Genomic DNA, 44,025 nt, shown 5'->3' with positions numbered 1-44,025 from the left:
GCACCATTTCTCAAAGCATGGAGGCATTGCGTCGGGTGTAGTTTCCTTCATGGGTATTTTTCAACGTGAACTTCTTATCTGGCATGGATCATAACTCATTTGGTTTTAATTCATTGTTTAAGTCCCGATAAGTGTTTCTGAACCAAGTTTTTTGACCATGATGCCCTAGTTTTTATGCTTAGTGTGCAAACATTGCACTTGGGCTAGTTCACTCAAGGTTCTTAATGTGCTAATTTCACACATCCAATGCCTCAATGTAAAATCAGTTGTGAGCAAAGCACACATCTAGCTTGCTAAGGCGGTTTTACTATGCTGTGAGTGTCATGTTCAGGCACTGGAGCTTAGAGCTATGTCAGATGAATCTGGTAAACGTTCCTCTCGCAAACAACTTCTTTGTAAGGTAGAGGTGTCAACTTCTCTTCAAGGTTTGTCCGCTTCTCGTCGTACTGCTCTCAATTGCCAAATCGAGGCAGTAGATTTAGCAAATCGTCTGCAATCTCTTCAACTGCATGGATGCCTAAATCAAGCAGCCGAGAGAGTTCTAAGCGAAAAAATTGCCAATTGTTTAGATCATGCGGCTTATCACTTAGATCAAGAGCGTCACGCTTTCTGGGATGCTCAGGTTTGTCGAGAGAATGCAAATGCTTTGAGGAGCAATAATTGGGAGTCTCTAAAAACGCTCTATTTGCAGAATTTTGAACAGATTCGACAGCCAGTCATTGTCGCACCTGTCCCCGCCATGCACAACCATCCCGTTTTATGGTCAGGATTTGTGGCTTTGGTCAGGGAGAACTCAATGGCATCTGGCTTAGCTATCAATGATCCTAATCAATTAGCTCGTCTTAACACTACGCTCTACCCCGGTTGTCCAATTGGAATGGTGAGAACTCGGTTTGTGGGCGCGCATACGGTGAAGGCAACCAATATTCATCACCCTCCGTACTTTATTCCTGAATACCTACCAGATCCGCCAGAGATTTGTATCGAAAGTGTTGGCTATTTGTTAAATACCTATACTGCTCAGTCAGTCAACCACACTCTATCCGCTTTAGAGCCATTTTGGCTGCCTGAACAGTTAGCAGAAATTCGCCAACTGTTTGAGTTCTCAGATGCCAATGAGGTTCAAGCAGCTTTGATCAGTTTGCACAACATGACTCATTTTCTTGGTAGTCAGCCTATGAATCATAAGAACAAGGAATCTGCATCGTTCATGAGAGGTGTTGATGAAGAATTACGCGCCGACAGTGGCAGTAATGTTGGTTTGAATGCTCTGGGTTGTAATTTATTCAATCATCAACTCATTCAGGCTGTAACTTTGATGGATATTTTGGATAGAGCTTTCAAGTATACACTTGCTGCACCGAGTCAAAGTCTAGATAGGTTGATCATTTCTCACCACGATGCAGCGGCAGGACAAATGAGACTTAATGCACTTCGCCGTCACGGGGCGCTTAAACAGACTCAATCGAGAGATCAAGTTTTCTACTACCTTGATTATCAAGCCTGCCTTGAGTCTGACCGGATAATCTTGTCTGAGTTGGAAGCTTTGGATCAACTAGGTTTACAAGCCTCAGATTCTTATCAAACAAAGCGTCTGGAGTTTCTCACAAAATATTTGGGAACTAATAAAGAGGAAGACTGGAAACTTGATGCGTTCTATGATGAAGTTCGCGCTGCCAATCCCTGGTTGTCTGCTCAACTGGTTTTTGAGTATCCAGTTGAACTAGAGCTGTTTACAGATTTGGCACATGTAGCCTAAAAAAGGCTGAAAACCAAGTCTGAAATCAGGTTGAGGGGTATGCAACTACAATCACGTTCACTATTAACAATTCAGGAATATCATCTTCGGTTTGCACTGAGCTAGAGTCTATTTCTGCCTTAATCACTAAGTCCTGGTTGACTTTAACAACTATCGGGTAATCCAGGAGATAAGGAATTCCTTTTTCAGTGGTTGGGAATAATGCATAGTCAATGATGTTGAAAAAATACTTTCCGGGAGATAGATCTGCTTGAAATCTACCTGAGCGATCTGTTATCCCAGATACCACATCTTCAGGGCTGTTGATTACCACACCGAGACAGTCCACCGGCTCGATGCTGTCTGGGTCGCTTGTGTTAAAGATCGAAATTGTGACTCTACTCATCCAATCACATAGAGTAAAAGCGATAATTGTTTGGTATGATGCCTAATCATAGCAAGCGATCGCTCTCCGTGGGATGCAAAAGTGAAATGCCATCTAACAAGCCTGGTGCAGCGGACGGTATCAAGATATTGGTGGTGATGCAAAGGTTATCTGCCGCCGCTGAAGGGGAACGTTATGCTTATCCTGAAAAGTTCTCTTAGGATGAGGATGTCACAACAGATTTGTATCCAGGGAGATCACCTGATCGGGTGCCAGAATACCTCCAACTGCGATCGCTTCCAGTCTTCCAGTTTCCTGGGGATGTTACACCTGGAAATGGCGATCTCTATCTGAATATCTGCTCTGATCCAGGTAGTCAATGCAGATCAACGAACTGGAATGTGTGCAAACATCAACGTTCTCAATTCAAACGTGACTCGCGAGAGAGAGTTTAGGAGAATCGTGACCGATAGGATCAGAGCAGGAAAGACGTATCGGGTCTGTCTTGTAGCTGACAACACGCCGACGGGTGCAGGGCGTTGGGTCACTTGCCAAGATCTTAGAGCTTTTGTCCCATCGTCTGGGCAATCGATCGTCATCAACTTACAACAGGCATCGCTACGATTCTTACGCCCTAATCCCTAATTGCAGACGCTAGTAGGGTGAGCATTAGCTTATCCTACCGACCTGTAAAATCTTATAAAGAAGTCTACGCAAGCCGAATAGCTATCAGGAGTCAGCCCATGCAAGCGATTCTGCTAAGCCGCGAAGAAGTTGCGCGACGTGCAAAGCAACTGTACGAGAATGGAATCCGTCAACAGGTCGAGAACGAAGACAACATTGGCAAGATGGTCATCATCGACATTGAGACAGGTGATTATGAAGTCGATAAAACAGGGTTGCAAGCATCTCGTAACCTTAGCAAGAAGCACCCAAACGCCCGACTCTTTGGGATTCGTATTGGATATAATGTTGCTGTCTCGTTTGGTGGTGTCATGGAGCGGGTCTACAAGTGATTTCTGGGACTGTGACGAATAGACACGCAATGGTCGCGTTGACATTCTTGCTGCTGAATGGTTGAAGCATCCCGATTGAGTTTGTCATCGATACAGGTTTCACAGGAGAATTGTGCCTTCCTCCGGAAGCGGTTTCATTGATGGGCTTGACCTTTAGACACGACACTCCTGCAAATCTGGCAGATAACAGTGAAGTCTTGCTACTACTTCACGAAGCGATCGTCCTTTGGGATGGTGCTGAGCGAGAAGTCTTGGTCATTGCAACAGGAAGGCGACCTTTTCTCGGAACTGCTTTGCTAGACGAACAAGAACTTGTCATTCAGTTCACAGAAGGCGGATTAGTGACAATCGACGAGTTGTAACCGCTAATCCAGCGTTACGCAGTACAGGCTAACAACTCAGTGGAGCGGACGGTACAGAGTCTTCGCGCTTCGTTCTAGTTCTTTCGTCGCCGCTCACTTTAGCCGTTATACAGCTCAGGTTATCAGTGGAGAAAGCATCTCCAGGCTATGTACTGGTGCTTATCGTTAAGCGAGGGAGTGGTGAGATAACCCTGTTCTTCCGCTCTCCGTGCCTACTTGAGGCTTGAGTAACCGTATTCAACCACCCTGATCCTTCAAATCTTCATTGACTGCTGATTCCATCAGTCGTCCGTCCGCTCATTTCGCTGGGGTGAATGCGGTAGATTACGACTACTTCCGCTCGTCCCCAAGCGTCAATCCACGTTCGGTTGATGGCAGGTGAAAGCGTTGGATTATGCTTTTGGATAAATTGCCTCGCATGATCGATGTCTGGTTGCTCTGTGAGCCGCTCGGCTTGACCCGTCACAATCACGCTGCGCCAATGAAGCGGGTTGTCAACTTTTTCAACCTGCAAACAGATTTCTGGATTTGCATCTATATCATGGGTCTTCATGCCGACCGTTGTGAACAGATAGATGTCTGAATCTTCGAGATAATAGTGCATTGGCATCACGTAAGGTTTTCCTTCGTGGATATAGCCAAGATGACCGAATCCTACCTCCTGTAGGAAGCCTCGTATTTCTTCTTGTCCCATTTCATCAATGTCTAACATTACAATTTTCCTCTTAAAAATTCAAAAGACAAATTCTATCTCTCACACTTTTATTTCCTCATCAACCATCAGTATTGCTAGTCTGCTTTGCGCCGAGCGATCGAATCAAAAATTTCATGGTCAACTTCTCTAAAGTTGGAGCAAAAGCAGCGTAGTGATCCTCTCTGTCTCCGTCAGACAGTTAATACATAAAGGTCAATGCTTAGAGTCAAGAGATCCTTCAGAAAGTATCAACAAGAATGTCAGGTTTGCCATCGCTTTGAGGGCATGAGGTGTGGCAGCAGGCATAAACACAAAGACTCCTGGTTCCAGGACAATTTCTTTGTCTTCAAGGGTTAACATTCCCTGCCCTTCAATCACATGCACCGTAGTGTTGCGAGGAGACGCATGTTCAGCAATCTCCGTCCCCGCTGCCAGAGACACCAGCATGTATTGGCAACTCACATCCTTCAGTAAAGTTTTGCGCTGTACTCCAGTTTTGGGGTATTCAATCATGTCGGCTAGACAAATTGCGGTTGCCTTCAATGGCAGTAAGGCTGTAGTCATCGGATTACTCCTTAGATTTGCGAATTACGGAAAAACGATTTTGGCAATCGACGCATGTCCCAGAAAAAGATAGGCAGCCGATCGCAGCACGCTTTCGGAGTAAAGAATCTTCTGAATATCTAGACTGGGCGCACGTTTGGCAGTGGCATTATAGGTTGCGATTTCCCCTTCTAGACTAAAGTCACTGTTAGTCAGGTAGTGATCATTGTCATGTATTGCCTGAAAAATGAAGTTATAGATAGGATTGAGTCCTAGTGTCGTGTCATAACTCTCGGCAGATACCCAAACGTGACTTTGCTTAATATCAGCAAACATCTCTACGACACTGGGATAACGCTCATACCATGAGAACTCTACATTCAATGGTAAGCTTTGATACTCACCCCAGAGCCAATCACAAAATTGTGCGATCATTGCATCGGAAATCGTGGCGGGCTTGCTTTCCAAATAGAGCTTGGCAAGAACTTCGACTTTGACCGATGCTGAGCTTGGTTGAATACGCTGAAGCGAGTTGTTTATGCCGATCGCCATATCTTACCTCTCATGAACGACACACACTCATCTTGACACATTCTTCTCAATATGTATCTGGACAATTTCATATCTCATCCTTTTGACAAGCAGTATTGCCGCTTGTGCCCATAGGCGAGTCTTCAATGGAAATTTATCACCGCTGCATAACAACCCCAGTGCAGCGGACTACCAGTATCTGCAGGTGGAGTTGCGAAGGTTATTAGCAGCCGCTAACCGGGAACGTTATGCGTATTGTTATTGAAGAGTCAAATCATGAAAAAGAAATTTGAATACAAGAATATTCGCTTTGATTTCAAAGGTCGTGGCATTACACAAGAAATAAATCTTCTTGATATCGACGGAAAAAGAGTGAAAGGATGGTTGGCTAACACTGAGGAAGTACCTACTCTTCCAAACCTCCTGAATGCTGCTGGAGTCGATGGATGGGAACTTGTATCACATAGCGTCAACCAAGATAACCAAGCTAATGCAGTGACATTTCACTATCTATACTTTAAGAGAGAGGTTGTTTAGTGTCAGATTCTGAACTTGACAGAATTATTGCTTTAACCAGGGCGAAAAAGACAAAAAATAGCAATAAAAATCACATATTCTTTATCGCTTTGGGCATTTTAGTGTTTGCTTTAGTAATATCGAAAAATCTAATCTTTTTGCTTCTTATAGTACTTTTGCTATTCATCTTTGGAATAAGAGAAAGCATAGAGTGGATGGGTTGAGGCGATCGCAAAAGTTAAGAATTGAGAAGCGATCGAGGCATAACAAATCATTGGAGCGGACAAATATGATATTTTAGTTTTGAGTTTTAGGCGATCGCTTGCCGCTCAATTCAGCCGTTAGGCTTATCCTGGGAAGTTCTCTCAGGATGAGAAAGTTATAACTGGTTTGTATCCAGAGAGATTACCTGATCGGGTGCCAGAATACCTCCAACTGCGATCGCTTCCAATTTTCCTGTTTCTTGGGGATGCTGTGTCTTGACCTTAGCGATCGCCTCCTCAATCCCTGCTGCCTGAGCAATGTAGATATGTGAAGCTAGCAAAGATGCAGAGATCAAAGACTTACCGGAAGCTTGAGGAACCAAGGATTCAATTTGACGCTGAATCTGGATTGTAATGGCATCAAAATCCGGCTCCATCAAAATGTGCCCTAAATGCTCTCGCAACAAACGCTTCAGTTTCTCATCTTCGATCGCTATGCCGCGAGTGCTGAAATAACCTTAACTGCCCTAACTGCAAGATTGGCAGAAAGCCCAAATTGTTGTCTGACTTGAGCGTAGACAAGAGTTTGAATCCTGACGTTGTTTGTCAGTTTTGCGTCAACATTCTGATTGATGTAGTTGCAAGCATCTGCTCTCCGCCTGAAGGGTTGCCTGAATCATGTCCGCCTGCTCAGATGTTGGTTGAAGTTTGCAGCTAATATTCAGGATGCTTTTCATCCTTTTAGGATATCACTGCAATGAAAGAAAATATTTACAGGCTGTTTTAACCGCTAATCGCTTACCTCCCCATGTCGCGCATCCAGGGGCTTCCGCTCGTTTTTCGGTGACATGAGTTTTGACTCCCTAGCACTCAATTTCGATCTCCTCAACTCTGCGATAAATTGGGAGGCTAGGAGAAGTTTACCCGCTTAAAAAGGGGCTAAGGCGGGATCGACACCTTAACTGAGACGTATTGCTAGCGCCCTGAAGAAGCGATTTATTGATGCAGATGATAGCTGAAGATTGCATTTGGGCACCCTTGAAATAGAAGTATCTAGCTGCGTGACTTTAATTTCACGCTCACCCCCAGCCTTACTCATGAATTACACCGATAATCAAGAGCTACTTCAACTGTTTATCCAGCAAGCGCCAGCAGCCGTGGCGATGTTCGACCGCGAGATGCGTTACCTGCTGTTCAGTCATCGATGGCTGACGGAGGGCAATCTTGGCGAGGACATTATCGGGCGCTCTTACTATGAAATTGAGAGTGAAGTTTCCGATCGTTGGCAGGCAATCCATCAGCGTTGTTTAGCGGGAGGCATAGAGAAGTTTGAAGAATCTTTACCCCGTACTGATGGGACTGTGGACTGGGTAAGGTGGGAAGTACAGCCGTGGCGCACTGGCACAGGTGAAATCGGCGGATTGATTGTGTTGAGAGAAGCGATCGCCGAGCGCTATCAATTAGAGGAACACCTGCACCTGTTGGAGAACGCGATCGCTGCTAGCAAGAATGGTATTGTCATTAGCGACGCCAACCAGCCAGACAATCCCCTGATTTATGTCAACCCCCGTTTCGAGGAAATGACGGGGTACTCCCACGAAGTCCTAGGGCGCAACTGCCGCTTCTTGCAAGGAACCGATACAGAGCAACCCGCTATCGCCGAGTTGCGAACGGCAATCCGGGAGGGAAAAGAGTGCAATGTCATCTTGCGGAATTACCGCAAAGATGGAACCCTTTTCTGGAATGAACTGCGAATTGCGCCAGTAAAGAATGCCGCAGGGAAACTCACAAACTTCGTCGGCGTACAGACTGACATCACCGACCGCGTGGAAGCCCAAGAACAGCTCGTTCGCATTAGCAAAGCCGTTGAAAATGCCAGCGATGCCATCATCATTACGAACGCCAAAGGGCAGTCCCTATATCACAATCAGGCGTTTGTGGAATTATTTGAATACACCACAGACGAAATAAATGCGGCTGGAGGGCCAAGCATCCGCTACTGCGATCCGAATATTGCTCGTGAAGTCATCAGCGCCATCACCCAAGGCAACTCCTGCTGGAGTGGTGAAGTCGAGATGCGGACTCGTAGCGATCGCACCCTATCAGTGTTGCTAAGAGCTGACGCTATTACCGATGACAATGGCAATGTGGTGGGGTTGATTGGGATTCACACTGACATTACAGCCCGCAAGCACGCTGAAGCAGTTTTACGGCAAATTCTGCGACGAGAGCAGCTCTTAGGAGCCATGCAAGAGCGTATCCGCCAATCCTTGAAGCTGGAGGATGTCCTCAACACCGCCGCAGAGGAAGTGCGGCAGTTTCTTCAGACAGATCGGACGATTCTGTACAGCTTTGAGCCGGATTGGAGTGGCAGTGTCATTGTAGAGTCGGTGGGTGAGGGTTGGATGCCAACTTTAGGCATCAATATTCAGGACACTTGCTTTCAAAACGAACACGCACCCTTATATAAATCCAGTCGAATCCGAGTGATTGATGATATTTACACAGCGGGTTTAGCGCCGTGTCATGTCCAATTGCTGGAGCAATTGCAGGTGCGAGCTAACTTAGTCGTGCCGATTTTGCAAGGAGAACACTTGTGGGGGCTGCTGATTGCCCATCACTGTCGATCGTCGCGGCACTGGCAATTTGAGGAAGTCGAACTGCTAGAGGCACTGAGCGTGCAGATAGCGATCGCCATTCAACAAGCCGCTTTGTTCGAGCAGGTGGAAGCGGAACTTGCGCGATCGCAAGCTGCTCAAACTGCCTTGCGCGATAGCGAGGAACGTCTGCGGACTGTGGTAAAAAGTGCGCCAATCCTTCTATTTGCCTTAGATCGTCAGGGTGTCATTAGCTTTTCAGAAGGTGCGAGAATGGATGCTTTGGGATTGCCAGCGGGTGAGGTTGTCGGTCAATCCATCTTTGACGTGTACCGCCACATCCCCCAAATTCTCGAAGATGTTCGGCAAGCGCTATCCGACAAAGCCTTGACATCACTGGTAAAAATGGGCAAATTGACCTTCGAGGTGCGCTATTCGCCCCTACGAGACGCGAACAACGAAGTGACTGGCGCAATTGGCGTCGCCACCGACATCACCGAACGCATCTTCGCAGAGGAAGCACTCCGCCAAAGCGAAGTCCTGCGCCAAAGCGAAGCCAAAACTCGCGCCCTCCTCGACGCGATCCCAGATTCGATGTTTCGCATCCGCAAAGATGGCACCTTTCTAGACTTCAAAGCGGCTAAAAATGACGTTCGGGCGCTCAGTCCCGATCGAGTCATGGGTCAAACTGTGCAGGAGATTTTGCCAACCGAGGTAGCGCAGCAGATGCTGCATTATGTAGCCAAAGCGCTGTCTACTAACGAGATACAAGTCTTTGAATATCAACTGCTCGCTCCCTTGAATCCCGCTTACCAAATGGGACAAGGCTCTGGGCGCGATTATGAAGCTCGCGTTGTTGTCAACGGAGGGGATGAAGTGCTGGCAATCGTGCGCGACATTACCGAGCGCAAGGAGGTGGAGCAACTGAAAAACGAATTTGTCTCCATCGTCAGCCATGAATTGAGGACGCCGCTAACTTCGGTGCGCGGTTCCTTGAGTTTAATTTCTGGAGGCGTGGCGGGTGAAATTCCAGATGAGGCAAAGGCGTTAGTGAATATTGCTCATAAAAATACTGAGCGTCTGATTCTCCTAATTAACGACATTTTAGATATTGAAAAGATTGAATCCGGCAAAATGGATTTTCATCTCAATCCGGTGGAACTAATGCCACTCGTAGAACAGGCGCTGGAGGCGAACCGTGGCTATGGCGAACAGTATGGGGTGCAGTTGGTATTGGAGTCTGGGTTGCCCGGTGTTCAGGTGAATGTCGATCGCGATCGCCTGATACAGGTACTGACTAACCTACTCTCCAACGCCGCCAAATTCTCTCCCCCCAATGGCACCATCACCCTCTCCGTTTCCCGCTTCCAGAAGCATGAAACAGCAAAAACCAAGGATAAATTAGATTCGGCGGTGGAAGTCATCGCTTCTGAATCTCAGCTTTCAACCGATCAACTCATTCATCCCACCCTTCGGGAAGGACAAAGCCCTACATCCCTCATCCCTAATTCTTTCATTCGAGTTGCCGTTACCGACTGGGGTTGTGGAATTCCCGAAGACTTTCGCCCCCGGATTTTTCAGAAATTTGCCCAAGCGGATTCCTCCGATACCCGTCAAAAGGGAGGAACTGGCTTAGGCTTAAGTATCTGCAAAGCAATCGTCGAAAAACTCGGAGGAGATATTGGTTTTGAAACTCAAACTAATGTCGGGACTACCTTCTACTTCGATTTACCTGAATGGCACGAAGCACTGATATCGAAAATTACGACTTCCAACTCACCGGAAACTCTCCCCATCCTCATCTGTGAAGACGATCCTGATATTGCCACTCTGCTGTCGCTGATGCTAAAACAAGAAGGTTTAAGCGTAAACATCGCCTATAATGCCGCGCAAGCCAAGCAGCTTCTGGCACAAAACTGCTATGCAGCGATGACTGTAGATTTAGCGCTACCCGGTCAAGATGGCATCTCCTTGATCCGCGAACTGCGGGAAGATGAAAATACCCAAAGTCTACCGATTGTGGTTGTTTCTGCCAAAGCACAACAGGGGCGCGAACAACTCAGCGGCGGTGGGTTGCCGGTGATAGACTGGCTGGATAAACCAATCGATCAGGCGCGGTTGATGGCAGCAGTCCGGCAAGCAGTTCGGCAGCACTCAGACAGTAAGCCTAATATTTTGTATGTTGAGGACGATCCGGATTTAACTCAGGTCGTCTCAACTATTTTGCAGAATATAGCCGAAATTGATTCAGCTAAGAATCTTGATGAGGCAAGACACAAGCTAGTTTCTAAAACTTTTGACTTAGTGATTCTTGACCTCAGTTTACCGGATGGTTCTGGTCTAGAATTGCTAGCGGATCTCCACAACCAGACTTGTTCCTCCATCCCCGCCGTCGTTTTCTCTGCCAATACAATTGGTATGGAGGCGGCGCATCAAGTGGCTGCGGCACTTGTCAAATCCCGCACCTCCAATCAGCAGTTGCTGGAAACGATTAAATCCTTAATTGGACGCAATAATTCCACTTCTTAATTCTGAATAATTACTAATTTTTGAACTTCGGAAAATTTGAAAATTTGTTATAAATTCAATTTTGTTTGAATACTCATTATTAAGCTTTCTCAGCTCGGCGGTTAAAATCAACATAATTTGTGGAAGCGGCTAATGGGTAGTTCATGGTTCAGGGTTCATTGGGTAAGAACAATGAACCCTGAACCATGAGCAATTAGCAATTTTCGTTCAAAGACAAGAAATGTAAAATTCTGCTTCTCTACCTGATTTATCCACTCTCTTTTTTTCCACTCAGTTTAAATTAATGAGTAATCAATTAAAAGCAATATGACAACTCCACCTTTAAATCGTATCTTGTTTGTGGAAGATGACCTGGATATTCAAACCGTTGCCTGTTTGGGTTTGAAAGTAGTCGGCGGTTTCACGGTAGAAGTTTGTAGTTCTGGGAGTGAAGCGATTCAGAAAGCGCCGATATTTGCCCCAGATTTGATTTTGCTGGATGTGATGATGCCTGGTATGGACGGGATGACTACGCTGAAGGCACTGCGGGAACTCCCGCCAACTTTAAGCACTCCTGTAATTTTCCTGACTGCCAAAGTGCAAACCCATGAAGTAGTTTATTATAAGCAACTCGGTGTGTTGGATGTGATTGCGAAGCCGTTCGATCCAATGACCCTTTCTGCAACTCTCAATCGTATGTGGTCTCAGTACCATGATTGATGCGCTTCAAGATCCGCAAGATCAACTCAATGCCTTACGCCTTGCGTATAGGCAACAACTGCCGAGTCAAATTGAGCAGATTGAAACAATTTGGCATCAGCTGCTGCTAAGCCTTGAGGAAAGAGGGACAGAGGGAGCCGAGGAGCAAGGGTGTGGGGATGTGGAAACCCCACCCGGCGCAGGAGAGAATCAAGAACATCAGCGCCTCAGCACCTCAGATGTTCATCCCCTCTCGTCCTCTCCCAATCCGCCTCAGTCCCTGCTAGAAGCCGCTGGCTCACCTTTAGAGACGCTACACCACCTGATGCACCGTTTGGCGGGTTCTAGTGGCACGTTTGGGTTGCTGGGGTTAGGTAATGCGGCACGAACCTTGGAACTGGTGTTCAAAGCGATTCTGGATAGTGGAAAGTTGCCAACCGCAGAAGAGCAAGCACAAATCTGCATGCTGGTAGGAGGATTGAAACAGGCGATGACTGTGGAGGACACCTTTGTACTGGATCTAAACCTCCCTCCGCCGCAGTCTCAAGAGCCTTGGTTAGAGAATCGGCTGATTTTTTTGGTGGAAGACGATCCGCATCTGTCGCAGGATTTGGCGCTGCAAATCAGTTGTTTTGGTTATCAGGTTCGCACTTTTGACCAAATTGCTGAATTGGAGGAGGCGATCGCGCAAACGCCACCCGCTGCTGCAATTGTGGATGTTGTTTTTCCCGAAGACAGTCTCGCAGGTCCAAAAACCATTACTGCCATCCAGCAGCACCGCGAGCAACCGCTGCCAGTTTTGTTTATCTCTGCCAGAAACGATCTAATGGCTCGTTTACAGGCGGTGAGAGCGGGTGGAAAGGCGTATTTTCCCAAGCCGATTAACATTGGAGAATTGATTGATGCTCTGGATTTGCTGACTGTGCCGCAAATACCAGAGCCGTATCGCATTTTAATTGTTGACGATGATGCACCTTTGGCATTCTTCTATGGTTGGACTTTGGAACAGGCGGGAATGACGGCTGTGGTGGTGACAGATCCGTTGCAGGTGATGGCACCTTTAATTGAGTTCAGACCGGATCTAATTTTGATAGATATGTATATGCCGGGATGCAATGGAGTGGAACTGGCAGCGGTTATCCGTCAGCAACCGGCTTATGTGGGCATTCCGATTGTGTTTCTGTCGATGGAGACGGATGTGAATAAGCAGCTGGCGGCGATTCAGCTAGGTGGGGATGATTTTTTAACAAAGCCGATTCAGCCAAATCATCTGATTGCGTCGGTGATGCCGCGAGTGCAGCGATCGCGTCTTTTACGTTCGGTGATGGTGCGCGATAGTCTGACTGGGCTGCTCAATCATACGACGATTAAGGAGCAACTGAGTATTGAGGTGGAACGAGGTCAGCGGGAAAACACGAACATTGCCTTTGCCATGATTGATATTGATGATTTTAAGTCAGTGAACGATTCCTATGGTCATCTCACAGGCGATCGCGTACTGAAAAGTTTATCCCGTCTGTTGCAGCAGCGTTTGCGTAAAACTGATATTACGGGTCGTTATGGCGGGGAAGAGTTTGCGGCTATTCTCCCGAATACAGATGGTGCAACAGCCGTGAAAGTTCTCAATCGAATCCGCGAAGGTTTTGCACAAGTTCGGCAGCAGTCTGACGGCGCTGAGTTTTCGGTTACTTTTAGCTGTGGCATCGCTGTCTTCCCCAACGTAGATGAAGCGACACAACTCAATGAAGCCGCAGATAAAGCTCTCTATGAAGCTAAACGACGCGGACGCAATCAGGTGATCCTTGCTATGTGAAGAGTAAAAGATTACAACTGCTTTTAACTAATATTAAAGATTTAAAGCGATCGCAAATAGCCAATCCAATAATATTGGCAAGGCTTACCCTACACTGTTACCAGAGCTTTTTCCATACAATATATTAAGTTAAAACAGATGGCTGACATTGTTGATATTGCAGTTAGTGCTGGTTCTTTCAAGACTTTAGTAACTGCTGTCCAAGCGGCGGGTTTGGTGGATACGCTGAAAAGTCCTGGTCCTTTTACTGTCTTTGCACCTAATGATGATGCCTTTGCCAAACTGCCACCAGGAACGATTCAAACCTTGGTGCAAAATATTCCCCAGCTTGCCAGAATTCTCACGTATCATGTCGTCCCTGGCAAGTTAATGAGAGCTGATTTGGAGAAAGTAAGTTCTGTCATCTCAGTTGAAGGTTCACCCATCAAAATTGATTGTTCTGATGGTTTTGAGGTGAAAAATGCCACGGTTCTCGCAGCAGATATCGAAGCGGATAACGGCGTTATTCACGTTATCGACACGGTAATTTTGATGGGTTGAATCAAATGAAAGGGAGCGATCGCTCCCTTTTAAAAAACCTATTTAAGGCGTGTTGGAGGAATCAAGGCATTCATCAGCGATCGCTTCAAAAAAAGCCCCCCTTTTTAAGGGGGGTTGGGGGGATCTCCTATCGATAATCCGACCGCTGAATATCGCGCAAACGAGCTTCAGGACGCTTAAATCGATCCATCTGAGTTTCAAAAAACTCGCGATTTGCTTGTAAATGCTTCTGATTAGAGTCGTCTAAAGGATACAAAAGTGCAGTCCGCAATGCTTGGATGACAGCAGAAGTAACGCAGTACATCGATCGTTGGAAAGTAATCCCTAACTGGATTAACATATCATCTTCACCCCGGCAGTGTTGGCGATAGTAATCCACAAGATAGGGTGGCAGGAAATGCAGCATATCCTGCATTAATAATGTCGGCGGAATGCCAGCATTTCCCACCGGAAATACATCAGCATAGAGAATTCCATAGTGGAAGTCTTTCTGATTTTCAGGAACTTGCTTCGCCTGAGCATTGTAGGACTTTGTACCCCGGAATGGAGCGGTGCGGTAGAAAACTGCTTCCACATACGGTAATGCTGCCTCGTACAGCCATGTGAAACCGCAAGATTTGGGGATAATTTCATATTTTTCACCGCGAATGTAAACGTGATGATAAATGGGACGACCCGCGATCGCAAAAATTCCATTTACTAGAAAATTCATCGCTTCCGGCACACTGGTAATTTTCCCCTCATCGTAGAGGTCGGACATTTCAAAGAAAACCGGAGCCATCACTTCCCAGAACAAGCCTAAATTACTGTAGTAAGACAGTTGACGCACCTGTTCTAAGAACATATCTGGGAACAGATTATACAGTCCCAGCATCGCCGGATTACCCTGGAAGTAAGCCTTAATTGCTCTGTCTGCATTAGCTTTATATTCATCGCTATCCAGATAGGCATCGAATTTACCCCAACCCATGTCTCTGCCGTGCCAAAGCATTGCTTGCATACAAGCTTCGGCAAATTCCATATTTATCCGGTCATGCCCTAAGTGATGGAATAACTTGGGCATTTTAGAAGTTTCGCCCTTCTCAATAAACTCTAGAAGTTCGGGATGAGCAGTGGCTTCTCCACGCCAAATCCGCAAATCTGCATCGTCTCCAGCGTAATGATTATGTAACTCCAAATATTCCTTGGGCAGGAAGTATTTAAAGAAGGGAAAGGGATTTAAAAAGACACGCTCGGCAATATACAGCAGGTCGCGCCAGTAGAAATCCATCGGTACTGCATACGCTTTATAAATACCGATAATTTGCATGAGATTTTCCGGCGTATCCGGGAGCATTGCACCACCAGCTTCTAAGCGGTGAATTATTTCGGCAAATTCATGATTAGAAGGAGGTAATTTAGTTGCAGGCTTAGGTGTAGTTTGTACCATTTTTAGTTCCTTTAGATGAATTGTTGAAGGTTTTTTGATGAGTCGTTATTTTGTTGTGCGGACAATGTTTTTGACCTTTCCCCCAACCCCTTCCTTGGCTTTTAAGGGGACTTAGGTTTCTCGTTTTCAGGCTGAGCCAAGGAACGAAAGCTGTAGTAGCACGTCTAGACTAAAATGCTGGGTTGATAAAATTCGCTCAATCAAAATTTGCCAACCAGGACTTACGCAACATCACCACATCTGAGGGCAACCACAGAGGGATTGCCCCTACAAAACGCTATATGTATAAGCTTTGCGTAAGCTAGTAGGTTGGGTTGAACGATAGTGAAACCCAACGCTCTATAGGGGTTGCTGGGTTTCGTTCCAAGGGCCCAGCCTACGGAATTTTGGTTTAAGTCAGTGCCATTCGACTTAGGTTTCTCGTTTCCAGTCTGAGCGAAGGAACGAGAGTAATGAAAGTAACTTTCTATTGCTGTGAAGACTGGTAGTTGATAGCAACTTGCTGATTAGTAGTCTTGGGAATAGTAGCAACCATTGCAGCTGTTGTCGGTTCGCTCCAACGCACCAGCCAAGTGGGATAAATTCCCAAGAAGAAGATTAAGGCTGCTAAAACTAAAGCTGGTGTGCGCTCAACCCATTCAACTTTGGGATAGTATGCTGCGGTATTGTTCAGTTTGCCGAAACAGGTGCGGTTAATGAGAATTACAAAATAAACTGCCGTTAAACCGCTACAAATCACACAAACTAGGGTTGGAATTGGAAATACTGTGAAACTGCCTTGCAGCACTAAAAATTCAGCGATAAAGCCTACCATACCGGGGATACCAGCACTCGCCATTCCGCCCAGAACTAGCAAAGCAGTGGTAAGAGGTAAACCGCGTTGGGGACTCAACAAACCATTCAAGACATCTAAATCGCGGGTGCCGACTTTGGTTTCGATAACGCCCACTAAATGGAAGAGGATGGCTAAGATGATGCCGTGACTAACCATTTGTAAGACGGCACCGAGTACACTAAGCGGTGTAGCGGCGGCAGCGGCTAACAGAACATAGCCCATGTGACCGATAGAGCTATAAGCAACCATGCGTTTGATATCTTTTTGAGCGATCGCACTCAGCGCACCATAAGCGGCACTAAACGCTCCGACAATCGCTAACCCAGGTGCCACAATTGTCCACGTTTCGGGAAACATTCCCAAACCAAACCGTACCAAACCATACGTTCCTAACTTTGCCAGGATGCCACCCAAAAGAATGGCTACGGGTGGGGAAGCTTCTACATAAGCATCTGGCAACCAAGTATGCAACGGAACTAAGGGAATTTTGATTCCGAAACCGACCACCAGCATTGTTAGCAGGATCAGCTGCGCTTGTAGCGGTAAACCTTGAGCGATGTGGACATTGTAATCAAAATTAGGAGCGTTACCCAGCCAAGTTATACCCAAAAATGCCGCCAGAATTAAAATTCCAGAAAGCGCTGTATAAATGAGAAACTTCATCGCTGCGTAGCCACGCTTTTCAGTTCCACCCCAGATGGCAATTAACAAGTACAGCGGAATCAGTTCCAGTTCGTAGAACAACACAAACAGCATCAAATTCTGCGACAGGAAGGCACCAGCAATTCCGGCATTGACCAGCAGCACTAAAGAATAGTAAAGCTGAGGACGAGTAATCTGCTTTGAGGTGCTGTAAATAACAATCCATGTCAGCAGGCTATTCAAAGCCAACAGCGGTAAAGACAAACCATCAACACCGAGGCGGTAATTCAATCCCAAAGTGTCAATCCAGGGCATAAATTCAGAGAATTGCATCCCGGCATTGTTCAGGTCGAATTGAGTTAGTAGAAATCCTGTCTCTAGTAAAATTCCACTGACAATCGCTAACGCGAGTAAACGTGTCTGACTAGCAGATAAGTTAGGTAAAAATCCGACGAGAGCGGCACCTAAGAATGGCAGCCAAATTAAAGTGCTGAGCATAGTTTGTTATTTGCTGATTCCGGTTGACTAACTGAACTTGGGAACTCTAGAAATGGCGATTGGGGCATATAGAAATCCTGATTTAGGTATGAGATATTCTCCTCTATTTTATGCGTTGACTAATGCGCGATCGCGTTTCGGCAACTAAAGAATATCTCACCACTTAAATAGGATTGCTATAGTTCTGGCTAACTCAGCAAGGTAACTTTGCCAGTGTCCAAATCGTAATAACCACCTACAACCTTCAGTTTTCCTTCCTCAACTAACTGAGAGATAACAGGAGAAGATTTCAAGTTTTCTACTTGAACCAAAACATTTGCTTTGCTAGCATTCTCTAGCCAATCGCCGGGTTTTCCTTTGGATTTTTCTACACCGGGTTTAATCGCCTCAAGTAAGCTACCGATCTGACCGGGGACTGGGGCACCTTTAATGGTGGCATCTACCGCCCCACATCTTTTGTGTCCCATGACCATTATTAGCTTGGTTCCTAATATTAAACTGCCAAATTCTAGGCTGCCAGTTTCCTCCGGAGTGGCGACATTTCCCGCGACGCGGCATACAAACAAATCTCCAAATCCCCGGTCAAAGATAATCTCAGAAGGAACCCGCGAATCCGCACATCCGAGAATCGCTGCAAATGGCTTCTGGCTTTTCGCAACGGCTACCAAACGTTCAAAATCTCGGTTGATATTTTTAGTTTTTCTGGTAATAAACCGTTGATTCCCCTCCATTAAACTTTGCAGCGCTTGATCGGGTGTCATGTCATTTTCTGCAACAGCTTGGTCGGGAAAAAACAACTTGGCTCCGAGTCCGGCTGTTACGACCCCTGTTCCTAGTGCCCCGGCGCTAAATTTCAGCAAGTTCCGTCTGGAGAAATGTCCTTTCTGTTTTTTTGCGTTCATTGGTTCGTACCTTCCTTTCTAATGGGTAAATACTCGTTTTGTTTGTCTGTTGTCATTAGTCATGTCTTGTTTCCGATTGACAAATCACTAATGACAGGAAGTTCTAAATCAACCAGGTTGTCAGTTAGTTCAGTAGGGTAGCTATTGCCCACACTTTACCTACTGAGCGAGTGCTACAAACAGCGGTGAAGCCTCATGAAAAAAGCGCCAGTATAACATCATTCCCAACCCGATTATTCCCATTACTATCGTCAGCGCATAAGCTTGGGATTGTCCGGAAGTGCTGTATTTCAAACTTTGTCCGCCGAAAAGGGAAGCAAAGCCGACAAAATTAACGAAGCCATCCACTAAGTAGCGATCGAAGGTAGAGATGAAGCGGGAAATTAAATCAACGCTGAAAACAATACTCACGCGGTAAATTTTGGCGGTGTAAAAGTCATAAGTCAACAAATCTTGCAGAGGTTTCCAGGGAAGTTGGACGGGTTTTTGCCACGTTTTACCGAGATAAATCACACCGCCAAGGCTGCAACCAAAGATGCTAGACCAAATTAACAGCAGCGCCATATCTTTATTGAAGGTTGCCCAACTCGGTAGTAGCGACAAACTTTGTAAAACTAAGGGGAGGTGGAGGGTGAAGCCGAGCAAAATTATCATGGGGAAAGTTAAAGGCCAAAATGCTTCTGGCGATCGCACAGTCATTTGTTTGGGTTCTCCGCCAAAAATCAGCCCAAACACTCTCGTTAAACTGAAGGCTGTCAAAACATTGACCACCAGCAATAACCCGACTAGCCAAGGTTGAGTTGCCCACAAACCATCTGCCAATTTCAGCAATGCCCAGAAGCTGCCTAGAGGCGGAAAAGCGATTAATCCCAGCGTCCCAACCACAAAGGCTAATCCAGATATAGGGCGGCGCGACCATAAACCGCCGAGTTGCGTTAAGTCTTGGGTGACGTTGTTCCAAATAATTGCACCAACACTCATTACTAACAACGCCATTGCGATCGCATGAGTCAAGATCAACAACAAAGCTGCATCATCTTGCTGAGTGCCTACGGCAATAAATACCAATCCCATGTAGGCGCTGACGGAATAAGATAAAGCGCGTTTGATATCAATTTGCGCGATCGCAATTAAGGAACCGCCAACCGCCGTCACCCCACCGATCGATATCAGCGCCAACGACACTACAGGAGAAAGTGCTAACACAGGTTGTAACTTAATTAACACCCAGGCACCCGTTGCCACTACGACCGAGTTCCGCAAAATCGTGCTGGGAAGCGGGCCTTCCATTGCCTCATCCAACCACAAATGCAACGGAAATTGAGCGCATTTACCCATCGGACCAGCAATTAAAGTTAAACCTAATAGCGCGGCTACTGTAGGGTCTAAATTAGCGGTTTTTGCCCATTCTGCTAACTCATTAAAATTCCAACTTCCTGCCAGGGGATATAAGGCAATTACTGGCATCAGCATGATTAAATCCCCAACCCGCTTGGTTAAGAAAGCATCCCGCGCCCCCGTCACCACTAACGGCTGGCTAAACCAAAGTCCTACCAGCAAATAAGTCCCCAAGGTGAGGATTTCTAGAATTACGTAGCTAAAGAACAACGAGTTGCACAAAGCTAAAGCACACATCCCTGCCTCAAAAAGCCCCAGCAAGGCATAAAAGCGTGCCCACCCCCAGTCCATCTCCATGTAGCCGATCGCGTATGTCTGCGCTAGCAGGTTCAATCCGGTTACTAAAGCGATCGCTGCAACGTTAATTACTGATATTTCCAGGGGAAAATTTAAATCCAAACCCGCTGCCGACAGCCATGTAAACGTGATTTCTTGAGGCGGCTGGTTCCAAATAGCTTGCAAAGTAACTAAGCTATGAACGAACGCCAAAAATGTCATCAACAAGTTAATGTAACCAGCGGGTCGCGGCCCTGTGCGACGGATGATACCGGGCGACCATAATAGCCCGGAAATAGCACCAATTAAGGCATAGCAAGGGACTAACCAAATAGTATCGATGAGAAACTGAACCATTGAATTACCTCCAAACTTGCAGCAAAGCTAGGGTTGCCTCAAGCCAACCCGTAATTCCTCAAGCCAACCTATGCAGTGAGTCGAATGCCGATTGATAATTTCTTAATCGTTCTGCTTATCTTATTTTCTAAAGCACCAAAAAGGGAATCCTTGATTTAGACAATTAAGCGATTAAGCCTCTAACAAAAACTTATATAACTCTGTGCCAACATAGGTTTTTAGGCTATCGAGCAGTCGCTATCAATAATCTATATGGTATTTATAGATAAACATCTATAGATAAAATTGCTATCGGTGGCATCAAATATGTTGGATGATGCAATGTGTTTAGCGAACCTTATGAAGGCTGTCCTGAAGCATCTTTGCAGGCGATAGGATTTTGTTATGACAGAACACAACACCTCTGCGATTCATTCCACTGCCTTACCTGACACGATTGCTGATGGGGCACGCACTCCTTGCCGGGGAAACATTACTTTCCCGTTGGTGTTGCATTGGTGTTGCACTACGTCGATGATATGGTGACGGTATCGGAAGAAGCCATCCGCACCACGATGTTTTTCTTGTGGGAGGCACGACTCTAAATTGGCTATCATCGCATGAGAACGATTTTCAGGCACAATCATGAGTGGATCTGCGTTTACAGTTCCAGAAAAAGTAACCTTTGAGAGTGCGATCGCGCTGACTCAATCTTTACTCTCCCAGATGCAAGCGGGTGAATTATCCGAGGCACAGATAGCCGAAGTAGTGGGAAAATTAGTGAAAACTGAAAATGGGGCGAGAGGCTTTTTCGTCACTTACCTAACCTCTGAGGGGACAATCGCCGATAATCCCTCTGCTGCTGTTGTACAGGCATTGCAGTCAAATCCAGACACAGTTTCAGAATTATTAGTCAAAAATGTAGCCATGTCTGCGGCGATGGCAGTTGCCCATCATCGCAATGGTAACGAAGAGATGGCGCAATCATCCCAAAGAGTGCGATCGCGTACCACTCGAATTATCGAACTGGTGGAACTTCCTTCTGTCTACGAACTGTCTCAAAAGTTATTGGAAAGTGCCGTCACTGGCGAAGGTAGCTACAAAGCATTTTTAGAACGCTGGGGTTACGATGCCGAACAACGGCAGGTTATCTCTGAGGCATTAGAACAAATTATCAAGCGGTAATAGGTAATCGTCAGTACTCCTTAATCCTTGGGTTGTGCTACTGACCAATTACCCATTACCTTTTTCCCAATTAGCAACAACTATGGTGACATCCCCGACTCAATTCTCCGATATTCAAACTCATTGGGCACGCTTATTCATCGAAGCTTTAGCCCAGCGTCGCATTATTAACGGGTTTCCCGATGGGACTTTTCGCCCGAATCAATCCATCACTCGTACTGAATTTGCAACCCTGATTAGCACAGCATTTTCCAGACCGGCGAAACGACAGTATATCCCCTTTATTGATGTTCCTTCTACTTACTGGGCGGCGAGTGCTATTCAAAAAGCTTACGAAACACTATTTATTAGCGGTTTTCCTGATAATCGCTTCCGTCCAGCAGACAGGATTACCAGGACGCAAGTTTTAGTTTCTTTAGTCAGTGGCTTGCAGATTGCCGCGAATGTAAAATCTGACCTGAAAACAGCACTGCCACAGATATATCAAGATGCCGCTGCAATTCCTAGTTATGCCACCGACGAAATAGCAGTAGCGACGAAAGCAGGGCTGGTGGTGAACTACCCGAATGTAAAATTATTCAATCCCAATCTGGCAGCAACTCGTGGCGATGTTGCGGCTTTTATTTATCAAGCTTTAGTGTATCTAGACGAAGCGCCTCGGATTGCATCTCCCTACATCGTAGTGCCTCCAAAACCCAACGCCCCCAGTCAGACTCCGACTGTCAAAGTCAGTCATCAGCGGGAGTTTCGGGGTGTGTGGGTAGCAACTGTGTGGAACAGTGATTGGCCTTCCAAACCGGGACTGACGGCTGCACAACAGCAAGCTGAACTCATCGGCATCCTTGACCGAATGCAAGCGATGAAAATGAATGCGCTGGTGTTGCAGGTACGACCGGAAGGGGATGCCTTTTATGCTTCGCAATTAGAACCTTGGAGTTATTGGCTGACCGGAAATCAGGGAAAAGCACCAGAGCCATTTTACGATCCGCTGGAGTATGCGATCGCCCAATGCCACAAGCGCAATATTGAACTTCATGCTTGGTTCAACCCTTACCGCGCCAGAGTCTCCATCAAAAACTCCCCGCCAGTCCGTCCTCACATCGCCGTCACCAACCCCGAAGCGGTTTATTTATGGGGTAATCAGACGTGGATGGACCCCGGATTGAAAGTGGTTCAGGACAGGGCATACAACGTCATTCTCGATGTAGTGCGTCGCTATGACGTGGATGGCATCCATTTGGATGACTATTTCTATCCCTATCCCATCGAAGGCAAATCTTTTCCCGACAATAAAACCTACGCCGCCTATACGGCTGCTGGTGGGAAACTCTCTTTAGGTGAGTGGCGGCGGGACAATGTGAATCAAATGGTTCAGCGCCTATCGCGGGGAATTCAGGCAACCAAGCCACACGTCAAGTTTGGTATTAGTCCTTTTGGCATTTATCGTCCGGGACAGCCGCCTCAAATTCGGGGACTAGATGCCTACAGCGTACTTTATGCCGATTCAAAAAAATGGCTAGATCAAGGCTGGGTTGATTATCTCGCCCCGCAACTCTACTGGCGCATCGACCAAACCGCCCAAAGTTACCCCGTATTGCTGAAGTGGTGGACGGATAATAACCCCAAAGATCGACATATTTACGCTGGTAATAATCTGGGACAGTTGGATGGCAAGGCTTGGACTCTTGGGGAGATAGAAAAGCAAGTTGAAATTACTCGCAACTTGAGCGGGAATTTGTCTCTGGGGAATATCTTCTTCAGTATGGAATCCTTTGTTGAAAATCGTCAGGGCATCTATGACAAATTCAAAACCTCGACTTATACCAAACCAGCACTAGCACCCGCGATGTCGTGGCGGGATACGACACCACCCGCGCCCCCAACGGCACTGGGGTTGAGAAATGGCAAGCTGACATGGAATGTTGCTACCAATCCCGATATTCGCTCCTGGACGCTTTATAAGCAAAGTGGTACAACTTGGACGCTGCAAAGAATCCTTTCGAGAGAGATAACGTTTGCGACGGTTGAGCCGGGAACTTACGCTGTGTGCGCGGTAGATAGGATGGCTAATGAAAGTGCGGGAGTCCTCGTCATCGTCTAACTTATAGTTAACAATAATTGTAGGTTGGGTTGAGGCAACGAAACCCAACATAACATAGCTTATGTTGGGTTTCGTTGCTTTGTGTTTCCTTTGTGCCTTAGTGTTTCCAGTCGTTAGTAGTTATAAGTCTAAAGACTCTGTTTTAGAGTTCAGGCGCTTGGAGATTTGGCTAATTATCCCACTGAGAATTGCGCCTCCCATGAGAATGCCAAGCGCTGGGGTAAATAAGGGTTGCCAAAGCTTGTACCACAAATCGAGACCGAGGGGAATGCCCACCGAGTGACCGAAAACAGCGATCGCTAGCCACCCAAAACTGAGCAAGACTAGGAACACATCCGCTACTAAAATCAGATTGAGCCAATTGAGGAGTTTATCTTTCATCAGAGTTCTTCAAATTTGTCCAAAAATTTTCGTTTAACAACGTTTGTTTGAGGTTGTTCATCCGCATCTGAAACATTGTCTCTAAACCCCAGCGGATTGCGGTACTGTCCAGAAATGGGTTCAGTTCAAAATTAATTACATCAACTAGGCGTGTCTCTGTGTCAGAAATGGGAATGAACTGATGAATATGTTCCCAGAATTGGAACGGGCCGCGCAATTGTTTATCAATAAATCTTCTCGGAGGTTCCCAGCGAGTAATTTGCACTTGCCAGTCGATTCCTATCTGCTCGAAAAGCTCTACCCGGATTGTAAAGCGCGTACCTAAACCACAAATAATGTTGGAATCTAATACCCTGACTACTGGAAACGGTGGAGAGATGCGTTCTAGCAGATGTACATCCTCGTGAGCTTCCCAGACGGTTTCTATGGGGAGGGAGACGGTTTCGCTAACCTCAAAGTGTTCCAATTCTCTTCACCACCCAAGTCATTTGCTCGTTGGTAAATTTTTTTTGCAGTTGACGCTTCGGAATCGCTTGCTTTGAAATTTTATCAATTACAAGACGTTTTTGATGATTTTTGCTAAAAAATTAAAGATATTTTTTAAGGGTTTATATTACCCTGGGAATTTCTTAAGTTTAATATCGAATCGCTTCCTACACAGCATGAGTGCGATCGCTGCGTCAGTCTCCACGAAGGCAATATTGACATCTGAATCTATGTTGCCTTCTCCTGCCTTGATGTATGACGAGGCTAATGGCTCAAAATTTGGAATTGCTCGGAATTGATCCGCCCCGCCTCGTACAGCGTTTCGGCAACTTCCCCCATCCCTAGCACAGAATGACCCCGATAGCCGTTTTCCTGAAGCCGATCTTTGACTCCTTTTTCATGGTCGATCAACACTACGATATCTTCGACATTTAATCCAGCATCTTTGAGTTTCGTTGCCCCCTGCATGACGCTATTGCCGCTGATGAGAATATCATCGACAACGACAATTGTTTCTCCCGCCTGGAAATGACCCTCGATCGCTCGTTGGGTGCCGTGAGATTTTACCTCCTTGCGCGGGAAAATCATCGGACGGTCTAGGCGCAGCGCTAACCCCGTAGCGGTGGGTAAGGAACCATAAGGAATTCCGGCAATTCGGTCAAAGTGCAAATCTTTGAGAATCTCGGCGTAAGCACTCAAAATTTGATGGAAGATTTGCGGTTGGGAGATGATGATCCGCAGGTCGATGTAGTAGGGGAAAATGGCTCCAGAGGCTTGCACGCGATCGCCAAACATAATGCAACCAAGGTCGTAAAGTTGCAAAATCAAAGCTCGGTGGGGAGAAGGCTGCAAGAAGCAAACATCTGGAAGCCACAAGTCACAGGTGGGGCTTTCCTGCACAATTTTGAGACGTGCTTCATTAACAGTGTCGCGTAAGGCTTGGACAGCCTCAGCCGGGTGTTCGGTGGTTAATAAATCTGGGGGTACTGGCAGGAGTAGCCCTTCTCCATAGCTGTTTAAGCCAGCCGCCAGCATCTGAGCTAAGTTTTGGTCTTCTGACCATTCCTGCACTAAAATCAGGCGTTCTGGCGCGATATTGCGGATGCGAGTCAGAATTTCCGGCATTGCAGCCCCCACTTCTAGCCCTAGTTGTTCTTGCGTGCCCCAAGTTTGGGCTTCTTTCACTAGATGTAGGTAAAAGGGTAGTCCTGTGCCTGGATATTCTTGCAACACGGCGGCTGATGGGTTGTCAGTGGTACATAGCACGAAGACAGCTTTGGCAGGATAGACCAAAAAGGGAGCCGCTAAGTCAAGTCCTGGGTAAGGACTCAAGGTGACAGCATCCACCTTCCAGTCTTCAAATACGGTTTGGGCAAAGACGGTGCTGGTGTTGAGGTCGCCGTGCTTGGCATCCAAAATCACTGGAATGTCGGCGGGGATGGCTGCTAGGGTTTGCTGAAGTAGTTCTAAACCTGTTGCCCCTAGCGCTTGATAATAGCCGAGGGTGAGTTTATAGGCGCAAACTAAATCGGCAGTTTCTGCAATGACCAATTGTAGCTGGTCGCTAAGAAGAGTGCGATCGACCGAAGGGAGAATGGCGCTAGCCCCATCGCGCTTTGCTAGATTCTCTATATCTGGGTCGAGTCCTGCGTACAGTAAGCTTTGATTGCGCTCGATTGCTTGCAGTAATTTATCGAAGAAGTTCATAGGTGTTTTTTTAAACGCTTTCGGTACGCAAAGGTAAGCGCAGAGGTACGCCAAGGAAGAGGGGTGAGAGGGTTACATGGATTGTTTGTATTGTTCTAAAATTTGGGGAATATAATCGTAGCCATCGACGCCGATGAGGGCGATAATTTGTGGGCGCGATTGTTGCAATTTTTTCTGGAAGGCTTCTGCTCCCATTTGTCCCTGCAAGATGGTGAGTAAGCCTGCGGTTTTCCGCCACTCTTCAGCAGCAATTTGCTCTAGGAGATACATTCCTAGGCTACCTGTCATGATTGTTTTATCTATGTTTTGCAGACTATAGTGAGCTTCGGATAAGTAAGCTAAGTTTCGTCCTTGTAGGTATAAATCCCCGGAAAATTGCGCGGCTTGTAAGCCGGATTCTAGGTATTTGATGGCTTCTTGGGGTTGTTGCACAATTAAGAGGGCGATTCCCAAACTGCTGCAACAAAGGGCTTTACTTTGACCGTCTCCTAATCGTTCTGATAACTGCAATCCTTGTTGCAAATAGTTGATGGCTGTCTCGTAAATTTCGGGTTCTACTTGTTCTAATTGTTGAGCTTGGAAGACTTCACTGTAGCCGAGATTGGCGAGGGCGTTGGCTTCTCCTAATCTATCTCCCGTTTGACGAGAGAGAATTAATGCCCGTTGGCTATAGCTGATGGCTTCGGCATAGTTTTTTTGCGCGACGTAGGTGCGACTGAGGTGATTAAAATTGGCAATTTCACAAGGGCGATCGCCTGCATTTCTGGCGATTTCTAAGGCTTGCTCATGAAATGCGATCGCTTCTGCATATCGACCTTGCGCCCGCTGGGAATAGCCCACTAATGTCAAAATTCGAGCTTTTTCTTGAGTTCCTTCGACTTGTCGCAGCGGTGCATCTAGATAGTCAAGGGTCGTGCGGAGATATGCGCCGGAAAATGAGGCGAAAATGCCACCGTAGAGGGGGAAGTATTGCCGCTGTGAAAAGGTTCTGAGGATTTGTAGGGTAATTTGAAAACAGCCATTCACCAAGCGATGTCCCAAGGGGACGACCCCTTCCAGGGGTTCGCGTGAAGTAGAATTGAGAATTGTTGCCTGATTCAAGCCATTCGCTAACTGCGACCAAATAACGGCAAAAGTCAGAAAAGTGGAAATCGACAGCTTCGCGCCCACTTTGGAGTCGTAAACCAGTTTGTCAAACCAGTTCGCCAATCCCCGCTGCAAGTATTGCAAAATTACCGCTAACTCAACCAAGGAAATTAAGTCAGGCGGTTGTTTTGCTACTAATTCGGTTAATGATTCGTTGAGGGCAAGCGTGTGGAATAATGCCTGAGGATAGGGGCTATTGACTTGTTTTTCCCAGACTGCCCAAGGGCCATTTTGCGCCGGTGTGCCTTCAAATCCTAACGAGCGGTTTTGGTCGTAGATCCAGCTTACCAGGTGCCCTTCCAAGCGTTGCCAAGATTCTAAGCCACGGGCAAGACCTTCAGCAAGTTGCTGCACATCTCGATCTTGTTCGGGATGGGTAATTTCTGGCGCTTGTTGCTTCAGTGCAGATGCCAACTGCGATAAGTTCAAAACTTGCGCTAAATTAGGGTCGATAACCCGTAATAAAGCCGCTAGCTTGTCGTCTGGTGGAGAAGCGATAATTTGTTGAACAGAGGTAGCGATCGCATCCGTCGCCCGATTTTTTTCCTGCGCCCGTTCCCATTCTCCCCGAATCGTCTGCATCGCCCTCAAGGTACGAGTCGCCTTGGCAAGCTTCATTTCATCCTTTTGAGTGTCCACCTGTTGCTGGGTGGCGCTTAAGGTTTCTTCTAAAACTCGCTCGAAAATTTCGCCCGTACCCGGAGTCACATCCTTGACGACCATTTTATACACCTGCTCTTTTGAGCGAATCTGCCCTTTGAGGGTGGTTTGCACAATTTGGTCGATTAATTGTAAGTAGCGATCGCGCAAAGGCAGAGAGTCTGTCATGGGGAGTGGTTAAGTGGAATTGTAGGCAATACGGTTCGGTTCACTTCTCCCTCTGTTTTGATCCCTCTTCCTTGCAGGGAAGGAGGGTTAGGGCTTACCTTTCTTTTTTAAGAGGGGAGAAAATAACTCATTTACTTTGCAGTGTACTGAATAATTTACTTAGTTCGCATCCTAAAAAGCGTGGAGAAACACTAACGCTGATGTTTGCCGATTTTCTACCCTCCCAAGTTCAGCAGTTGCGCGAGTCCGCATCCATCGCCCTTGCCCAAAAAATTGAGCGTCAGGCGATTAAAACTTCTCTCTCGCCACAACCGATAGCTACAGCTTACGTCCATCAGGGGAACGGCGGCACCCCAATTCTGTTACTACCAGGTTTTGATAGTTCGGTGCTGGAGTTCCGCTGCTTGCTGCCACTACTCGCCGCCCAAAATGAAACGTGGACGTTAGATTTGTTGGGATTTGGCTTTACAGATCGAGTGCAGGGAATTTTGTATAACCCCGACGCCATCAAGACGCACCTGTATTACTTCTGGAAAACTTACATCCAAGTGCCAGTCATGTTGGTAGGCGCTTCGATGGGAGGTGCAGCAGCAATTGACTTCACCCTCACTTACCCGCACGCTGTCAAAAAGCTGGTTTTAATTAACAGTGTGGGTTTCAGTGGTAGCTTCCCGCTTGCCTCTTATCTATTTCCTCCCTTAGACTTTCTGGCAGTAGAATATTGGCGTCAGCGCAAACTCCAAGCGCTGTTATGGGGCAGCACTTTTGGTAACTTGGAACCGACTGCAATTGAGGCGATTCGGTGTGCGGCGCTGCACATGGAAATGCCCGGTTGGCACGAGGCTATAATCGCGTTTATGAAAAGTGGTGGTTACGGGGATTTGGCAGATAAAATTCCTCAAATTGATAAGCGGACGCTGATTCTGTGGGGTGAGTCTGATGATATGTTGGGTACAGACGATGCCCATAAGTTTAAGAGAGCGATCGCTCATTCTCAACTAATTTGGATCGAGAATTGCGGGCACGTTCCTCAATTTGAACAGCCGGAGATTACCGCTAAGCATATTTTGGCTTTTGGGTGATTGTAGGATTTATTTTTAACGCAAAGGTACGCAAAGGAATTTGAATGGTAAGGGTAGCGTTAAAGTTATGAATCAGGATTTTCTCTGCAATCGGTGGGTAGTCAGTTCAGAAGAAGCGCGGCAATTGATTGAACAGGGGGCGACAATTCTGGATGTTCGCAATCAAATTTCCTGGTTGCTTGGGCATATTTCTGGTGCTGTTCATGTCACTTGGCAGCAATTCTCGCAACAACAATCACCGCATAAGGGGAAATTGATTGACAATCCAGAAATTTTGTCAGAAAAACTTCGCGCTGTCGGCATTTGCAACAATAAACCTGTCGTTGTCGTTGGCAATCCAGTTCACAATTTTGGCGAAGAAGGGCGTATTGTTTGGATGTTACGCACTCTAGGGCATTCACAAGCAGTATTTGTCGATGGGGGACATTCAGCACTTGTTAACGCAGGTGTACCGATTGTTTGGGGCGTGACTCAACCCAATCCTGGCGATTTTGTTATGCAGCGAACTTCGTTATGGGAAATTCAGCGCGATGAACTCAAAGCCAATCTTGCAGCAAAAGATATATCCCCAGATTTGATTGTAGTTGATGCCCGCGAAGCGAGGGAATATGCAGGAACTCCCTCTTACGGCGAACAGCGAGGAGGACATCTCCCTGGTGCCGTGCATTTCTACTTCCAAGATTTGAAAGATGCCCAGGGTAATTTGCTGCCTCGTGACCAGATTATTAATAAGTTAAAAAGATTAGGAATTCAGCGTCATACTCCTATTATTACTTATTGTACGGGCGGCATCCGCTCAGCTTTTTTGACTGCTGTACTTGTTGATTTAGGATTTAATAATGTGAAAAATTATGCGGGTTCAATGTGGGAATGGTCAGCTTCTCCAGCAAATAATTATCCTCTAGAATCTGAACATAAGTAGGAAAACTAAATTAACCTAGCTTCCGCTCTAACCAGGTTACAAATAATTAAGCTCCTCTAATTATCCATAAATTTAATAATATTTTATCATCTTTATGCCACCACCTATCCGCGCTCAAATCATAAAATTTTAAGTCGTTTTTTTTTAGTGTTCGCTTTCCATCCTGCATCTGGGAGGGTTGATAGGACAAACGCATCTAAGGTGATTTTAGTCGCTGCTTCAGTTGGATAATTATGCTGACATCTTCACCCACTCAATCATTCCACTTCTAGCCTATCGACATCTAGGATGCCTTCTATTAAGGGTAGCGATCGCCATCTTCGCAGCATCTGAACGACAACAGCTAGCGTATACTGCCCGCAGCCGCGCTTCTCGCTTTGTCTCCAGAAGCACAAATCTTAAATCTCAAATCAAAAATATTATCAGAAGCCTCGTACAATGAAATATTGCTGGGAATATTGCTGGGACTGGAGGAACTGATTTTATGCCACAGGCAGTGGGAACGATCGAAACGTTAGGATTCCCAGCTGTACTAGCAGCAGCAGACGCAATGGTTAAAGCTGGTGCAGTCACGCTGGTTCATTATGGACTTGTAGAAAAAGGGAACTTTATGGTTTCCGTTCGGGGAAAAGTTTCTGAAGTCAACATCGCTGTTACTGCTGGGATTAAAGCCGCAGAGACAGTCTACGGAGGTCAAGTCATCTCCCACTACATCATCCCCAATCCTACTGAAAATGTTGAAATGGTTATGCCCATTCATTTTACCCAGAAAGTTGAACAGTTCCGTATGTCGTAGTTGGTTAACAACAGTAACTTAATTTTGGGCGGACATTGCCAGCCATCCCAGCAATTCTTGGGATTTTGTCCACCCGATTGTTTGCTCTTTTGTCAAGTCAAAAAGCTGGAAAGTAAAGGCAAGGGGCATTTCCATCAAAAGGTGCATCGAAAATTCGTACAATTAGTTCTTAGCTCCACGTAACTCAATTAAATTTAGATTCAGGAGATAGATAGCCAATGCCACAGGCAGTTGGATCGATAGAAACAAAAGGCTTTCCTGCTGTCCTAGCAGCGGCAGATGCGATGGTTAAAGCTGGAAGAGTTACCCTAGTCGGCTATATCCGAGTTGGTAGCGCCCGTTTTACTGTCAATATTCGGGGGGATGTTTCAGAAGTGAAAACTTCAATGGAGGCGGGAATTGCTGCCGTAGAAAAAGTTCATGGTGGTGCTGTAGAATCCTGGGTGATCATTCCCCGTCCCCATGAAAATGTCGTCAGCGTTCTGCCAATAGGCTTCACTGAAGAAGTGCAACAGTTCCGAGATGCTGTCGAACAACCCATAGTATACAGGTAGTGGAAACAGCTGTTAGCGAAAGGCGCGATCGCAGCGCCTGCTGAGTAGAAAGACTGCCTGCAAGCGATCGCCCAAAATCAAAGCTGCTATTACAACCCGTTTTCTTCAAGAAAATGGGTTTTTTTAGCAATATTTCTTGGATAAGACTTGCTCTTTCCTTAAAAAGGAGAAAACATAGCTCTTACAACTGGTTAGCGGTGATTAGTTTTTCGCCTCACCCTAGAGGCAATTTCTCAAACCCTTGATTAGTCAGGGTTCTAAAATTAGGAGTTTCGTATAGCGAAAATTTCGTGACACTACCATCGTACAAACACTAGCAAAAATTGGAAATTACTAAATCTTTACTAAAATTCAATATATTTTCATCAAAATTACACAAATTTTGCCCTATTTGTATATAAAAATTGACTAATTGTGAATATTATTACCAGACTTAGCCAAATTAGTGGAGTCAGATATTGCAAACATTACCTGCTAAAGCTTCATCGGTAGGGACTCGCCCTGAAATCGAAGTGCTGCTAATCTGTGCCAGCGCTCAGATGGAATTGGAAAAAGTTGAGCGGCTAGTCACTCTACTTCAGGAAAATCACCTAGATTGGGCAGAACTGATCCAAATGGCGACTGAGCATAAGGTGATGCCGCTTTTGTATTGGAATCTAAACAGCACCTGTCCGGAAGCGGTTCCCAAGAACATTCTGACTAAGTTGCGGGCTGATTTTCAAATCCTAACTCGACGCAGCCTGTTTTTGAGCGGCGAACTGGTTAGACTCGTGAATCTATTTGAAGCACAAGGAATCCCGGTTCTACCTTTCAAAGGGCCAGTTTTAGCCGCTTGTGCCTACGGCAATTTGTTGAGAAGACAGTTCTGGGATTTAGACATCCTGGTGCAAAAAAGAGACATCGAACGTGCAAAGGCGCTGTTTTTGTCTCAAGGATACCAGATGAAAATCGAGCGCATCGAAGTGACTCAAGAACAGGAAGCAGCTTTTGTGACTTCGCCTCATATTCATCAATTTGTGCGCGAAGCTGCCTATCCATTTAGAAACCACCAGAAAGGAGTGCTGGTGGAACTGCACTGGGGAGTGATGCCGAAGTATTTTTCTTTTCCTATCGATTCTAAAGAATTGTGGGATGACCTTGAGCCTGTCTCCATTGCTGGCACGACAGTTCCCAACCTCTCGCCAGAGAATTCGTTGCTAACTATCTGCGGACACGGAACCAAAGACTGCTGGACACAACTGGCAAGAATCTGCGACGTAGCCGAACTTATCCGCAGCCATCCACAGCTAGACTGGGGCAAACTGATGCAGCAAGCTAGCGCCAAGGGCGGTCAGCGAATGTTGTTTCTGGGTTTAATGCTGGCACATCGTCTTCTGGGAACTGCCTTGCCAGATGATGTCTGGCAAAAGATTCAGGCTGACCCAGCGGTAGAATTGCTAGCGGCTGAAGTATGCGAACAGCTTTTTTGTTCGTCGGACGGTTCTGTTAAAGACGGGACAACCACCCGCTTCCATTTAAACGCCAGAGAACGCCTGATTGACAGGGTGCGGTACTCTCTGAATTTAGCAATCACGCCGACTACTACCGACTGGCTGCTACTACCCTTGGCGGAATTTCCAGCTTTCCTTTACTATCTGCTGCGACCAATCAGGCTATTAGGAGAGCAGGTATTGAAAAGATTCAAGCTGAGGAAAAAAAGTTATGATTTTCATGCTTAAAGTATAAAATTTCTTCCTTAATGAAGATGGTGTTGGAAAAGAAATAAAATTTTTTCAATTTTAAATTAAATATTATGAGCTTTTTACCAATCTGTTTAAATCAAAAGCTCATAATATTTATGCTGTGATATTCTTGAGGATATTAAATAGTTATTTGTTCGCAAAAGCCCGATAATTATATTATTTATATATTGATGATAAAAACCAATTATTTATATCTTGACATTAGAATATCTTAAGGTTAGCTTAGGGTTAAGATAAGCGAAACAAAGCTTGGTAATATACTCGAAGCCCCCCATAATCATGAATCATTCAGAAATCTTCAAGGTGAATGCTCCTAAGGTTGTCCACGAAACCATTGATGGTGAAGTTGTAATCGTCAACTTGGATAAGGGAGATTATTATAGTCTGGTTAAAGTTGGAGCTGATATTTGGGAAGAAATTATTAAAGGTACTTCCAAAAGCAATATTATCCAAAAAATAATTCAGTGCTACGAGGGCGATCGCCAAAATATTGAAAATACTGTCAATGATTTTATTGCCAGATTGCAGCAAGAAGAACTAATTATCTTTGACGGCACAGAAGAGTCGAAAGATTCAAATATAGCTAGCTTACCAACCACAACAAACGGTAAGCCGGAAAAGCTCACTTTTTCACCCCCAAGCTTAGAAAAATACACAGATATGGAAGAATTGCTGGCTTTAGACCCCATCCATGAAGTTAATGAGGTGGTGGGCTGGCCTAATGTTAAAGTTGAGGTCTGATTAAATCAGCATTTGGCATCATTATCAGTCAGCTTCAAAGTGTATTGGGAAGGGGCAGTCGTCAGGATTTGCCCCTAGGTTTCAGCTAATTCCTTAAGTTTTTTTCAACATGATTACTAACGAATTGGCATCCGAGATTGCCACCAAAACAGAACAGAAAGACGCTTTAGCTTTTTTTAATACAGTTTATGAACTATACGAAAAAGCTGAGGCTGCATCTGGTTCTATTGACCGTTTTTATTGCTTAGGCGGGTTTAAAATTCGGTTGCGTTTTGCTGGTTCAGCTTTAATTCCCTACATGACACCAGCTTTAGGACATTTAGCTACAGAACCTGTTTCAGATCCAGCGCTGACAGTTTGTTTGTGGGATAGTGCCTCGACAAACACCGTAATGCCGCCTCCACCTTGGCAAAGAAATCATCATCATCCAAAGCGCGGGGAAATTATCGGGTTTACTAATGAACGCATTCATACGAGTTTCCAATGGGGTGCGTTTGCGTTAAGCATTTTAGATAGCGATCGCAACCTGGGAATCTATTGGGTTGAGACAACCGAACAACTTCCTTACTGGGAAGCAGGTTCTCCGCTACGGACAATTTTTAACGTCTGGATGAGTAAGCGGGGACTGCAACTGGTTCATGCGGGTGCAGTTGGAATGCCAAGTGGCGGCGTGTTGCTAGTCGGAAAAGGGGGGTCTGGTAAATCAACTACAGCTTTAACCTGCCTTAACTCTGAGCTTTTCTATGCCAGCGACGACTATAGTTTGATTGCTTCTGACCCCACTCCAACTGTTTTTAGCATTTACAGCACTGGCAAAAAAAATGCCGATGATGTTCAAAGATTGCCGTTTCTCGCTAAGGCAATTAGCAATAGCGATCGCCTCGATTCGGAAAAAGCGCTTTATTTCATTAATGACCATTTTCCCGAAAAAATATTGCCCAGTTTTCCCCTCCGATCAATTTTAATCCCACGCATTACTGGGGAAACAAACACCACCTTGAAACCGACCTCGGCGGCAGCAGCCTTAGCAGCACTTGCGCCGAGTACAATTCTACAACTACCGGGTGCTGGCAAGGAAGCTTGCCAGATGATGATGAAAATCGTTAGCCAGCTTCCTTGTTATTACTTAGAACTCGGCACCGATTTAAGGGAAATTCCTGAAGTGATTTTAAACCTCATTACAAAGCAATAAACAATGGACGATAACCAATTATTCGTTAGCGTTATTATTCCGGTTTACAACGGGGAGAAGTATCTCTCAGAAGCCATTAAAAATGTCAAAAACCAGGACTATCAACCTTTAGAAATTATCATTGTTGATGATGGCTCAACTGATGGAACAGCAGAAGTAGCAGCGCGATCTAAAGATAGTATCCACTATGTTTATCAGGAAAATAGCGGCCCAGCAGCGGCTCGTAACCGTGGTTTAAGGATAGCGAAAGGGGATGCGATCGCTTTCTTGGATGTTGACGATCTGTGGTCGGAAGATAAGCTTAAACTTCAAGCTAATTATTTGGCAGCTAATCCCTCGGTAAAGATTGTTCAGGGATTAATTCAACAAATGAAGCTATCTCAACTGGCGGTGAACAATCAACCCCTTTTTGAACTTGCTTACCAACCTTACAGCTATATTAATTTAGGAAGTGCAATTTATAGAAAATCAGTTTTTGATATAGTTGGCTTTTTCGATGAAACGCTCAATTATGCTGAAGACATTGATTGGTTTATCCGAGCGTGGGAAAAGGGCATTTCAAAGGTTATATTAGAACAGGTAAGCCTGTTTTATCGCAAGCATAAAGATAACATGACAGTAGGAAAAAATTTAGTCGAACTTGGGTTTGTAAGGATTTTCAAAAACCATTTAGATCGATGCCGGAAACGTGGGAATTTTCAAAATAATTCCTTATCAGATATACCGATTAATGAGTACCTTGGTACCTCTCCTGAAATCCCAAAAATAATGTAATGGTTGCAGAAAATAACCCGAACAAAAATTTACCGCTAGTCAGTGTAATTATAGTTGTCAAAAATGGAGAGCGTTACTTAACAAGAGCCATTGAAAGCATTCTAGCTCAGACTTACGAACCCTATGAAATTATTGTTGTGGATGGTCAATCAATAGATAACACTGAAAATATTGCTAAATCTTTTCAGCAGGTTCGCTATGTCCGCCAAACTACTCAGGGAATTGCAGATGCTTATAATCAAGGAATTGATTCTGCTAGAGGAGAATTTATTGCTTTTCTTTCCCATGACGATACTTGGACACCTAACAAATTAAGCACCCAAGTTAGTTATATGATTCAACATCCAGAAATCCAATACACAGTTGCCAAAGTCAAGTTTTTTTTGGAGGAAGGGCATTCCATTCCACCAGGATTTAGACCAGAGTTACTTGAAGGTGAGCATATCGGTTGCATTATGGAAACTTTGGTAGCGCGAAAGACTTTGTTTGAAGCGATTGGCAAGTTAAATCCTGAATTTACGGTGGCTGAAGATGTTGATTGGTTCTCTCGCGCTAAAGATAATAATATTTCAATGACTGTTATGGCTGAAGTGTTACTTCATAAACACATCCACAATACAAATCTTTCACTAAATTCAGCAGTTAATAACCAAAATTTACTGAAGATTATGAAACAATCAATCGAACGTAAACGCCATCAAAAACTGGAGAAAGAATAAAAATGAGCGGTTCTTCTTTGGTCAGCGTTATTATTCCTGTATACAACTGCGATCGCTATCTGGCTGAAGCTATCGAAAGCGTACTAGCTCAAACCTATCAACCCATAGAAATTATTGTCGTAGACGATGGTTCAACGGATGGTAGTGCAGAAGTCGCAAAACGCTTTGGCTCATTAGTACGATACTATTTTCAAACTAACAGTGGTAGTGCTGCTGCCCGCAATCACGGCATAGAATTATCACAAGGCAACTTCTTTGCTTTTCTCGATGCTGATGATTTGTGGGTAGAAGATAAACTGGCAAGTCAAATGACAGCTTTTGAAAGCGAACCTGAACTAGATATAGTATTCGGATTAGTCGAACAGTTTTATAGCCCAGACTTAGAGGAGAGTATGAGGGCAAAAATCCACTGTCCTACTGAGTTAGTATCGGGACATATCCCCTCAGCCTTACTGATAAAACGAGATGCTTTTTTCCGTGTAGGTTCTTTTGAAACTAAGTGGAATCTAGCCGAATTTGCCTGTTGGTATGTACGTGCTGTTGAAGTAAAACTTCGGATGAAAATGTTACCATATTTGGTTGCAAAGCGACGGATTCATAAAACAAATAAGGGAATTAGAGAAAGGCAATTCCAAACTGAATATATTAAAATTCTCAAAGCTTCTCTTGACCGACGACGCGCCGCAGGTGAGCAGGTAAAGAACTCATAGTTATTGTCATGCAAATCAATTTTAAAACTCGTTTAAAAGCCGCCTTAAAATCATTCATTAATCCATCTCCATCTATCCCTCCAAAGCCAATTATTCATATCCTAGAAGTAGATACTTCTAGGGTAATAGATAATCAACTGTTAGTAGGAAAAAATGTTTTGATAACTGGGGCTGGTAAAAATATTGGCAGAAGCATTGCCCTTGAGATGGCTAAACAAGGCGCAAATGTTTTTTTCACCGAAATTAATCAGGAAAGATGTGAAAAATTAGAACAAGAATTAACTAGCTATTCAGTTCAAGTTAAAAGTTTTTTATCTGACATAACAAAAATTGAAGATATAGATGCTTTAAAAAGTTTCTTTGTACAGAACAATATTACTATTGATATACTGATTAACAATGCAGGCATTCAATTTGAAACAATAGGCATAAAAAATCTGAATTTAGAAGAATGGCATAAAACTTTTAATACAAATGTTTTCGGCCCCATGTATCTAACGAAGCTTATCTCAATCATGATGATAGATATGCAAATTCAGGGAACTATTATATTTATTACTTCTTTACACCAAGAGACACTTGTACGTTGGCCTAGTTATAGTTCTTCAAAAGCTGCCTTAAGAATGATTATAGAAGAATTGGCTATCGACTTAGCAGCCTATGGGATCAGAGTGAACGGAATAGCTCCCGGTTGGGTAGCGGAAGATGACCAGGGAATTCCCCTCCCTGATAAATATACGCCGCTGCATCAAAGTTCAATTAGTCCTCGTTATATTGGTCGAGCGGCTGTTTATTTAGCCTCAGAATATTTTTCTGAATTTACTACGGGAACAGTGTTAAAGATTGATGCAGGACTGTCATTATATAATTATCGTGTTAGCCAACATCCACCTCAGTAGAAAAGTTCTATTAGTTTTTATTCTGTTACTTGGATTTGGATTTTTCATAAGTATATTCAGGAAAAATAAAAGGAAAATGTTTCTAATAGAGAAATGGATAAAACCCCTATTAGCCTCTGGTTGTCTAGAGGCAAAGCATCAAAATTTTAAAACTATTTTTCCTGAAAAAGTAAAGCTCGAACGGGTGGCAACCGGATTTCAATTTACTGAAGGGCCAATTTGGTTTAACCAAGAAAAATCTATTCTATTTAGTGATATTCCGGCTAACAAAATCTTTAAACTGACCCCCAAGAATGAGGTAATAGTCTTTAGAGAGCCTAGTCGTAATTCCAACGGGTTGACTAGAGATAAGCAGGGACGACTCATTGCTTGCGAACACGGCACGCGCCGAGTTACCCGCACCGAAAAAAATGGTTCGATTACTGTCTTAGCCGATAAATTTCAAGGTAAAAACCTGAATAGTCCCAATGATGTAGTTGTCAAAAGTGACGGTGCTATTTATTTCACAGATCCGCCTTATGGCATCAAACCCGAACAGCAAGAACAACCGATTCAGGGAGTTTACCGCCTTTCGCCTGATGGCAACGAAATTATTATAGTAGCCGACGATTTTGATAAACCCAATGGATTAGCATTTTCACCTGATGAAAAAAAGCTTTATATCGACGATTCGGAACGCCGTCATATTCGATTATTCGACGTTCAACCGGATGGCACGCTTGCCAACAGTCGCATTTTTTACAATATGAATGGTAAGAAACCTGGTTTACCTGATGGGATGAAAGTAGACGTGCAAGGACATATCTACTGCACAGGTGCAGGAGGCGTGTGGGTTTTCGATCCAGAAGGGAATCATTTAGGAACAATTGTTACTCCGGAAGTGCCAGCTAATTGTGCTTGGGGAGATGACGATTTGCAAAGCCTTTATATTACGGCTTGCACCTCGATTTACAAAATTAGAGTAAACATTCCAGGCATGAAATTACCTTAATTGATTATTAAATTATGCTTAGAAAAAATCCTAAATTACCTGAAATGCATAATCTCAATTCAGAAAATAATTATAGCTGTAGCTGGCCTAATTTCGAGCAAACATTGCTGTTGCGGGCAGCACTTTTGCAGGGAGAAGAGGCAATGGATTCCTGGCATAAATGGAGAACATCTGCCGATATTGAGGCTCTCGATGTAGAATCCTATCGGTTGCTGCCTTTACTTTATCGCAACTTATCCGCACATGACGTGACGGATCTGCATATGGCAAGACTGAAGGGAGTTTACCGACGTACATGGTGTGAAAACCAAGTTTTGTTGCAACAAGTCGCAGCTATTATCAGTTGTTTTCAAAAGGATGGTATCAAAACAATATTGCTCAAAGATGCAGCTTTGAATATACATTACTACAAAGATTATGGCTTGCGGATGATACATAATTTTGATTTTTTAGTTCATCCAGCAGATGCTTTAGCAGCCGTAACTCTGTTACAAAAAAGTGGCTGGAGAGCCAAAGGAAAAATACCAGATACAATTACACCCTTCTTCCATACTCTAGGATTTGAGAATGAATTAAAACAACAGTTTAATCTTCGCTGGCATCTGTTTGCAGATGGTTTTCAAGAAGATGCTGAAAAGGATTTCTGGGATAGTGCGATATTAACCAAGCTGGATGACTTATCAACTTATGTTTTAAATCCCACCGAGCAGCTATTATACGTTTGTGTATATGGAGGAATGAATAATTTTGTTTTTCCAATTAGTCGGCTAGCTGATGCCGCAATACTTCTCAATTCATACCAAGCAGAAATTGATTGGAACCGGCTGGTGACTCTGGCACAAAAGTACCGCTTAATTTTGCCGTTACAAAATATACTGGCAAAATTACCTGAAATTCTCAATGCCCCAATCCCTCTGTCGATTTTACAACAAGTACAAAATCTACCTGTTTCTAAATTTGAGCGCAGCGAATATCAGCTTACGAGTAGAAAAGAAAAATCAGCTTCCGAGCGTTTGATAATCAGATATCTACAATATTCAAGAACAGTAAATACAGATAATTTTAAATTAAGATTTTTAGGTTTTCCCAGATATCTACAATATATCTGGGGTTTGGAACACTTATGGGAAGTTCCATTTCAAGCAATGATTCGGGGTATAAAAAGGCTCATTTGGTAATAGCGATCGCTTCCACCTGAAAAGAGATGTAGCCCGTTACACATTTCCCTACCAGCCGGAAGAGGCAAGTTTCATACATGAGATAGAGCTTAGACACTCCAAAATCTGAGAACTTAAGAACAAATAAAGAAAATCCTCAACAACTGCTTTCTAATCATCATGTTTGGAAACCAAATTAAGACAGCAGCATTGCTGGGACTCCTCAGCGGTCTTCTGGTTCTGGGTGGCTATTATCTAGTCGGCAACGAGCAGGGGCTATACTTAGGTCTGGCTTTTGCTGCATTCAGTAGTTTTGGCTCCTGGTACTATTCCGACCAAGCCGCCTTGATGGCGTATCGCGCCAAACCGCTAGAGCGTCAGGAGGCTCCAGAACTCTACGATATGGTAGCTTCTTTGAGCCAAAGGGCGGGGATTCCCATGCCGAAATTGTTTTTAGTGCCAACTAAATCGCCCAATGCTTTTGCAACCGGACGAGATCCGGATCATGCGTCTGTGGCAGTGACTCAAGGGATTATAGAATTACTCTCCCGCGAAGAACTCGAAGGTGTTTTGGCTCACGAACTCACCCACGTCAAAAACCGCGACACTCTAACTCAGGCGGTTGCAGGCACTATCGCTGGAGCAATTACATTTGCTGGACGGATTCTGACGTTTGGAGCGCTTTACGGCCCTGTCACCCGCGATGACCGTCGAGGGGGAAACGCTTTGGGTGCCTTGTTTCTAATCGTTTTGGCTCCGGTTGCTGCGGCGCTGATCCAGTTTGCGATTTCCCGCACTAGGGAGTTTTCTGCTGACTTGGGTTCGGCTGAAATCACGGGGAATCCTTTGGCGCTTGCCAGTGCGTTGGAGAAGCTGGAGGCAATGGGTCATCAGATTCCGATGAACGGCAATCCAGCGATGTCGCCGCTACTGATTGTCAATCCTATTTCGACAAAAGGGTTGCAATCTCTTTTCCGTACCCATCCCCCGACTGAGGATCGGATTCGTCGTCTCGTAGAATTGGCTCAGCAACAAAAGCAAATGACTCCATCGATCGCATAATGTGCAAGCTGTGCTGGTGATGCTTGATTTTAGCCGGTGGTAACGCCGGTTTTTTTTATTGAATGAGGATGCTAAAGAGGAGATGTCTCGCGTTTCGATTATTATTCCCACGCTGAATGAGGCGACGTGTCTGGAACGCACCCTGCGACAGCTGAGTTTGCTTGCGCCTCCTGCGTGGGAAGTGCTGGTGGTAGATGGCAAAAGTGAAGATGAGACGGTTGCGATCGCCCAGCAGATATTACCAGCGATCGCACCGTCATCTCAAGCGCGTGTCCTCATTTCCAAGGAGCGCGGGCGTTCGGTGCAGATGAACCGAGGCGCAGAGGCGGCGACGGGGGATATCCTGTGCTTTCTGCACGCAGATACCTCGGTTCCAGATGACTTTGTGGCAGTGGTTGAGCAAACTTTAGCCGATCCAGCCGTTGCTGGCGGCGGGTTTATTTCTCTGATGGCAGGTTCCCAGACGACGCGCTGGGGAGTGTCGCTGCACAATTACCTCAAAACTTACTACGCGCCGCTACTTTTCCGACCTTGTTTGTTTTTTAAGGGTTTGCGATTATTATTTGGCGATCAGGTAATGTTTTGTCGCCGCGCTGATTTCTGGGAGTGTGGCGGATTTGATGTAGCATTACCGATTATGGAGGAAGCGGACTTGTGCCTGAAGCTGGTGAAACGAGGACGGATTCGCCAAGTAAATCGCATTGTCCAAAGTAGCGATCGCCGTGTGGCAAAATGGGGTTCTCTTAAAGCTACAGCAATATACCTCTACATTGGCTTTCTTTGGGGTATCGGAGTTGAAGCAACTTACCTCAAGAAGTTCTATGAGGAAATCCGCTAATTAGTCATTAGTTTTTAAAATCTGTTTGTAGAACAAACATTAAGAAAGAAAAATGAAGTGTCTACAGTTTGTTTCCGAGCATCTAGTCGAACAGATCGTTGAACGACGCAAAACCCCAAGTGTATGCTGTTTGGAAGAAGTTGCAATAGACCTGGATGACTACAACAGTGCCCTTGTAGTTGGTGATTACTACAAAGTTTATGATAGTTTTCTAGTAAACAAATGCACCATTCGCATACTGGCGATGGAACTGTGGAGATGGGATAATATTCCTGGGCGACTGTGGCGTGGCGAGACCAATACAAACGCCGATGGTTGCAATCCCTCCGATAAACCAAATGTCCCCAACGATCCCGCCAGCGTATGAGCTTCCTTGCAATTGACCAGGAATGGGAACAGGAGGATCGGGCGCGGCGTTGGGTAGAAATTTAGGAGGAAGTGAATGCGACGGGCACTTTGGCTAAAATCGGCTCCACGCAGGTCAACCCGACTCAGGTTAATGCGACTGATCTCCAGATTTTGAAAGTTTCTATCTTGGTCGCCATACCGTTGGAGAATTTCATTCGCCTTCGTGGTGTTCATTGGCTTTGACTATGAACCGATAGATTTAATCATAGAAATTTAGACGTGACTACGGCTTTGGAGTTTTCTTGAGATAAATCCTATCTGTCCTGCTACTCTTGAGCCTAATTCTGCGACTGATATTTTGAGCCGTCTGGCATGATAGCACCTTCAAGAAAAGCCGCCTTCAGTTCAGAAATGCTGACTTTAGCACCTTTGAGATTTGCACCACTTAGGTAAGCACTATCTAGGTTAGAACCACTCAAACTTGCATTTCTCAAATTAGCACCGCTCAGATTGGCATTACTCAAGTCCGCACAAATTAAGTTAGTGTTACTGAGATTAGCGCTACTGAGATTAGCCTGATTTAAGCGAATAAAACTTAAATGGGCATGACTGAGATTGGCACCACTCAGTTTTGCCTGACTGAGGTTAGCATTATCGAAGTTTGCGTGACTCAGATTGGCATTACTGAGATCGGTTTCACTCAAATTCGCTCGACTCAAATTGGCTTTAGGAAGATTAATATCTACTAACTCTGCACCAGGAGAATCCAAACCTCTAAGAGAAACACCATCCTCATTCAAATCTTGCAATGCCAGAATTCTTGCATAACTAACTTTTACGCCATGCGATGCATCAACCGTACTCCAAGCTTGGTAGTGAAATTGTTTTCTGCGATCGGGAGCTTCCTTAATAAATAGAACTAAGGCAACCACGAGACTGACAGTATCAGCGCCACCCAGTGCCTGTCCAATCAAAGAATTTGGCTCTTCAGTACTTTTTATGCCAAAACATTAGTTATAATTAGAAAAAACATTAAAAAATATCTCAAAAAGTTACTAAAAAGATTGAACAGATTAACATGTAAAGACTATTTTTTATTAACTATAAATATAAGCATAGTATTTTTAGGTGAATTTACAGCTATGGCTAGCAAAAGAGATATTAAAATTCTAACAGAGCTTCTAGATTTAGACTCTCTCAAAG

The 44,025-nt window shown here is 45.0% G+C and carries 43 protein-coding genes and 1 pseudogene; 29 read left to right on the top strand and 15 right to left on the bottom strand.

The features are described from left to right. The first annotated feature begins 349 nt into the window (after positions 1–349). The gene (locus AC2VDX_RS00360; RefSeq protein WP_378172856.1) at positions 350–1,759 is read left to right on the top strand and encodes a hypothetical protein; all 1,410 of its coding nucleotides are present in this window, start codon (positions 350–352) and stop codon (positions 1,757–1,759) included. A gap of 25 nt (positions 1,760–1,784) precedes the next feature. On the opposite strand, the gene AC2VDX_RS00355 is transcribed toward AC2VDX_RS00360, so the two are convergent. Further along, the gene (locus AC2VDX_RS00355) at positions 1,785–2,144 is read right to left on the bottom strand and encodes a hypothetical protein (protein ID WP_378172859.1); all 360 of its coding nucleotides are present in this window, start codon (positions 2,142–2,144) and stop codon (positions 1,785–1,787) included. Positions 2,145–2,179: 35 nt separating this feature from the next. On the opposite strand from AC2VDX_RS00355, the gene AC2VDX_RS00350 reads away from it, so the two are divergent. The 4 genes from AC2VDX_RS00350 (at position 2,180) to AC2VDX_RS00335 (ending at position 3,501) form a co-directional block, all read left to right on the top strand. Then, complete coding sequence (locus tag AC2VDX_RS00350; RefSeq protein WP_378172861.1) at positions 2,180–2,344, top strand: hypothetical protein; 165 nt, start codon at positions 2,180–2,182, stop codon at positions 2,342–2,344. A gap of 7 nt (positions 2,345–2,351) precedes the next feature. Beyond that, the gene (locus tag AC2VDX_RS00345) at positions 2,352–2,477 is read left to right on the top strand and encodes a hypothetical protein (RefSeq protein ID WP_486928070.1); all 126 of its coding nucleotides are present in this window, start codon (positions 2,352–2,354) and stop codon (positions 2,475–2,477) included. 389 nt (positions 2,478–2,866) lie between these two features. Next, positions 2,867–3,139, top strand: a complete 273-nt coding sequence (locus AC2VDX_RS00340) for a hypothetical protein (RefSeq protein WP_378172970.1) — start codon at positions 2,867–2,869, stop codon at positions 3,137–3,139. 68 nt (positions 3,140–3,207) lie between these two features. Further along, positions 3,208–3,501, top strand: coding sequence for a clan AA aspartic protease (locus AC2VDX_RS00335; RefSeq protein ID WP_378172972.1), 294 nt, complete (start codon positions 3,208–3,210; stop codon positions 3,499–3,501). A gap of 262 nt (positions 3,502–3,763) precedes the next feature. On the opposite strand, the gene AC2VDX_RS00330 is transcribed toward AC2VDX_RS00335, so the two are convergent. The 3 genes from AC2VDX_RS00330 to AC2VDX_RS00320 all read right to left on the bottom strand — a co-directional run bounded on the left by AC2VDX_RS00330 (position 3,764) and on the right by AC2VDX_RS00320 (position 5,290). Beyond that, complete coding sequence (locus AC2VDX_RS00330) at positions 3,764–4,213, bottom strand: pyridoxamine 5'-phosphate oxidase family protein (protein WP_378172864.1); 450 nt, start codon at positions 4,211–4,213, stop codon at positions 3,764–3,766. A 195-nt stretch (positions 4,214–4,408) separates the two neighbouring features. Next, entirely contained in the window at positions 4,409–4,759 is a 351-nt protein-coding gene (locus tag AC2VDX_RS00325) for a cupin domain-containing protein (RefSeq protein ID WP_378172867.1), read from the bottom strand. A 24-nt stretch (positions 4,760–4,783) separates the two neighbouring features. Next, positions 4,784–5,290, bottom strand: coding sequence for a transposase (locus AC2VDX_RS00320; RefSeq protein WP_378172869.1), 507 nt, complete (start codon positions 5,288–5,290; stop codon positions 4,784–4,786). A gap of 255 nt (positions 5,291–5,545) precedes the next feature. Here AC2VDX_RS00320 and AC2VDX_RS00315 point away from each other — a divergent pair, with 255 nt between their 5' ends. Then, positions 5,546–5,806 (top strand): hypothetical protein, encoded by a 261-nt coding sequence (locus AC2VDX_RS00315; protein ID WP_378172872.1) that lies wholly within the window; start codon positions 5,546–5,548, stop codon positions 5,804–5,806. A gap of 358 nt (positions 5,807–6,164) precedes the next feature. On the opposite strand, the gene AC2VDX_RS00310 is transcribed toward AC2VDX_RS00315, so the two are convergent. Next, positions 6,165–6,425, bottom strand: a complete 261-nt coding sequence (locus AC2VDX_RS00310) for a hypothetical protein (protein ID WP_486928069.1) — start codon at positions 6,423–6,425, stop codon at positions 6,165–6,167. 624 nt (positions 6,426–7,049) lie between these two features. Between AC2VDX_RS00310 and AC2VDX_RS00305 the strand changes: the two genes are divergently transcribed. The 4 genes from AC2VDX_RS00305 to AC2VDX_RS00290 all read left to right on the top strand — a co-directional run bounded on the left by AC2VDX_RS00305 (position 7,050) and on the right by AC2VDX_RS00290 (position 14,145). Then, complete coding sequence (locus AC2VDX_RS00305) at positions 7,050–11,114, top strand: PAS domain S-box protein (RefSeq protein ID WP_486928068.1); 4,065 nt, start codon at positions 7,050–7,052, stop codon at positions 11,112–11,114. A gap of 306 nt (positions 11,115–11,420) precedes the next feature. Then, positions 11,421–11,813: a response regulator gene (locus AC2VDX_RS00300; protein ID WP_378172883.1), complete on the top strand. Its 393-nt coding sequence runs from the start codon at positions 11,421–11,423 to the stop codon at positions 11,811–11,813. After that, positions 11,806–13,605: a diguanylate cyclase gene (locus tag AC2VDX_RS00295; RefSeq protein WP_378172886.1), complete on the top strand. Its 1,800-nt coding sequence runs from the start codon at positions 11,806–11,808 to the stop codon at positions 13,603–13,605. Before AC2VDX_RS00300 ends, AC2VDX_RS00295 begins: the two co-directional genes overlap by 8 nt. A gap of 138 nt (positions 13,606–13,743) precedes the next feature. Further along, the gene (locus tag AC2VDX_RS00290; protein WP_378172889.1) at positions 13,744–14,145 is read left to right on the top strand and encodes a fasciclin domain-containing protein; all 402 of its coding nucleotides are present in this window, start codon (positions 13,744–13,746) and stop codon (positions 14,143–14,145) included. Between the two features lie 127 nt (positions 14,146–14,272). Here the strand turns inward: AC2VDX_RS00290 and AC2VDX_RS00285 are convergent, their stop codons facing one another. The 4 genes from AC2VDX_RS00285 to AC2VDX_RS00270 all read right to left on the bottom strand — a co-directional run bounded on the left by AC2VDX_RS00285 (position 14,273) and on the right by AC2VDX_RS00270 (position 20,482). Next, a complete protein-coding gene (locus AC2VDX_RS00285) occupies positions 14,273–15,574 on the bottom strand; it encodes a CO2 hydration protein (RefSeq protein ID WP_378172891.1) in 1,302 nt (433 codons plus the stop codon). A gap of 466 nt (positions 15,575–16,040) precedes the next feature. Further along, entirely contained in the window at positions 16,041–17,549 is a 1,509-nt protein-coding gene (locus tag AC2VDX_RS00280; protein ID WP_378172894.1) for an NADH-quinone oxidoreductase subunit M, read from the bottom strand. A gap of 188 nt (positions 17,550–17,737) precedes the next feature. Then, positions 17,738–18,451 (bottom strand): carbonic anhydrase, encoded by a 714-nt coding sequence (locus tag AC2VDX_RS00275; protein ID WP_378172897.1) that lies wholly within the window; start codon positions 18,449–18,451, stop codon positions 17,738–17,740. Between the two features lie 159 nt (positions 18,452–18,610). Further along, positions 18,611–20,482 (bottom strand): NAD(P)H-quinone oxidoreductase subunit F, encoded by a 1,872-nt coding sequence (locus AC2VDX_RS00270; RefSeq protein ID WP_378172899.1) that lies wholly within the window; start codon positions 20,480–20,482, stop codon positions 18,611–18,613. A 423-nt stretch (positions 20,483–20,905) separates the two neighbouring features. On the opposite strand from AC2VDX_RS00270, the pseudogene AC2VDX_RS00265 reads away from it, so the two are divergent. The 3 genes and pseudogenes from AC2VDX_RS00265 to AC2VDX_RS00255 form a co-directional block, all read left to right on the top strand. Continuing rightward, positions 20,906–21,054, top strand: a pseudogene (locus tag AC2VDX_RS00265) (pyridoxal-5'-phosphate-dependent protein); the annotation flags it as partial. Between the two features lie 52 nt (positions 21,055–21,106). Then, the gene (locus AC2VDX_RS00260) at positions 21,107–21,646 is read left to right on the top strand and encodes a hypothetical protein (RefSeq protein ID WP_378172902.1); all 540 of its coding nucleotides are present in this window, start codon (positions 21,107–21,109) and stop codon (positions 21,644–21,646) included. A gap of 82 nt (positions 21,647–21,728) precedes the next feature. Further along, positions 21,729–23,747 carry a glycoside hydrolase family 10-like protein gene (locus tag AC2VDX_RS00255; RefSeq protein ID WP_378172905.1) on the top strand — a complete coding sequence of 673 codons (2,019 nt, stop codon included), beginning with the start codon at positions 21,729–21,731 and terminating at the stop codon, positions 23,745–23,747. Positions 23,748–23,867: 120 nt separating this feature from the next. On the opposite strand, the gene AC2VDX_RS00250 is transcribed toward AC2VDX_RS00255, so the two are convergent. From AC2VDX_RS00250 to AC2VDX_RS00235, 4 genes are all read right to left on the bottom strand, one after another. Continuing rightward, complete coding sequence (locus AC2VDX_RS00250; RefSeq protein WP_378172908.1) at positions 23,868–24,128, bottom strand: hypothetical protein; 261 nt, start codon at positions 24,126–24,128, stop codon at positions 23,868–23,870. Further along, positions 24,118–24,594: an SRPBCC family protein gene (locus AC2VDX_RS00245; protein WP_378172910.1), complete on the bottom strand. Its 477-nt coding sequence runs from the start codon at positions 24,592–24,594 to the stop codon at positions 24,118–24,120. The genes AC2VDX_RS00250 and AC2VDX_RS00245 overlap by 11 nt, the downstream gene beginning before the upstream one ends. 284 nt (positions 24,595–24,878) lie before the next feature. Beyond that, on the bottom strand, positions 24,879–26,321 hold the full coding sequence (locus AC2VDX_RS00240; protein ID WP_378172913.1) for a bifunctional orotidine-5'-phosphate decarboxylase/orotate phosphoribosyltransferase: 1,443 nt from the start codon (positions 26,319–26,321) through the stop codon (positions 24,879–24,881). A gap of 72 nt (positions 26,322–26,393) precedes the next feature. Next, the gene (locus tag AC2VDX_RS00235) at positions 26,394–28,295 is read right to left on the bottom strand and encodes a tetratricopeptide repeat protein (protein ID WP_378172916.1); all 1,902 of its coding nucleotides are present in this window, start codon (positions 28,293–28,295) and stop codon (positions 26,394–26,396) included. Between the two features lie 200 nt (positions 28,296–28,495). Here AC2VDX_RS00235 and AC2VDX_RS00230 point away from each other — a divergent pair, with 200 nt between their 5' ends. Both AC2VDX_RS00230 and AC2VDX_RS00225 read left to right on the top strand, forming a co-directional pair. Next, positions 28,496–29,377, top strand: a complete 882-nt coding sequence (locus AC2VDX_RS00230; RefSeq protein WP_378172919.1) for an alpha/beta fold hydrolase — start codon at positions 28,496–28,498, stop codon at positions 29,375–29,377. Positions 29,378–29,444: 67 nt separating this feature from the next. Next, complete coding sequence (locus tag AC2VDX_RS00225; RefSeq protein ID WP_378172921.1) at positions 29,445–30,299, top strand: sulfurtransferase; 855 nt, start codon at positions 29,445–29,447, stop codon at positions 30,297–30,299. 257 nt (positions 30,300–30,556) lie between these two features. On the opposite strand, the gene AC2VDX_RS00220 is transcribed toward AC2VDX_RS00225, so the two are convergent. After that, entirely contained in the window at positions 30,557–30,694 is a 138-nt protein-coding gene (locus tag AC2VDX_RS00220; RefSeq protein WP_378172924.1) for a hypothetical protein, read from the bottom strand. Between the two features lie 89 nt (positions 30,695–30,783). Between AC2VDX_RS00220 and AC2VDX_RS00215 the strand changes: the two genes are divergently transcribed. The 14 genes from AC2VDX_RS00215 (at position 30,784) to AC2VDX_RS00150 (ending at position 42,841) form a co-directional block, all read left to right on the top strand. Continuing rightward, on the top strand, positions 30,784–31,095 hold the full coding sequence (locus AC2VDX_RS00215) for a carbon dioxide-concentrating mechanism protein CcmK (RefSeq protein WP_378172927.1): 312 nt from the start codon (positions 30,784–30,786) through the stop codon (positions 31,093–31,095). A gap of 218 nt (positions 31,096–31,313) precedes the next feature. Continuing rightward, the gene (locus tag AC2VDX_RS00210) at positions 31,314–31,649 is read left to right on the top strand and encodes a carbon dioxide-concentrating mechanism protein CcmK (protein ID WP_378172932.1); all 336 of its coding nucleotides are present in this window, start codon (positions 31,314–31,316) and stop codon (positions 31,647–31,649) included. Between the two features lie 458 nt (positions 31,650–32,107). Beyond that, complete coding sequence (locus AC2VDX_RS00205; RefSeq protein ID WP_378172935.1) at positions 32,108–33,367, top strand: nucleotidyltransferase domain-containing protein; 1,260 nt, start codon at positions 32,108–32,110, stop codon at positions 33,365–33,367. Positions 33,368–33,670: 303 nt separating this feature from the next. After that, positions 33,671–34,132: a PqqD family protein gene (locus AC2VDX_RS00200; RefSeq protein WP_378172937.1), complete on the top strand. Its 462-nt coding sequence runs from the start codon at positions 33,671–33,673 to the stop codon at positions 34,130–34,132. Between the two features lie 109 nt (positions 34,133–34,241). Then, positions 34,242–35,324, top strand: coding sequence for a serine kinase (locus AC2VDX_RS00195; protein WP_378172940.1), 1,083 nt, complete (start codon positions 34,242–34,244; stop codon positions 35,322–35,324). 3 nt (positions 35,325–35,327) lie between these two features. Continuing rightward, positions 35,328–36,098, top strand: coding sequence for a glycosyltransferase family 2 protein (locus tag AC2VDX_RS00190; protein ID WP_378172943.1), 771 nt, complete (start codon positions 35,328–35,330; stop codon positions 36,096–36,098). Beyond that, positions 36,098–36,817, top strand: a complete 720-nt coding sequence (locus tag AC2VDX_RS00185) for a glycosyltransferase (RefSeq protein ID WP_378172945.1) — start codon at positions 36,098–36,100, stop codon at positions 36,815–36,817. The genes AC2VDX_RS00190 and AC2VDX_RS00185 overlap by 1 nt, the downstream gene beginning before the upstream one ends. Positions 36,818–36,819: 2 nt before the next feature. Beyond that, positions 36,820–37,527: a glycosyltransferase family 2 protein gene (locus AC2VDX_RS00180; protein WP_378172948.1), complete on the top strand. Its 708-nt coding sequence runs from the start codon at positions 36,820–36,822 to the stop codon at positions 37,525–37,527. An 8-nt stretch (positions 37,528–37,535) separates the two neighbouring features. Continuing rightward, on the top strand, positions 37,536–38,426 hold the full coding sequence (locus AC2VDX_RS00175) for an SDR family NAD(P)-dependent oxidoreductase (protein WP_378172951.1): 891 nt from the start codon (positions 37,536–37,538) through the stop codon (positions 38,424–38,426). Positions 38,427–38,502: 76 nt separating this feature from the next. Then, positions 38,503–39,417: an SMP-30/gluconolactonase/LRE family protein gene (locus AC2VDX_RS00170; RefSeq protein ID WP_378172954.1), complete on the top strand. Its 915-nt coding sequence runs from the start codon at positions 38,503–38,505 to the stop codon at positions 39,415–39,417. Between the two features lie 14 nt (positions 39,418–39,431). Beyond that, positions 39,432–40,595 (top strand): nucleotidyltransferase family protein, encoded by a 1,164-nt coding sequence (locus tag AC2VDX_RS00165; protein WP_378172956.1) that lies wholly within the window; start codon positions 39,432–39,434, stop codon positions 40,593–40,595. A gap of 159 nt (positions 40,596–40,754) precedes the next feature. Continuing rightward, the gene (locus AC2VDX_RS00160; RefSeq protein WP_378172959.1) at positions 40,755–41,636 is read left to right on the top strand and encodes a M48 family metalloprotease; all 882 of its coding nucleotides are present in this window, start codon (positions 40,755–40,757) and stop codon (positions 41,634–41,636) included. Positions 41,637–41,718: 82 nt separating this feature from the next. Beyond that, complete coding sequence (locus tag AC2VDX_RS00155; RefSeq protein ID WP_378172962.1) at positions 41,719–42,474, top strand: TIGR04283 family arsenosugar biosynthesis glycosyltransferase; 756 nt, start codon at positions 41,719–41,721, stop codon at positions 42,472–42,474. Positions 42,475–42,526: 52 nt separating this feature from the next. Next, positions 42,527–42,841, top strand: a complete 315-nt coding sequence (locus AC2VDX_RS00150; protein WP_378172964.1) for a hypothetical protein — start codon at positions 42,527–42,529, stop codon at positions 42,839–42,841. 319 nt (positions 42,842–43,160) lie between these two features. Here the strand turns inward: AC2VDX_RS00150 and AC2VDX_RS00145 are convergent, their stop codons facing one another. After that, positions 43,161–43,796 (bottom strand): pentapeptide repeat-containing protein, encoded by a 636-nt coding sequence (locus AC2VDX_RS00145; RefSeq protein ID WP_378172967.1) that lies wholly within the window; start codon positions 43,794–43,796, stop codon positions 43,161–43,163. Between the last annotated feature and the right edge of the window lie 229 nt (positions 43,797–44,025).

Source organism: Coleofasciculus sp. H7-1, from assembly GCF_057473865.1.
The sequence above is the reverse complement of the archived record's forward strand: the minus strand, read 5'-3'. Positions and strand labels throughout refer to the sequence as shown.

Excerpts from the sequence above, each read along its gene's own strand:
- AC2VDX_RS00285 (WP_378172891.1), bottom strand. The coding sequence starts at position 15,574 with ATGGTACAAACTACACCTAAGCCTGCAACTAAATTACCTCCTTCTAAT.
- AC2VDX_RS00165 (WP_378172956.1), top strand. The coding sequence starts at position 39,432 with ATGCTTAGAAAAAATCCTAAATTACCTGAAATGCATAATCTCAATTCA.
- AC2VDX_RS00175 (WP_378172951.1), top strand. The coding sequence starts at position 37,536 with ATGCAAATCAATTTTAAAACTCGTTTAAAAGCCGCCTTAAAATCATTC.
- AC2VDX_RS00300 (WP_378172883.1), top strand. The coding sequence starts at position 11,421 with ATGACAACTCCACCTTTAAATCGTATCTTGTTTGTGGAAGATGACCTG.
- AC2VDX_RS00350 (WP_378172861.1), top strand. The coding sequence starts at position 2,180 with ATGATGCCTAATCATAGCAAGCGATCGCTCTCCGTGGGATGCAAAAGT.
- AC2VDX_RS00280 (WP_378172894.1), bottom strand. The coding sequence starts at position 17,549 with ATGCTCAGCACTTTAATTTGGCTGCCATTCTTAGGTGCCGCTCTCGTC.
- AC2VDX_RS00310 (WP_486928069.1), bottom strand. The coding sequence starts at position 6,425 with ATGGAGCCGGATTTTGATGCCATTACAATCCAGATTCAGCGTCAAATT.
- AC2VDX_RS00150 (WP_378172964.1), top strand. The coding sequence starts at position 42,527 with ATGAAGTGTCTACAGTTTGTTTCCGAGCATCTAGTCGAACAGATCGTT.
- AC2VDX_RS00215 (WP_378172927.1), top strand. The coding sequence starts at position 30,784 with ATGCCACAGGCAGTGGGAACGATCGAAACGTTAGGATTCCCAGCTGTA.
- AC2VDX_RS00295 (WP_378172886.1), top strand. The coding sequence starts at position 11,806 with ATGATTGATGCGCTTCAAGATCCGCAAGATCAACTCAATGCCTTACGC.
- AC2VDX_RS00325 (WP_378172867.1), bottom strand. The coding sequence starts at position 4,759 with ATGACTACAGCCTTACTGCCATTGAAGGCAACCGCAATTTGTCTAGCC.
- AC2VDX_RS00170 (WP_378172954.1), top strand. The coding sequence starts at position 38,503 with ATGTTTCTAATAGAGAAATGGATAAAACCCCTATTAGCCTCTGGTTGT.
- AC2VDX_RS00290 (WP_378172889.1), top strand. The coding sequence starts at position 13,744 with ATGGCTGACATTGTTGATATTGCAGTTAGTGCTGGTTCTTTCAAGACT.
- AC2VDX_RS00185 (WP_378172945.1), top strand. The coding sequence starts at position 36,098 with ATGGTTGCAGAAAATAACCCGAACAAAAATTTACCGCTAGTCAGTGTA.
- AC2VDX_RS00235 (WP_378172916.1), bottom strand. The coding sequence starts at position 28,295 with ATGACAGACTCTCTGCCTTTGCGCGATCGCTACTTACAATTAATCGAC.
- AC2VDX_RS00160 (WP_378172959.1), top strand. The coding sequence starts at position 40,755 with ATGTTTGGAAACCAAATTAAGACAGCAGCATTGCTGGGACTCCTCAGC.
- AC2VDX_RS00260 (WP_378172902.1), top strand. The coding sequence starts at position 21,107 with ATGAGTGGATCTGCGTTTACAGTTCCAGAAAAAGTAACCTTTGAGAGT.
- AC2VDX_RS00240 (WP_378172913.1), bottom strand. The coding sequence starts at position 26,321 with ATGAACTTCTTCGATAAATTACTGCAAGCAATCGAGCGCAATCAAAGC.
- AC2VDX_RS00340 (WP_378172970.1), top strand. The coding sequence starts at position 2,867 with ATGCAAGCGATTCTGCTAAGCCGCGAAGAAGTTGCGCGACGTGCAAAG.
- AC2VDX_RS00180 (WP_378172948.1), top strand. The coding sequence starts at position 36,820 with ATGAGCGGTTCTTCTTTGGTCAGCGTTATTATTCCTGTATACAACTGC.
- AC2VDX_RS00155 (WP_378172962.1), top strand. The coding sequence starts at position 41,719 with ATGTCTCGCGTTTCGATTATTATTCCCACGCTGAATGAGGCGACGTGT.
- AC2VDX_RS00210 (WP_378172932.1), top strand. The coding sequence starts at position 31,314 with ATGCCACAGGCAGTTGGATCGATAGAAACAAAAGGCTTTCCTGCTGTC.
- AC2VDX_RS00255 (WP_378172905.1), top strand. The coding sequence starts at position 21,729 with ATGGTGACATCCCCGACTCAATTCTCCGATATTCAAACTCATTGGGCA.
- AC2VDX_RS00345 (WP_486928070.1), top strand. The coding sequence starts at position 2,352 with ATGTCACAACAGATTTGTATCCAGGGAGATCACCTGATCGGGTGCCAG.
- AC2VDX_RS00195 (WP_378172940.1), top strand. The coding sequence starts at position 34,242 with ATGATTACTAACGAATTGGCATCCGAGATTGCCACCAAAACAGAACAG.
- AC2VDX_RS00270 (WP_378172899.1), bottom strand. The coding sequence starts at position 20,482 with ATGGTTCAGTTTCTCATCGATACTATTTGGTTAGTCCCTTGCTATGCC.
- AC2VDX_RS00250 (WP_378172908.1), bottom strand. The coding sequence starts at position 24,128 with ATGAAAGATAAACTCCTCAATTGGCTCAATCTGATTTTAGTAGCGGAT.
- AC2VDX_RS00225 (WP_378172921.1), top strand. The coding sequence starts at position 29,445 with ATGAATCAGGATTTTCTCTGCAATCGGTGGGTAGTCAGTTCAGAAGAA.
- AC2VDX_RS00190 (WP_378172943.1), top strand. The coding sequence starts at position 35,328 with ATGGACGATAACCAATTATTCGTTAGCGTTATTATTCCGGTTTACAAC.
- AC2VDX_RS00330 (WP_378172864.1), bottom strand. The coding sequence starts at position 4,213 with ATGTTAGACATTGATGAAATGGGACAAGAAGAAATACGAGGCTTCCTA.
- AC2VDX_RS00360 (WP_378172856.1), top strand. The coding sequence starts at position 350 with ATGTCAGATGAATCTGGTAAACGTTCCTCTCGCAAACAACTTCTTTGT.
- AC2VDX_RS00230 (WP_378172919.1), top strand. The coding sequence starts at position 28,496 with ATGTTTGCCGATTTTCTACCCTCCCAAGTTCAGCAGTTGCGCGAGTCC.
- AC2VDX_RS00320 (WP_378172869.1), bottom strand. The coding sequence starts at position 5,290 with ATGGCGATCGGCATAAACAACTCGCTTCAGCGTATTCAACCAAGCTCA.
- AC2VDX_RS00355 (WP_378172859.1), bottom strand. The coding sequence starts at position 2,144 with ATGAGTAGAGTCACAATTTCGATCTTTAACACAAGCGACCCAGACAGC.
- AC2VDX_RS00315 (WP_378172872.1), top strand. The coding sequence starts at position 5,546 with ATGAAAAAGAAATTTGAATACAAGAATATTCGCTTTGATTTCAAAGGT.
- AC2VDX_RS00275 (WP_378172897.1), bottom strand. The coding sequence starts at position 18,451 with ATGAACGCAAAAAAACAGAAAGGACATTTCTCCAGACGGAACTTGCTG.
- AC2VDX_RS00200 (WP_378172937.1), top strand. The coding sequence starts at position 33,671 with ATGAATCATTCAGAAATCTTCAAGGTGAATGCTCCTAAGGTTGTCCAC.